We start from the raw sequence: 57,671 nt of genomic DNA on the forward strand, positions 1-57,671 counted from the left end.
ATCCAGCGACTACTGGTTCCGCGTGGAGTATACCGAGGACGGGAACCCAAAGGAATTCAAAGGACATTTTACCCTAAAACGATAAACAAGTATTAGCAAAAAAATAAAGCGCCCCGTAAATTTTACGGGGCGCTTTATTTTTCTTCGATATCATTCTAATGGCAAGTAAATTTATTCTGTAAAAAAAAGTATAAAAAAATTTGAAAAAATTAATCATATTTTTCGCTGATCACAAAATACATAGAGGTGAGTATTTGGCATTTTAAAAATGAAAACCAAGAGACAGTATAAAATTGCTGTAAATGGAGTTGATATTTGCAGCATCTGTCAAACCAACGGGATATAATTGTTGAATATATTCTTGTTCGGATCGAGAATAGGCAAAATCACAGGTGAAACGCCCAAAGTTGTAACCCGTTCCCAAAGAAAAACCTGAAAGATCGCCGACGGTCTCATTATTTTTATAGGGACTTTCCTCATAATGAAAACCTCCCCTGAGGCTGAGCTGATTTATTCTATATTCTGCACCGACTTTAATGGTTGATACACCCTTTAAAGTGTTGTTTATAGAGTAATTCAAATTATTAAAAATAGTGTTGTAGGAATCATTATATAATTCGCTAAACTTAATTGTGGAAAAATCTTTATAGGAGTAATCAATGCTGATCAATCCATTTTGCCCAAAAATATATGCTGCACTGGCATTGATTTTTGCCGGTGTACGAAGGTTATAATCTTCGTAGATATTGATTATTCTTGGATCTATTTCTTCATAAATGGTCTGGCCTTGAAAATCACGACGGGTTTCAAGATATTGAGTAGTTTCTTCCGAGATTTGATACCAAGTTGGCGAATCAAATGCTAATCCTAAACGAAAATTATTTGCAATTTTGGCAATGAACCCGACTTGGGCTGATATTCCTACCCCATTTACGAAGAGGTTATTTTCGAAACCAACACCACTCACGGTAGTGCCAGGATTGTTATTGGTTTCACGAAGATAGGATCCTTGATCGAAGTTAATGGCATGAGTGTTTAAATTGACACCTAAAAAATAATTATCGGTAACCTGGGCTGCAAGATTTATGGAGAATTTACTGTTATAGCCTTGAGAGAGATAGATATATTCCTGATTGAACGTGCCATCGGCTATATTCGAAATATATGCGGAATTGGAAGGATTGTTGGGATCTGCGGGCTCAAACAAAAACCCCTGGTATCCTAAAAATGCATTTTGGGCAAAGCTTCCTTGGGATTCGCCCAAATAGCGATATCGGCTTGAAATGCTTTCTCCGGATTGTAATTCCAATTGACTTAAAGGTATGCCTTGAGCTTGCTCCAAAAAGAAATTTCCGATGGAATTGTTACCGGTTCCCGCTATATATACCTCATTGTCGAAGCTTTTGGTGATGTCATAATTTAAAGCAATGGTGAATTTTTTGAAAGCAGATTCTTCATTGGAATTGTTTATTACGAAAGCTCCTCCGAATTGATTAAGAGCAACAACATCGGAAATGCTTTTTTCTTTATTATTGAAATAATCAGCTTTATTTTCTATGTCAAACAAAGCGGTAGAAAACATTAGATTGGAATTTAGAAATACTGCACCGCCAGCTGGATTTATGTCAACAGCAGAGAAATCGCCGCCCAAAGCACCCATTGCTCCACTAAGGGCAGTGAATCTTGCAGTTCCAATATTTTGACCGGTGCTGTATCTAAGGCCATCCCTTATGTCTTGAGAACTACCAATTGTACTTGAAACTACAGCTATCAAAAGTAAAAATGTATTTTTCATTTAGTTTTTTTTAGAATGGATATAAGAAATGCCCATAATAGCATTTCAGCTTAGAGAGAAATGTGCTATGGGCATAACATAGAAATCCGTATTATAATATATATAATTATTTAGCCTCTTCCGCCTCTTCCGCCGCCACCTCTGGAGCTTCCACTGCTTGAACGGCCACTGTTGCCAGAACTTCTAATGGATCCCGAACTGCTACTTCGGGTGGGAGAAGAATAATTGTTGCTTGGTGTGCTTCTAGTTGTATTGCTTCGCGTAGGTTGTGAATAACTACCACTTCGAGTTGTATTGGAACGAGTGCTTCTTATAACCTGATTTGAATTGTTGCGCGTAGTAGTATTATTGTTTGCACGGGTGGTATTTGCACGTACACTATTGGTATTTACGCGACGGACGTTTTCCGAGCGGCTGTAAGAGGAACTTCTTGTGGAAGCGTTCGAGTCACCTCGATTTGAAGACCTGTAATAATCGGTATTTCTTCTTCCCCTATTATAGGAAACATTATTATAATGCGAATAATTGTGATATGGATAGTAATAACCATATGCATAGTAGGGATAACCGTATCCATAGCCATAACCGTATCCATAATATGGATAGCCCCAACCGTAGGTTATTCCCCAGTATGGGGTGTGATATGAATAGTAAGGGTATCCCCATCCCCAATAGCCGCCATACCAATAAGGATTATAGAATCCATAACTGCCCGAATTATAAATGTTTACTGTTATGTTCTCGGAATTGCTGCCCCAGGGTCCATAACCTTCTTGACTGTATTTTTCTTCAATAATTATATTCCCCTCTTCATCTAAACTCTCGGTGGTGGAATAAGAATCTATATCAGTGAAAATAGCACCTTCTTCGGGAAGATCAGAATATGCATTGGATTTTGACTGGAAATATTGCTTGTAATAGTTTGATTTTTCATAGGAATCTTTCTCTGCATTATTCCCCTCAGAATAGGCATTGCTGCCCGAGGAATAAATCCCATCGTTTTGATTATAACCGCTATTATGGGTTCCACATGCGGTTAGCACAATTAGGAAAATACCCATCAGTGCTATTGGTATGGAACGTCTTATATTGAAATCTTTAGTGAACATATCTAAGGTAATTTTATTGTTGAACTTCATAAAAATAAGTAGTTTTGCGGACAATAACTAATCATTTAACAAAGGCACAAGATTTGTGCCAAAAAGGGCGATATGGCAAAGAATCTGACAACACGGGAAGAAGATTACTCAAAATGGTATAATGAATTGGTAATCAAGGCAGATCTTGCCGAAAATTCAGGGGTGCGGGGATGTATGGTCATAAAACCGTACGGATATGCAATTTGGGAGCGAATGCAGGCGGAGCTCGATAGAATGTTTAAAGAAACTGGGCACCAAAATGCATATTTCCCACTATTTATACCCAAGTCCTACTTTAGCAAAGAGGCGAGCCACGTTGATGGTTTCGCAAAAGAATGTGCTGTCGTTACTCATTATAGACTCAAAAATGCCGAGGACGGAAGCGGAATTATTGTTGACCCGGATGCAAAGCTGGAAGAAGAGCTGATTGTGCGTCCCACTTCCGAAACGATTATTTGGGATACCTACAGAAAATGGATACAGTCCTATCGCGATTTGCCGTTATTGATTAATCAATGGGCAAACGTTGTGCGTTGGGAAATGCGTACCCGCTTATTTTTGCGAACTGCAGAATTTCTTTGGCAAGAAGGCCACACAGCCCACGCCACCAAGGATGAAGCAATCGCTGAGGCCGAACAAATGATGAATGTTTATGCCGATTTTGTTGAAGGTTTTATGGCAATACCTGTTGTAAAAGGAACAAAAACACCTAGCGAGCGTTTTGCCGGCGCCTTGGAAACCTATTGTATTGAAGCTCTGATGCAAGATGGGAAGGCGTTACAGGCGGGAACTTCCCACTTTTTAGGGCAAAATTTCGCAAAGGCATTTGATGTTAAATTTACTGCAAAAGATGGTGCCTTGGATTATGTTTGGGCGACTTCATGGGGAGTTTCCACACGTTTGATGGGTGCTTTGGTAATGACCCATAGTGATGACAATGGTTTGGTATTGCCTCCCAACTTGGCCCCGGACCAAGTGGTGATTGTGCCAATTTATAGAAATGAAGAAGAATTTGAAGCCGTGAATGTTGTTGCCAAAACTATAATGAATAATCTTAGAGTTAAAGGAATACGTGTAAAATATGACAACCGCGATACGCAGAAACCAGGATGGAAATTCAATGAATATGAATTGAAAGGCGTGCCCGTAAGAATAGCAATTGGCCCAAAGGATGTTGCAAACGGCACTGTCGAAATTGCACGAAGGGATACTTTTAAAAAAGAACTCTTTAAAAATGAAAATGTCGTTGAAACTGTGGTTGCATTATTAGAGGAAATTCAGGAGAATCTATATATGAAAGCGGTTGCCCACAGAGCTGAAAACACAACAGAAGTAACTTCCTATGAGGAGTTTAAAAAAGTGTTGGATTCCAAAGGCGGCTTCATTTTGGCACATTGGGATGGAACTGCAGAAACAGAGGAAAAAGTCAAAAATGAAACCAAAGCAACCATTCGCTGCATACCTTTCAAAGGAGACAATGAGGCCGGAAAGTGCATGGTAACTGGAAAACCATCTTCAGGAAAAGTGATTTTTGCAAGAGCGTATTAATTTTTTTTGAAAAAAGTAATTTTGGATTTGCGCCATTCAAAAATAGTTGTATTTTTGCATCCGCATTCAAAAAGAAAAATGGTCCGTTCGTCTAGGGGTTAGGACGCCAGGTTTTCATCCTGGTAACAGGGGTTCGATTCCCCTACGGACTACAAAAACAAGCATATAATAAAAGTAAAATGGCAAACCACAAGTCAGCATTAAAGAGAATTAGAAGCAACGAGGCAAAACGCTTGCGTAACCGTTACCAGCATAAAACGGCTCGTAATGCCATGAAGAGATTCCAGGAGCTTACTGATAAAAAAGAAGCAGAAACAATGTTTCCTTCTGTTGTGTCAATGATCGATAAATTGGCTAAAAAGAATATCATTCATAGTAACAAAGCTTCCAACTTAAAATCAAATATGGCAAAGCACGTAGCGGCGCTATAATTTCATTTTAAAATACATTATAAAAAACCCTTTCAGATAGCTGAAAGGGTTTTTTCATATCTTATTTTACTGTCAAAGGCACTAATTTTGAAAAGTCTCCATTGTTTCTCATAATATCGCGAACAATTGTGGATGATATATTCGAAACTTCAGGCGAACAGATTAAAAATACACTCTCCACTTTGGTCATGTTGTAATTCGTTTGCGCAATGGGTTGCTCATAGTTTAAATCTGTGGAGTTTCGCAAACCGCGGACTATAAATTGTGCATTTTCTGACTTGCAGAATAAGGCGGTCAAACCTGAATAACTCTTTACCTGTATTTTGGACTCGTGCTCGAAAGTGTGTTTTATAAATTGGATTCTTTCTTCTAAGGAAAACATCGTTTTTTTATCCGCATTTATACCTACGGCGATGATCAATTCATCAAAAATAGGCAGGGCCCGCTCAATAACATCTACATGTCCAAGCGTGATGGGATCAAAAGTTCCGGGGAAAACCGCACGTTTCATTCAGCTAAATTTTAAAGGGTTAAAAGATAACGAGTAATTTGCGAAACTCCTTTTTATTTCAGAAGAATTTAGAAATCAAAATAAGTAAAGCGGCCAATACCGTGGCCAAAACAACGCCGCGGGCACGATAAATCTGATTTTTTTTCAATAGAAGAAAGAAAGCTATAAGGTTCAAAATAGCACCCAAAGCGATTAAACTTCCCATAAAACCCTCTTCCAAGGCTGACTTTAAAGTAGATTCCAAACTCAGTTTAGAAAAAAAGAATATATATAAATAGGTGCCCGCCATGTTTGCCGCCAAACCTATCAACAAACCGATTAATACTTCTTTTACATGTGGTTTCATAAAAAGTTTTTGGCTATCAATTATTTGTTTCATTTATTATAGATCCCACATATTTAGCTCTTTCATAGCGTGATGGGCAGTTAGATCAAATTGTACCGGAACTACAGACACGAAGCCGTTTTTAAGTGCCCATTCATCCGTATCCTCTCCTTTATCTTCATTTACAAACTCGCCGGTGAGCCAGTAATATTCACGACCTAATGGATTGGTCCGTTTGTCGAATTTTTCTTGCCAATGTGCATTGGCTTGCCGGCATACTTTAATGCCCCTAATTTCTGAAACGTTTAATTTTGGAATATTCACATTCAATACAACTCCTTTTGGCAGTCCATTTTTCATAACCTGTTCGGTAATAATTTTCACGAACTTTTTTGATGGAGCAAAATCGGCTTCCAATGAATAGTCCAAAAGTGAAAACCCAATGGAGGGGATACCCAGCGTTCCGGCCTCCACGGCAGCACTCATTGTGCCACTATAAATAACGTTTATGGAGGAGTTGCTTCCGTGGTTGATACCGCTTACGCAAATGTCCGGTTTTCGTTTTAGGATTTCGTTCACCGCTAGCTTCACGCAGTCCACCGGTGTGCCGCTGCAACTGTATTCCGTGTGCGGATCGCCATTGATCACTTTAATACTATTACAGTACAATGCATCGTTAATAGTTATGGCGTGGCCCATTCCACTTTGGGGAGAGTCCGGGGCGACAACGCAAACATCGCCAATGGTATTCATTACTTCAATTAAAGTTCTAATTCCTGGGGCGTTGATACCGTCATCATTAGTTACTAAAATGAGGGGTCGTTTTTTTGACATCCTAATTATGAATTTTTAAAGAGCAAAAATACATTTATTAATTTTGTTCCCATTGACCATCCTGAGCAGAATTACAAATTTCCATTTTCAGAAAAGTTGTTTAACAAAAAATTATTACCTAATTGCTTTAATGGCACAGTTTTTTATATAATTTAGGCACTCTTAAAATCCAATATATTATGCGTTTAATGAAGAAGAATTTTAAAGTTTTATTCCTGGCTGTTTTTGTTGCGGTAGCCTCCTGCAGTTTTACCACCAAGGAATTTAACGACCCCGATAAAGATAAAATACTTTTGGATCTCATAACCTACGTGCTTCAAAAAGGGCATTATGACCCGAAAAATATAAATGATGAGTTTTCTGCGGATGTTTACGAAAATTTTATAAAAGGACTGGATCCGTTGAAAAGATATTTCTTGGCTTCCGATATTGCCGAATTCAACAAATACAAAAGGGAGATTGATGATCAAATCAAAAATAAGGACCTTTCTTTCTTCAACCTAGTGTACAATCGTTTCCAGGAAAGAATGGAATATGTAAAAAAAATATACCCCGAAGTTTTAGACGAACCATTTGATTATACTGAAAAGGAAATCATAAACGTAGACTATGATAAGCTGGCTTACGCTGAAAATAAGAAGGACTTAAAAACCCGGTGGAAACAACAGTTAAAATTTACCACGTTGTCCAGTTATTATGATTTAGTGGAAGATCAAAAAAATAAGGAAAAAGGCGTAACCGCGGCGAAAGATTCTGAGAATGATGAGGATAAAAAAGCTACCATGGCTAAAAAATCTGAATCCGAAACAAAGGAACCTTTTGAAGCAAAATCGCTGGCCGAACTTGAGAAAAAATCTCGCGAAACCACAAAAACTTCATTGGATGAATATTTTGATTTCACTAAAGATTTGGAGCGTAAGGATTACTTCTCCATTTATTTAAACACCATTGTTGAAGTGTATGACCCCCACACCAATTATTTTGCCCCGCCGGATAAGGATCGGTTCGATCTTCAAATGTCCGGAAAACTTGAGGGCATCGGTGCGAGGCTTCAAAAGAAAAATGATTACATCACCGTTATAGAAATTATTAGCGGTGGCCCAGCTTGGCGAAGTGAGAAAATTGAAGTTGGCGATGCAATTCTAAAAGTAAGGCAAGAGGATGAAAAAGATGCCGTGAGTATAGTGGGAATGCGTATTGACGATGCCGTAAAACTTATAAAAGGCCCAAAAGGAACCAAAGTTACCCTTACCATTAAAAATGTGGATGGCACAATTTCGGATAAAGTTCTTACCCGTGACGTGGTGGAATTAGAAGAAACCTACGCAAAATCATCATTTATTGAAAAGGACGGACGAAAATTCGGATTGATAAATTTGCCGCAATTCTATTTTGATATGGAAAATTATAAAGAAAGAAATGCGGCGACCGATGTTAAAAAGGAAATTCTCCGATTGAAGGAAGAAGGAATGGAAGGCCTTGTTCTGGACCTTCGCGATAATGGTGGAGGATCATTAAGAACTGCCGTGGATATTGCAGGTTTTTTCATTAAAAAAGGACCCGTTGTGCAAGTTGCTTCCGCAGGAAATAAGGAAGTACTTGAAGATAAGGATAGTGAAGTGGTTTGGGACGGACCCTTAGTTATTTTGGTTAACGAGCTTTCCGCTTCTGCCTCAGAAATTTTGGCCGCAGCCATGCAGGATTACAAAAGGGCAATCATTATTGGCAGCAGGCAAACTTACGGAAAGGGGACAGTCCAAAACGTTATAGACTTAAACCAATGGCTTCGTAAAAATGATTTGGGCGATTTGGGCGCACTGAAAATAACTTCCCAAAAATTCTACCGCGTCAACGGTGGTTCAACACAATTGGAAGGCGTAAAGAGTGATGTGGTAATGCCCGACCGCTACAGTTACATTGATGTTGGGGAAAGGGATTATCCCAATCCGTTGCCGTATGATAAAATTGATGCAGCAAAATATAACATATGGGATGGTTATATAGATTATGAAGAGACCATTCAAAAAAGTAATGCTAGAATGGCACAAAATGATCAATTAAAACTGATTGATGATAACGCAAAATGGATCAAAGAACGACGCGATGAAAAAGTAGTAAATCTTAATTACAACGATTACAGCGCCGAAATTGAACAACGAAAAAAAGAGACAAAACGTTTCGAGGCAATAGATGAGTATGACAATCAATTGAACTTTCAATCACTTCCTTATGAATCTGCAATGATGAAGCAGGACACAACCCTTTCTGAAAAACGAAAGAGATGGCACAAAAACTTAAGTAAGGATATGTATATAGAAGAAGCCATACACGTGTTGGAGGATTTAAAACTGAACAACATTAAAGCGGGAAAAGTGGCCGATCTTAAAAATTAATGAAAGTTAGAAGCTGTAGCCTATTCCACAATAAGCAAGCGAAATTTTATTAAATTTGAAGTGTGAAAAATTCCACTTCATTAACTAGAATAGCGCTCCAAAAGTTCAAAAAAAACTTTTGGGGCGTTTTTAGTTTCGGGTTTTTGACGGCCTGTGTTCTCATTGCGATTTTTGCATATGCCTTGGCTCCGGACAATTCGCAAAACGCAAATCAGATGCATCTTTCCATCCATTCCAAAAATCCGGGATTTTCAGTGAAAATGTTGACGATTCCTACCGCCGTGGATGAACAAAATCCTATTTCCGTTTTCTTTTTCGGTCAAAAAAATGCCGATACGGAAATCCCCGTTTCAAAATATTTAATAAAACAAAATGCCATTGAAATCACTGAATATACTTCAGATGGAACGGCTGGGCTGCAAAAGTATTATGCGCTTTCTCTTTTCCCAGAAGCAACTGCCGTAAAGGAAATTCCCAATAAATATATTTCACAGAAAAAATTTCTCCTCGGAACCGATAAATACGGTCGCGATCTTTTAAGTCGGATGCTCATCGGTATCCGTATTTCATTGGCAATTGGCTTTGTTGCCGTTTTTATTTCTTTGATAATTGGAATTACGATGGGCGCCACCGCAGGTTATTTCGGCGGCAAAATTGATGCAGCCATTATGTGGCTTATAAATGTTACGTGGTCCATCCCCACATTGCTGTTGGTTATTGCCATTACATTGGCGTTGGGCAAAGGATTTTGGCAGGTTTTCATTGCCGTAGGTTTAACAATGTGGGTGGAAGTTGCACGCGTGGTTCGCGGGCAAGTAATGGGCGTAAAACAGATGCAATACGTTACCGCCGCCCGTGCTTTGGGATATAATGATTTCAGAATAATCACAAAACATATTTTGCCGAACAGTATGGCGCCAGTAATTATTATTTCCGCGGCAAATTTTGCGGGAGCCATTTTGATCGAAAGCGGCCTAAGTTTTTTGGGAATCGGTGCCCAGCCACCTATGCCCAGTTGGGGCGGAATTATAAAAGACCATTATTCCTATATTATTCTCGGCAAACCCTACCTCGCACTCATTCCTGGATTGGCAATTATGAGTTTGGTCACCGCTTTTATGTTAATCGGAAATGCGCTGCGCGATGCGATGGATGTGCGCAATTCTTAATTTTAAAATGAAATGAACCGAAAATATATTTACCCGTTGGTTATAATTCTTGTAACTGTTGCACTGTATTATTCCGATGATTTTTTTGGGGAAAACGATGCTTCCACTCCAAAGGTTTTAAATACAATTGAAACCAATTCCAAAGAATTTGACGATTCTTTTTTGCCAACTTCAACGACGGGAGCGGTTGTAAAACACAACTTTTTCACGCTTTCCTATTCCGAAGAGAATGAGCAAGCAGAATGGGTGGCGTACGAATTGAAGCCGGCACATCTTTCAAAAAATGAATTTGAAAGGCCATATTTCATTGAGGACAATAGTGTAAAAACCAAATCGGCGGATTGGCGCAATTATAAAAATTCCGGTTTTAACCGTGGCCATCTTTGTCCGGCTGCCGATAGGAAATTCTCTGTTGAAGCATTTAATGAAACTTTTTTGACGAGCAATATAAGTCCGCAAGATCATGATTTCAACAGCGGAATTTGGAATCGTTTAGAACAAAAAGTTCGATTTTGGGCTGAAAAGTACAATGGTGTATATGTTGTGACTGGTGGGGTTTTAAAAGGAAACCTAAAAACCATTGGCGAGGAAAATGTTTCGGTTCCCAATGAATTCTATAAAATTATTGTGGACGCTTCCGATGGAAATTATAAGGCCGTTGCTTTTTTAATTCCGAATAAACCTTCGAGCGAACCATTTTATGAATACGCTGTTTCCATCGATGAAATTGAAGAGAAAACGGGAATAGATTTTTTTCCGAATTTACCCGATTCAATAGAAAATTCCTTAGAGAAAATGGTCAATTTGCAAGCTTGGGGGAGCAGGTAGTGTTCAGTAATCAGTGATAGCAGTAATTGATTTCGATTTCGTTTTCGATTTCTTACGAATAATGATAATTGGACCCATCCAGTTTCACAAAAATAAATAGCAAAATTGTAAAACCCCAAAGTGCGGAACCTCCGTAACTAAAGAACGGCAGCGGAATTCCAACTGTGGGGAAAATTCCTGTTACCATTCCAATATTCACAAAAAAGTGAAGGAACAAAATTGCAGCCACACTGTAACCATAAACCCTTCCGAACTGTGACTTTTGCTTTTCAGCCCTAAAAATGATCCGTGTTATTAATCCCACGAAAAGAAGGATTACCACCATACTTCCCACAAAACCCCATTCCTCCCCAACGGTACTAAAAATATAGTCGGTATGTTGTTCGGGCACAAAATTTCCTTTGGTTTGCGTTCCTTGTGTCCATCCTTTTCCAAGCCAACTGCCATTGCTTATGGCAATTTCACTTTGATTGGTATTGTAGCCAATTCCGCGCGAATCCACCTCTTTTCCCAGAACAATGTTGAAACGATCTCGGTGGTGCTGTTTAAAAACATTGTTGAAAATATAATTCACGGAAAGGGCGAAAGCAATACAACCCACCGAAATCAAAATATATTTAATGATATTAGGTCTTCTTTTTCTATTTCTAAAGAAAATAGCCGCCGCAACCAAAATTATACCGATTGCCACCCAAATAGTGCCGAAAGCCAAGGTGGATACAAATAGTATAATTGCGAATAGGGCCAATAACAGATAAACCCCATGCAAACCTTCCCGATAAAGAGGGAATACGAAGGCTGCATATACCAAAACGCTGCCTGGGTCTGGCTGCATAATGATTAAAATAACGGGGAGGGCGAGAATAACAAAAGCAGCAATTTGATGCTTCAATTCCTGCATATTGGTTTGAATATCGCTTACATATTTAGAGAGGGCAAGAGCAGTAGCAATTTTGGCAAATTCACTGGGTTGCAGGCGCGTGCCGCCAAAGTCATACCACGCGGTGGTACCAGCAATGGTTGTTCCGAATACAAAAAGACCCAAAAGCGAGAGAAGCGATACAATGTAAATTACACTGGCATAGCTTTCATAAAACTTGGATTCAATGGCCAAAACGAAGATGATTAGCACAACGCTAAGCCCAATCCAAATCATTTGTTTCCCATAAATCTGGTCGAAATCCAAAAAACCTTTTGCACTATCACTCAAGGAAGCGGAATAAATATTAATCCATCCCATGGTCACCAAAATGAAATACATAAAGATGATTAACCAATCAAAGCGCACATAGGTTCTATTTCCCGCCATTATTTGTTAATTGAAAAAGGTTGGCCACTGTATGGTTTGGCATATTCCGCTTCTAAGCTTCCTTCCAGCACATATTTTTCCATGTCAGTCCGGGTAATTTCGCCCTTTAGATATTTTTCAATCATCAAGCCGGCTATCCTGCCCGCCCATCGTGAACCCCAATATCCATTTTCAACAAAAACGGCAATGGCAATTTTAGGATTGTCTTTTGGTGCAAAGGCCACAAAAATGGAATGGTCCGTAAGTTGGACCCTTTTCCCATTAATTTTAGTGAAATTTTCTGCGGTACCCGTTTTTCCGCAAATATCAATTCCAGGAATTTGAATGGATGATGCCGTACCGCGTTTGTAAACTTGAAACATTCCTTCCACAACCGGCTTAAAATTTTCCGGTTCCACTGTTGTATAATGTTTCTCCTTAAATTTCTGTGGAATGGTATCCGGCCCGATTATATTTTTAATTATATGGGGCGTATAATAATATCCCCTGTTTGCGATTGCTGCCGTAAAATTGGCCATTTGCATAGGCGTTAGCAACACTTCCCCTTGCCCAATAGCATTTGAAATAGTTGCCAAAGAAGACCAATTGTGTGCCGGAAAATCGTGAATCTTGTTGTAATATTTTGAGGTGGGAATATTCCCGCGTTTGCCGCTTGGTAAATCGTAGCCAAGAAAATCGCCCAATCCGAAACTTAAAAGGCCTTCCCTCCAATGGTCTATCCCTTCTCTTGGATTGGGATATTTATCGATAATCCGCTTATAAACATTACAAAAATACGCATTGCAGCTATTGGCAATGCCACTAACCATTGCAAGCGGGCTGGGGTGGGAGTGACAACCAAGGGTGCGGTTGCCATATCGATATCCGCGATAGCAGGAGAAGGTATCCAATGTATCCACCACATTTTCATGTAGGCCGATCAGTGCGGTTAAGGTTTTAAACGGTGAACCGGGTGGATATTCTCCCATCAATACGCGGTCGTACAAAGGTTTTGCGATTGTGTCATACCACAATTTTGTGAAATTTTTTGAACGATCCCGGCCCACCAATAGGGAAGGGTCATAGCTGGGCGCAGTTACTAGTGCCAGGATTTCCCCTGTGGCCGGTTCTATTGCCACAATTCCGCCACGTTTGTGAATCATCAATTCCTCCCCATATTTTTGTAAGGTTGCATCAATGGTAAGTTGTACATCGTTCCCGCGTACGGGCAGCGTGTCGAAAAGGCCTTCCTTATAAGGGCCGATATCACGGTTAAAACGGTCCTTCTGAATATATTTCACTCCTTTAACCCCACGCAATACTTCTTCATATTCCTTTTCAACCCCAGCGGTTCCGATCAATTCCCCCATTTGGTAATAGGGGTTGTTTTCAATAATTGCATTGTTCACCTCTGCAATATAACCCATTACATTTGCGGAATGATCTACCTGATATTCGCGGAGTGAACGCCTTTGGATGTAGAAACCTTCATATTTGTACATTTTTTCCGAAAGGGAAGCGTAGTCAGCCTTATTCAATTGTGGAATTACCACGGAAGGGAGACGGGGAGAATAGACCCGTGCCTTTCGCAAAATTTCCTTAAATTCTTCTTTCGTTATTTTCAGTAATCCGCAAAACTCTAAGGTGTCCAGTGGCTTCACGTCCTTCGGGACAACCATTACATCATAGGATGGTTGGTTGGAAACTAACAATTTGTTGTTGCGATCAAACATATAGCCGCGTTGCGGATAATCATACATCACCTTTATGGCGCTGTTTTGTGAAAGAGAATCTGGCGAAGCGTCATAAACTTGTAAATAGAAAAGCCGTGCCGTAAAGAGAACGCCACTTATAAGAACCAATGCTATTAGCACAATTTTTCTCATGCGGATTTTTTATTGAACAAAATCATCGTACACGCCATTACAACAATGGTAAAAATTCCCGAGAATAACGTGGAAGTAAATAAAAGCCCAATGTGGTTAATGCTGAAAATTTCTAAAGAAAACATAACAAAATGATGCATTAGCACCAAAGATGAAATGTATGTTAGCCGCTCCATTGGGTCGGCTTTTTTAATTTTTACACTGTTGTATTCATAGCTGACTCCGAAGGAATATTTCAAAACAACCGGTCGAATATACGCAATGAAGGAACAAGCCGCTGCGTGTACTCCTCCCGAATCTTCAAAAACATCAATGGAAAGGCCAAGCAGAAAGCTTAAAAAAATCAGAAGACCTTTATTGCCGTCCAATGGATACATAATAATGAAAAAAATATACAGATATGGATTTACGTAACCTGCAATATTGACGTTATTAAGCACGAGCACCTGAAGAAAAACAAGCACAATGAAGCGGACTATATTTACAAAAATATCATTATTGCTCATCTTCCACGCCTTTTTCTAGTTCCAAAATTTCTGCGGCATCATAGTTTTTGATTAGGTACACGTGCTCTAGACTAGTCATATCATTAAAAAGATCAATATTCACATAATAATAATTGTCGTCCATATCCAGCTTAAAATCCTTTACTGTACCTACCAGAATTCCTTCCGGAAAAATTGTTGAGCGACCTCCGGTAACTATCGTATCGCCGTTGGCAAGGGGCGCTAGTCGTGGTATATCCACCAGTTGCACCACATTCGGATTTTCCGTATTCCATTTTAGGGAACCAAAATGCCCAGAATTTTTATGCTTGGCATTTATTCTACTTTTTGTGTTCAAAATTGATTGTACGGTTGAATAATTTTCTGAAACATCGCTAACAATGCCCACAAGTCCTTTTGACGAAATAACGCCTAAATCGATTTTTATACTGTCATTTTCGCCTTTATCCAACGTAAGCTGGTTCTTGGTTTTAGAATAATTGTTGTTGATAACCCTAGCGGTGAAGTAAGTATATTTTGCGGGAAGGACGGTAGTATCCAATTTATCAAAAACCACTGTTTCTTGAAATTGTTCCAATCGTTTCCGAAGCATTACATTTTCTTGGAGCAACTGCTCATTTTCCGTGCGGAGTGAAAAATAATCGGTAATGTTATTTCGGAAAGTATAGATTCCTCCGGTGATATAGTTGGCAGAACTTATAAACTTATTATTGTGGTAATTATGGGTTTGGATGGTTAGTGCAACTGAAATTGTGAACAGCACTGCAAACAACAGAAAATTTCTATTCCGAATGAAAAAAAATATAATCTGCTGCATTGCTGTGTGGGGTTAAAATATTCTGCTTTCTAATGGGAGCAACGCCATAAATGGGCAACTAATTAAAGCCAAGGTTTTCAGTAAATAATGTTTTATAAATATTATTTGATCAACACGCTTTTATATTTGTTTAGGTTTTTTAAACATATTCCTGTTCCGCGAACTACCGCTCGCAAGGGATCCTCGGCAATGTAAACCGGAAGATCGGTTTTTTGGGATAATCTTTTATCAAGTCCCCGGAGCATCGACCCACCGCCGGCAAGGTAAATTCCTGTGTTGTAAATGTCGGCCGCAAGTTCGGGCGGAGTTTGGGAAAGCGTTTCCATCACTGCATCCTCAATGCGAAGGATGGATTTATCCAATGCTTTTGCAATTTCCCTATATGAAGTTTGTACCTGTTTCGGTTTTCCGGTAAGCAAATCGCGCCCTTGTACGTCCATTTCATCCGGTGGCAGTTCGAGATCTTCCGTGGCGGCGCCAATTTGTATTTTTATTTTTTCGGCAGTTCTTTCTCCCACATATAGGTTGTGCTGGGTTCGCATGTAATAAACAATATCGTTCGTAAATACGTCTCCCGCAATTTTTATGGATTTGTCGCACACTATTCCACCGAGAGCTATTACCGCAATTTCGGTGGTCCCGCCTCCTATGTCCACTACCATATTTCCTTTTGGTTGCATAATATCAACCCCAATTCCAATTGCCGCGGCCATTGGTTCATGAATCAAATAAACTTCTTTCCCATTAACGCGTTCCGCACTTTCCTTCACTGCTCGCATTTCTACTTCAGTGATTCCACTGGGAATACAAATAACCATTCTAAGGGAAGGTTTAAGCCATTTCTTTTTTAGCGCGGGAATGTCATTGATAAACATATTTATCATTTTCTCACTGGCGTCAAAATCTGCAATTACACCATCCTTAAGCGGGCGGATGGTTTTAATATTTTCGTGGGTTTTACCCTGCATCATAGCGGCTTCACGGCCCACGGCTATTATTTTTCCGGAGGTGCGGTCGCGTGCAACAATGGAGGGGGCGTCAACAACTACCTTGTCATTGTGGATAATTAGAGTGTTCGCAGTGCCAAGGTCAATGGCTATTTCTTCAGTCAGGAAGTCAAAAAATCCCATAGTTTAAGTTGGTGGTATTGAAGGTTAAGATGTTAGGTTTGGTTTTTAACAAATGTAATAAAATTTAATGCTTAAAATGACGGGTACCCGTAAATACCATCGCCATTTGGTGTTCGTTACAATAATCAATGCTCAATTGATCCTTTATGGAGCCTCCTGGCTGAATTACCGCGGTGATTCCTGCTTTGTGCGCAATTTCCACACAATCGGGAAATGGAAAAAAAGCATCGCTCGCCATCACGGCTCCTTCTAGATTGAAATTAAAGGATTTTGCTTTTTCTATAGCTTGCCGTAACGCATCAACACGGCTGGTTTGGCCAGTTCCGCTCGCGCAAAGTTGTTTTCCCTTTGCCAAAACAATGGTATTGCTTTTTGTGTGCTTGCAAATTTTTGATGCGAACCATAGGTCTTCTAACTCTGTGGAATTCGGTTTATTGTTTGTTGCGTACGTTAAAATTGCCGCACTGTCCGTAACCATATCCTTATCCTGCACCAATACGCCATTCAAGCACGTACGGACGGTAGTTTCGGGAAGTTCAATTTCTTTTTGGATTAATAAAATGCGGTTCTTTTTGCTTTCCAAAATTTCCTGTGCCGATACTGAAAAGGAGGGTGCAATTATCACTTCGCAGAAAAGGTCATTTATTTCCTTGGCAGTTGGTTCATCAATTTGGACATTGCTGATCAAAATGCCACCAAAAGCCGAAACGGGATCTCCCGCCAAAGCAGCCATATAAGCTTGTTGCACGGTTTCGCGTTGTGCAATTCCACACGCGTTGTTGTGTTTTAATATTGCGAAAGTGGGTGCTTCGCCTTTAAATTCGTTCATCAAATTTACAGCAGCATCTACGTCCAAAAGGTTGTTGTAGCTCAATTCCTTTCCGTGAAGTTTGGTAAACATTTCGTCAAAATTTCCGAAGAAATATCCTTTTTGGTGCGGATTTTCACCGTAGCGAAGTTCCTGCCCATTGGTTTGACTAATTTTATAAGCGGGCAATTTTTCTTCGGAATTGAAATAATTAAAAATTGCAGTATCGTAGTTTGAAGAATTATTAAAGGATTTAGCCGCAAAACGTTTCCGATCCTTCAGGGAAATTTCGCCATTTTTGGTGGAAATCAATTCTAAAAACTCTGCGTAATCGTCCACAGAGGAAACGCAAATGGTGTCCTTAAAATTCTTTGCTGCGGCACGAATCAAAGAGATTCCGCCGATGTCAATTTTTTCAATAATTTCCGCTTCCGAAGCGCCCGACGCAACGGTTTTTTCAAAGGGGTACAGATCAACAATTACGGCATCAATCTGCGGAATGTTGTATTGTGACATTTCCGCAACATCGCCTTCGTGATCCTGACGGTTCAAAATTCCACCGAAAACTTTTGGGTGGAGGGTCTTCACGCGACCGCCCAAAATGGAGGGGTAATCAGTTATATCCTCTACCGCAATTACTTCAATGCCAAGGTCGTTTATGAATTTTTCGGTGCCGCCGGTGGAGTAGATTTTTACGTTTTGCTCGTGCAATTTTTTTACTATCGGCTCGAGTCCATCTTTACTAAAAACAGAAATTAGGGCAGAAGTGATTTTTTTGGAATCGTTCATTATTAAAAATTAAGGAGCAAAAGTACATAATTGCACAGTAAATTTGTAACAGAACCCAAGAGAAAACGTCATACTTTTCATAATTTTATCAACGAGTTCAAAATTCAAAAGAACAACCCCTCGACTGCGCTCGGGGTGACCCGTTTAAAAATTGTTAATCGTAAAATCGTCAATCGCAAATCAAGGAATGTTAATTTATCTTCGAGTATTAAAGGAAAGTTTCAATTTTGCCATCAACGCCCTGCGCAACAACAAACTTCGCACCTTTCTTTCTTTGGTTGGGGTTACGATTGGCATTTTTTCCATTATTGCAGTTTTGGCGGCGGTTGATTCGCTGAAAAAAGAAATTGAGGGTAGCATTAGTGGATTGGACAACAGCACAATTATTATAATGCGTTTCAATTTTGGCCCAACAGATATTCCGCGCTGGAAATGGCAACAATTTCCTGATGTTACATTTGATGAGTATCAATATTTGGAGCGCAATACTCCGAATATTGAAGCGGCTACCTTCACACTAAATGTTCCAAATGAGAGCATAAAATATGAAACCAATCAAGTGGATAATGTCCCTATTGGCGCGGTTACGGACAGTTATTATTATATAGAAGCCTTGAAGCTATCCGAGGGAAGATTTTTTAATACTGCAGAATCAAATAGCGGTACAATGGTAGTGGTTTTGGGAGATGAAATTGCAGTACAGCTTTTTGGTAATGCGGCGTCGGCGATTGGAAAAGAGGTTCGCATATACGGAAGAAAATTCAATGTAATAGGAGTTTTGGAAAAGGAGGGAGCGGGGCTTTTCGGAAATTCAAAGGATACTTCCGTGTGGATGCCGGTAAATGTGGTGCGCCGAATTTATGGCGACAATAACAAACAGACGTTCCCCCAAATTGTAATAAAACCGGAAAAAGGGGTGGACGAAGCCGAATTTAAAGCCGTTTTGGACCAAAAACTTAGATTGAAGCGAGGGCTAAAACCTGATGAAACAAGTACCTTTTTCATAAATCAAATGCAGGGTTTTTCTGATTTTATTGATGAAATAACGGGAAGTATGAACGTAATCGGTTTGATAATCAGCGGATTTTCATTGTTGGTTGGCGGTTTCGGAATCGCGAATATTATGTTCGTAAGCGTCAAGGAGCGCACCAATCTTATTGGAATTCAAAAATCATTGGGCGCCAAAAACAAGTTTATTCTTTTCCAATTCTTGTTTGAAGCCGTGATTCTTGCGGTAATTGGCGGCTTGATTGGATTGTTTTTAGTGTTTGTAGTTTCAATAATTGCTTCCCAATTTACGGGCGATTTTGAGTTTGTACTTTCGCCTTGGAATCTTTTTGTTGGTACGGCAATTTCCGCAGCGATCGGTTTAATTTCGGGAATTCTTCCTGCTATTTCGGCTTCAAAACTGGACCCTGTGGAAGCGATACGCACGGGAATGTAAACTTTGAAAATTATAAATACCAAATCACAAATACCAAATTCCTAATAACGAAAAAAAATTACAAATTCCAGACTCTTGGTTGAATGTTCAGAATTTGGAAATTAAAAGTTTTGGAATTTGTGAAGAAGTTACATCTAATTTTTTCTTTGAAAAATTAAAGTACCATCGAAACTTCTTCATTCACCCATTCTAAAAACCGCTCATCTTCTTCAGAAAAGGGATCTTCCACGTGCGAATCAATATCGATTTGACCGATATTTTTTCCGTCTTTAAAAAGAGGAATCACAATTTCAGATTTTACAGTCAAACTGCATGCAATATAATTGTCTTGGGCTTTCACGTCCGGCACAACGAAATTCTTATTGCTCACCGCCACTTGCCCGCAAATGCCTTTTCCAAAGGGGATTACTGTGTGGTCGGTGGGTTTACCGGCAAAGGCTTTTAAATGGAGGGTTTTTTCAGCATCATTCGCAAAATAGAAACCAACCCAATCATAGTAGCCAATGGAAGATTGCAAGAGTTCGCAAATTTGCTTCAGGCGTTTTTCAAAAGGTTCATTCTTGTTTGCCAAAATGGTGGTTACCTTGGGCTGTAATTGGGAAAAGGACATATTTTACTGATCAATATTTCTTCGGCAAAAGTATTTTAAAACCATATCAAACCCCAAAAACAAATACTGTATTTTTGTTAAAAATGTAATTAACATCATTGCGAAAATTATTCTTGAAATATAAATCCGTAATTCGTTTTATATTCCTATTTCTGGGAACATATTTGCTGCTTGGAATTCTATATTCCATTTACTTAAAATTGTCGGAAACCGGCAGTTATTTTCCTGACCTTATTACAAATCTCGTAGCCAAACAGAGTGCGGCCCTGCTCGATAATTTTGGGTATAATTCTATCTTATATAAGGATTCTTTGAGCGAGGGAATGTTACTGACAATTGATAAGAAATACACTGTTAACATTGTGGAAGGTTGCAATGCCGTGAGTGTCATTATACTGTTTATAGCGTTTATCATTGCCTTTGCTGAAAAATTCAAAAAAACATTTCTATTTCTGTTTGCGGGATCGGTAATTATTTATGCTGTAAACATTCTTCGAATTGCCATACTTACTGTGGCATTGTATAAATTTCCTCAATACGAAAGCATGCTGCATTCCGTAGTTTTTCCCGGAATAATTTATAGCATGGTTTTCATTCTTTGGATGGTGTGGGTTTGGATGTTGAAACCAAAATCGCATCAATGAAAAGGCCTGTAAAATTAGGGTTTATCCTTGTGTGTGTAGGTTTTTTGGTATCCATACGCGCTTTTGAGAGTGATTTGTTTTATGATCCACTTTTGGATTTTTTCAAAATGGATTATAAATTTTTACCGCTGCCTGTAATGGATCAATTTAAATTGTTTTTGGGTGTTGCCATTCGTTTTTTGTTGAACACATTTATTTCTTTAATAATAATTTGGCTTGTTTTCGGGGAAAAGGAAATCGTAAAGCTCTCGGTATTTTTATATGTCGTTTTGTTTATAATTCTTTTTTCTTTTTTTTGCTTTCTAATAATTACTTCAGAAGGGACCACAGAACACTTTATTCTGTTTTACGTTCGACGATTCCTTATTCAACCTTTGTTTTTACTGCTGTTGTTGCCGGCATTTTATTTTCAGAAGTATAAAAGCAGATGAAATTTTAATACCTTTGTTTCCCAAAATTAATTTTAATACAATGAAAAAATTCTCGATTATTTTCTTCGCTCTTACTGCAATAATAATTTCGTCGTGTAAAGACGCATCCAAACAAACCGGGCCCGAAGTGGTTTCCGTGGACAATTCAGAACCCAAAACATACGAAATTGCCGCTACCGATGCCGAATTCAACAGCCCGGAAGTGGAGGCGATTTTCAAACAATATTTGCAGGTTGAAGCGGCGTTGGTAAATACCGATGCCACAAAAACAGCAGCCGAAGCATCCAAACTTGAATCTCTGTTGAAGGAGCAAAATGCCGACGAAACCCTTATAACTGCAACTTCCAAAATGGCTGCCTCGGATGATGTCAACGTGCAACGCGAAAATTTTGAAACGCTCAGCGCCGGCGTTGAGGTTATGTTACAGGGCGCTTTAAAATCCGGAACTCTCTACAAACAATATTGCCCAATGGCGTTCAACAACAAAGGCGCTTATTGGATTAGCAGCAGCAAGGATATTTTGAATCCTTATTTTGGCGACAAAATGCTAAAATGCGGTAGGGTGGATTCCGAAATTTCCGGTCAGTAATCATTATTCCAGCCATTTAGCAATTTGAAATAATATTCGTATTTTTGCGAAATAATGAAAAAAACCATTTCCATATTTCTTTCAATACTGATGCTGGCCAGCAGCTCCGGCATCGCGTATGCGCAGCATTTTTGCAGCGGAATGGAAATGATGGCTGAAATCACCCTCGGCCAAAAAATGCTTTCCTGCGGAATGGACGCTGAGGCACACAATTCAGATTGTGACGAAGAGTCTGAATATTCGCCTTCCCATGAATGCTGCGATAACCATTATACCGAAGTACAAATAGACGATAATTTCGCAAAAGCCTCGTTCGATTTAAAATTGAACAAATCTTTTGCAGCAACTTTCGTCTCTGTTTTTGTGTTGCAGGAAGTTGAAATCGCTTCCGCAGAAAAAACCTTCTTCGCGGATTACAGTCCGCCACCACTCGAACGGGATTTGAATATTCTGTACGAGACTTTCCTAATTTGATTAATACCTGCCCTTCGGCTTTGGCTCAGGCTAAACTCCGCCGGGTAACTCATGACTAAAACTCCAATTTTCTTCGGGGTAAGTACTCATATTTAATCAAATTTGAAAAATGAAACACACCTATAAAATTCACGGAATGACCTGCAACGGCTGCCGAAGCCATGTGGAAAAGACTTTAAGTGAAATTGAAGGCGTTTCCAAAGCATCGGTAAACCTTGAAAAAGCTGAAGCGGTTATTGAAATGGAAAATCACATTCCATTAAATGTTTTTGAAAAAGCATTGGAGGACGATGGAGGAAAGTACAGTATTTCGCTTCCCAATGATGCCGAAGCCGCAGAGAAACATCAAAAGAAAAAAGAGGAAAAACGAGCGAATCAAAATAGCTCGGGTACGTTTTATTGCCCTATGCACTGCGAAGGCGAGAAAACCTACGATAAACCCGGGGATTGCCCCGTTTGCGGAATGGATTTGGTGGAAGAGGTAAAAACTTCGGCTACCGCAACGCAATACACTTGCCCGATGCATCCGGAAGTTGTTCGCGATGAACCGGGCTCGTGCCCTATCTGCGGGATGGATTTAGTGCCGCAGGAAGCCGATGAATCTGCCGAAAATAAAACCTATAAAGCGTTGTTGAAAAAGTTTTGGATCGCAGTGGCTTTCACCGCTCCAATCTTTATAATAGCAATGTCCGAGATGATTCCAAACAATCCATTGTACGATTTAATGTCAATGAAATATTGGAATTGGATACAATTCGGCCTTTCAATCCCCGTGGTTTTTTACGCCACTTGGATGTTTTTTGAACGCGCATATCGCTCCATAAAAACCTGGAACCTGAATATGTTTACCCTAATCGGTATCGGTGCGGGAGTGGCTTGGGTTTTCAGCGTTTTTGGGATGTTGTTTCCAGATTTTTTCCCCCCACAATTTAAAACCCATATGGGAACCGTGCACGTTTATTTTGAGGCGGCAACTGTAATCCTCACCTTGGTTTTAATGGGGCAGGTTTTGGAAGCCCGCGCGCACAACCGAACCAATTCTGCAGTAAAGGAATTGCTAAAACTCGCGCCAAACAAAGCCGTGCGGATTGTTGACGGGAAGGAAGAAAACATCGCGATTGATAAAATTGAAGTTGGCGATAAACTCCGCGTAAAACCGGGAGAGAAAATTCCTGTGGACGGCAGCATTTTGGAAGGTGAAAGCTCCATCGACGAATCGATGATTACCGGCGAACCCGTTCCCGTTTCAAAAGCGGAGGGCGATAAGGTAAGTTCGGGCACCATAAACGGCAAACAGACTTTTGTAATGAAAGCCGAAAAAGTAGGCAGCGACACCCTGCTTTCGCAAATCATTGAAATGGTAAACAAAGCCAGCAGAAGCCGTGCGCCTATTCAAAAATTGGCCGATAAAATTTCCGGATGGTTTGTGCCAATTGTGGTCTTGGTTTCAATAATCACTTTTATAGTTTGGGCAGTTTTCGGTCCCGAACCGGCTTATGTTTATGCCTTGGTGAACGCAATTGCCGTTTTGATTATCGCGTGTCCGTGTGCCCTTGGGCTCGCCACGCCAATGTCTGTAATGGTGGGAGTGGGGAAGGGCGCCCAAAACGGGGTGCTCATTAAAAATGCCGAAGCGCTGGAGACACTCAACAAAATAGACGTTTTGATTATTGACAAAACCGGAACCATAACCGAAGGAAAACCTTCCGTTGAAAAAGTGGGCGCTGCCGAAGATTTTTCGGAAGAAAAAGTGCTTCAATATATTGTTTCGCTGAATCAAAACAGTGAACATCCATTGGCCGATGCTACCGTGAAATATGGAAAGGAGAAAAATTCCGAAGTACTAAAAACCACCGATTTCAATTCGGTTACCGGAAAAGGTGTAACGGGAAATATCAATGGAGAAAAGGTAGCACTCGGCAACGAAAAGATGATGCAGGAAGCGGGCGCAGACATTTCCGAAGTACTTCAAAAGCAAATTTCAGAAGAACAGAAAAAAGGCAAGACAGTACCGATGCTTTCCGTGGACGGAAAAGTGGTAGGTTACGTTGTGATTGCCGATAAAATAAAGAAAACCAGTAAAGCCGCCATCGCCGAGCTTCAGCAAAAAGGAATTGAAGTTATTATGCTCACTGGCGATAATCACGATACTGCAAAGGCCGTTGCTTCCGAATTAAATCTCGCCGATTTTAAAGCTGAAATGCTTCCGCAGAACAAATTGGAAGTAGTCGAAAAATTGCAGGCCGAAGGCAAAAAAGTAGCCATGGCCGGCGACGGAATAAACGATGCCCCCGCTTTGGCAAAAAGCGATGTGGGAATTGCGATGGGAACCGGAACCGATGTAGCGATAGAAAGTGCTGGCGTTACTCTAGTAAAAGGCGATCTGCACGGCATTGTGAAAGCGTTCCATTTAAGCGAAAAAGTAATGCGCAACATTAAGCAAAACCTGTTTTTCGCCTTGATCTATAACGTTCTCGGCGTGCCAATTGCCGCCGGGGTTCTCTATCCAGTTTTTGGGATATTATTATCACCGATGATTGCTGCACTGGCAATGAGTTTCAGTTCGGTTTCAGTTATTACTAATGCCCTGCGATTGCGCGGCGCAAAAATTTAAAAAAAATGAAAAATCTATTAATTATACTTTTTATACTTCCGCTTTGCGTTTTTTCACAGGAAAAAATAACGGGCACAATTACTGAAAATGTCAATAACGAAGAAGTTCCGCTTGGCGGGGCAAACATTTATTGGCTGGATACCCAAGTGGGAGCCGTAACAGATTTTGACGGTAATTTTGAATTGGAATATAAACCGGAATACAAAAAATTGGTCATCAGTTTTGTGGGTTATAAAACGGATACAATTTCGGTGAATTCTCCAATAAGGATTACACATTCCCTCACTTCAACCGCCAATCTTGATGAGGTTACGATCACGGCACGGCAAAAGGCCACGTCGCGTTCCTTCATCCAAGCTACCAATACGCTGAATGTAAGCAGCGCCGAACTTCTGAAAGCTGCCTGCTGTAATCTTGCGGAAAGTTTTGAAACCAATCCGTCAATTGATGTGAATTTTGCTGATGCCATCTCGGGAACTCGGCAGATAAAAATGTTGGGATTAACGAGTCCGTATATTTTAATTACTACTGAAAATGTGCCGAGTATTCGCGGCGCTTCGCAGGCGTATGGCTTGAGTTTTATTCCCGGTACCTGGGTTGAAAGCATCCAAATAACCAAAGGCGCAGGAAGCGTTACAAATGGTTTCGAGAGCATTGCGGGGCAGATTAATGCGGAACTGCAAAAACCAACCATGGACGACAAACTTTTTGTAAATGCCTACGGTGCCGGAAATGGCCGTTTTGAACTCAATACACATCTCAATACCAAATTAAGTGAACGTTGGAGTACCGGTCTTTATTTACATGGAAATCTTCGCGAGACAGAGTTTGATAAAAACGGAGATACTTTTCTCGATGCGCCATTGATGCAACAAGTGAACGTGATGAACCGTTGGCAGTATACCGACACCGAAAATGGTTATGTTGGGTTTTTCAATGTTCGCTATTTGAATGATGAAAAACAAACGGGGCAAACCTTTTTTGATGAAGATACGGATCGAGGAACTACAAATGCTTGGGGAAGTGAAATAAAAACCCATAGGTTTGACGTTTCTGGGAAATTTGGTTTTGTGAACCCGGATATTCCGTGGCGAAGTGGAGGCGTACAACTTGCCTATAGCCACCACAACCAACAATCCTATTTCGGTTTAAATGATTATAATATTCAACATAATAGTCTGTACGCAAATGTTATGTATAATTCCATAATCGGCGATTCGCGGAATAAAGTAAAAACTGGACTTAGCGCAACCTATGATGGTTATAAGGAGTTGGTTTTCACTGAAAACTTCAATCGTGTCGAGAATTCGGTGGGTGCATTTTTTGAATATAATTTTGACAATATGGGCGATCTTAATTTTACGGCCGGAATTCGCGCCGACGTGCACAATACGTTGGGGGCATTTCTTACGCCGCGTTTTCATTTGCGTTACACTCCGTGGGATAAATCGGCCTTTCGAATTTCTGCGGGCCGAGGAAAACGGAGCGCTAATATCTTTGCGGAAAACCAACAGCTTTTTGCAACTTCTCGCAACTTGAATATTTTTGGAAATGGCGGAAAAACTTATGGGCTTGATCCAGAGATTGCTTGGAATTATGGTGTTTCATTCATGCAAGGTTTCAATCTTTTCAATAGAAAGGCAGATATTACCGTGGACTTTTACCGAACCGATTTTGTAAACCAAATAGTTGTAGATTGGGAAAATCCTTCCGAAATAAATTTCTATAATTTGGAGGGTGAAAGTTATTCGAATAATTTTCAGGCCGAATTTAATTATAATGTTTTTAAACATTTTGATATGCGGCTAGCTTATAAATACTATGATGTGGAAACTACCTACCTAAGCGGGAAAAAAGTAACCCCGTTAACAGCAAACAATCGTTTTTTTGCTAATGCCTCATTTCAGACGCATCAGAATGCAAAAGGTGGAAACTGGAAGTTTGACGCAACCTTCAACTATTTGGGTGAACAACGGTTCGCCTCAACGGAAAGTTATTTGAACACAATTGGCCTTTCACAGTTCTCGCCTTCAGTTTCTACGTTGAATGCGCAGATTACTAAAGTTTTTTCCCCTAATTTTGAGCTGTATGTGGGCGGTGAAAACATTACCAACGTTACCCAGTCCAATCCAATTGTGGGGAGCGACAATCCTTTTGGAACGACTTTTGACACCACCTATGTTTACGGGCCTATTTTCGGCAGCTCATATTATGCCGGTTTGCGATATCGTATAAATTAATTTAAACTTTAAAATCAAAAATAAAATGAAGAAAATAATTGTAATTTTAGGAATACTCTTTATTGGAGCAACGGGTTTCGCCCAAAACAAAAACGCCAAGGCCACTATTGAAGTTGATGGCGTTTGCGGTATGTGTAAGGATCGAATTGAAAAAGCTTCCATTCAGGCTAAAGGTGTTAAGTCTGCAAGCTGGAATGTGGATACCCATCAATTGGATTTAATCTATAATGAAGGAAAAACAGATTTAACCACCATTCAACAAAGCATTGCGGACAGCGGCCACGATACACAAGATATAAAGGCAAAAGATGAGGTTTACAATGCTATTGACCCCTGCTGTAAATATCGCGATCCACAGGTTGTTGATGACCATAAAAATGGCGCCGAGTAATAATTGCTAATTTTTATAATTTTTTTAATATTCTTTGGCGCCTAGAATTATTAATTTGAATTTCATAAAAATTATATATTATGAAAAATGAAAGATTAATACACGCGCTCGGCAATTGCATTAACCATTGTAACTATTGTGCCGATGCGTGTTTGGATGAAGAGAATGTAAAAATGATGGTAAATTGCATACGGATCGATAGGGTATGCGCAGAAGTTTGCAGCACATTAAATCAGCTTTTAGCAACAAATTTCAATGATGTAAAAGATTTGGTTAGCTATTGCGAAAAAATTTGCAATATGTGCGCTGATGAATGTGAAAAACACGAGCACCAACATTGTAAGGATTGCGCCGAGGCCTGTCGAAATTGTGCAAATGAATGCCGTCAATTTATGGCTGCCTAAAAAGATGATGTTAAATTTTACCCAAGCAGGGAATAATTTAACAATAGCTGCTTTTAACTTTACGGTATAAACCAAAAAATAATTGTTATGCCACAGAAACAGCAAGACAAAAAGCCTCAGGCCACAAAGGCCGATCCTAAAAAACAGGATTCTAAAAAGGCTCCAAAACCTGCTCCTAAAAAGAAGTAGTTTTTGATTGGTCAGAATTTAATGGCCAAGAGAACCATCCAAACAAAAATGTTTGGATGGTTTTTTGTTTAAAGGCATTGAAGTTATTCATGGCTTGATAAAATCATTTTTCTATTTTTACCTTCCAAAATAATATTAAAGATGAAACAAATTTTAGGAATAGGTTCCCGTATTGAACATCCAAATTACGGTAAAGGTGTAGTTACAAACGTTACAGCAAAAATGTATTGGGTCACATTTATAGAAAATGGATTGGAAACCATAGCGACGGATGAGGATTTTGAAATAATTGAGGCGGCCGAAGATGAAGTGGATACCGTTAGTTTTTACGAAGTTGAAAAGAGCCTCCGTGATATTCTTAAAAAATGGAACGGTTTCAGTGAAATTGTACCAATAGCAGATAAATGGAAGGGAGGCACGATGGTCTTAAACCCAGCGGATAAAAACTTGGCATCAAAAGAAATTCCTATTGACACTTTTTTTCATAAAATAGTAATGGTTCGCGATAGGCTTCGCGTGATGGAGCAAAAAATAAATGCCTCGAAAGGGTTAGCGGAACAGGATAAGATAGACCTGCAACAATATATTACTCGTTGTTATGGTAGTTTAACCACATTTAATGTACTATTCAAAAATTCTTCACAACAATTCAAAGGAGAAAAGGGGACCAAAGAATAAACTTATAAATCGTATAAAAATATTAGATTGATTTGATGGAATGTATGTTCGGGTTATAAGAAATTTCCCGCATTGCTAAAATCAAGAATCTGTTTTAATAGCCCATTTTTCGTGATGTACGGGAAATGTTAATAATCTGTGAGAAATTTTTTTCCATTTTTTTTAATGCCTCTAGTTTCTATACATAATTTAAGGGCCTTTCAAAAACATAAGAAAACCAAGGGTTTGCAAAAATTTTGGTTAAATAACCTACTCTGACGTAGGTTTTAATTTAACTTTTTGATAAAATTTTCATAATCTACTTTCATTAAAAGTTGGAATTGTAAGATTTTATTGGCACTTTTGGGGTGCTAATTCAAACAAACAAAAAAATGAAAACAAAGTTTAGTGGAATTTTGACGCTATTATTAGTGTTGATTGTGCAGCTCGCTTTTGCACAGGAAAAAACGATTTCCGGAACGGTGACCGATGACACGGGTCTGCCGCTTCCTGGAGTTAACATAATTATAAAGGGTACGAGTACTGGAACGCAGTCTGATTTTGATGGTAACTATACCATTGAGGCTGCCGAGGGACAAACACTTGTATATAGTTATGTAGGTTTTGATACCCAAGAGATAGCTGTTGGGGCATCAAATAGGATGGATGTTACTATGCAGGCTGGATCTGTTCTGGACGAAGTGGTAGTAACTGCATTGGGTATTTCCCGTGAAAAACAATCATTGGGATATTCTACGCAGCAAGTAGCAGGTGAAGAATTGGCTACGGTAAAAACCAACAACTTTACCAATGCTTTGTCTGGTAAAGTTGCCGGTCTTCAAATTAGAAGAAACAACAACTTCGGTGGATCGACCAACGTTATTATTAGAGGTATTACTTCTTTAACTGGTGATAACCAAGCGTTATTTGTTGTGGACGGAGTGCCGATCAGTAACTTAAACACCAATAATCCTAACCAGAAGAATTCTTCTGCTGGTAACTATTATGATTATGGTAATGCTGCTGCAGACATCAACCCAGACGACATTGAATCTGTAAACGTACTTAAAGGTGCTGCTGCATCTGCACTTTACGGATCACGCGCTGGTAACGGTGTAATCATTATCACAACTAAAAAAGGTAAAAAGACAAAAGGTTTGGGAGTGACAATCAACTCCAATGCTCAAGTTGGTTTTGTTGACAAGAGCACTTTTGCTGAATACCAGTCAAATTATGGAGCTGGTTACGGTGGTCAAGTTTTTACCTCTGAGGATGTTGATGGAGATGGTATAAATGATGTGGTTTCCAACTATCTTGATGATGCATCTTATGGACCTTTCTTTGATGGTCGATTGATCTATCAGTGGGATTCATTTGACCCAGCTTCACCAAATTATTTAAAAAGAACTCCTTGGGTGAATTCTCCTAATGGACCTATTACTTTCTTTGAAACGCCAATTACGCTAACTAACTCTATCTCTATTTCAAATGGAATGGAAAAAGGGTCTTACCGTATGTCTTATACTAAATTGGACCAGTCTGGATTAATGCCAAATAGCCAGATTGACCGACACAACTTTATCTTTAGTGGTAACTTTGAAATGTCCGACAGAATGACCGCAAGTGGTTTTGCCAATTATATTAAAACTGAGGCATTAGGCCGTAATTCTACTGGTTATAATGATAACGTAGTAGGTAACTTTAAGCAATGGTGGCAAACCAACGTTGACATTAAGAAGCAATGGGAAATTTATAATAACACCAAGAGAAATATTGGCTGGAACCCAGGTTCATCAGCTCCGGGAACAAGTCCTATTTATTGGGATAACCCATATTGGACCCGTTACGAAAACTATCAAAATGATAGCAGAAGCCGTTTCTTAGGTAACTTTGAATTAAACTATAAGTTAGCTGATTGGGTAAATGTAACAGGTCGAGTTGCAACTGATACTTATAATGAGCAACAAGAAGAAAGAAGAGCTGTGGGATCTGTACCTACAACTTTCGGAATTACAAGAGGAAATGTTGATTCTGGATATCTTCGACGTGACATAACTGTAACTGAAACGAACTATGATTTAATGTTCAATTTCGATGCTGATATTTCAGAAAGCATTAGTCTTGCAGGTATATTGGGAACAAACATTAGAAGAGATGAATTCAATTCTATTACGAATTCTACTGCTGGAGGTTTGGTTGTTCCAAATCTTTACTCTATTCAAAACTCGAGAAATGATATTCCTAAATCACAGGAAGTTGCACAAAAAAGAGGTGTGGATGGTGTATATGCCAGTGCCTCTCTAGGTTTTGGAAACGTAGTATATTTGGACGGAACGATTCGTAGAGATGATTTCTCAACGCTTCCGGATGAGGAGAGTGCTTTCTACTATCCTTCTGTATCGACAAGCTTCGTGTTCAGCAAATTGATGAACGTAGATGCTATTTCTTTCGGTAAACTTCGTTTGAACTACGCTAAAGTAGGTAATGGTGCACCGCCAGATAAGTTGTTTGATACCTATGTAATCAATACCGATACTGGTACTTCAGTTCCAAGTATATCAAATAACCCGAACTTGAGACCAGAATTTACAACAAGTTATGAAGCAGGTCTTGAAATGCGTTTCGCAAACAACCGTGTAGGTTTTGACTTCTCTTACTATAAAGCAAATTCAGAAGACCAAATTGTTGAGGTGCCTATTGCTGAATCAACTGGTTCATCAAGAAAATTGTTGAACGCGGGTGAAATCGAAAACAGAGGTTTTGAATTCTCATTGAATGCAACTCCGGTAAAAACTGATAATTTCAGCTGGATGCTTAATGGAAACTTTACCAAAAACGAGAGTGAGGTAATCGCTCTTCCTGAAGGAGTTGAAGTTTTCCAGCTTGCTACTTACCAAGGTGGTGTGAAAATCAATGCTGTTCCGGGAGAACCTTATGGTGTAATTTATGGAGCTGATTACGTTTATAACGATAATGGTCAGAGAGTTGTTGGTGCAAATGGTAGATATTTAAAGACCGGACCAAATGAGAAAATTGGAGATACCAACCCAGATTGGTTGATGGGTATAACCAATACCTTAAATTATAAGTCTTGGTCGTTCAGCTTTTTGATTGATGTTCAACAAGGTGGATCTGTATTCTCATTGGATCAATACTACGGTCAGGCTACTGGTCTTTACGTAGATACTGATTATATAAATGACTTGGGCAATCCTGTAAGAAATACTATTGAAAATGGTGGTGGATTTATCAATCCAGGCGTTCTTGAAGATGGAACTACAAATACCATTAGAGTAGATGCTTCGGAATTCGGACAATTTGGTTATGCGGCTTACCCACAATCAGAGTTTGTTTATGATGCAAGCTATGTAAAACTTCGTCAAGCGTCGTTAAGCTACACCTTGCCGTCAAAATTCCTTGACAATACCTTTATGACAGGCCTTCAGTTCACACTAACTGGTTCTAACCTTTGGATAATCGATAAAAATGTACCATATGCTGATCCAGAATCTGGTTTGAGCTCAGGTAACTCTCAAGGATATATCACAGGTTCGTTGCCAACAACCCAAGATTATGGGTTTAACATTAAAGCACAATTTTAATAAATAGAAAAATGAAGAAACTGATATTAATATTAACAGCGGCCGTTTTCGCCGTCTCTTGTTCAGACAACCTAGAGGATCTGAACCAGAATATAAAAGACCCTACTCAAGTAAGTGGTGAAAGTTTATTCGCTTCTGCTGAAAAGCAGCTTGCGGACCAAATCACAACGCCAAACGTAAACCTTAACAATACAAGATTGTGGGTGCAGCACTGGCAGGAAACTACTTATCCTGATGAAAGTAACTATGATCAATCCACACGCCCTATTCCAGATAACCACTGGAGAGAAATGTACAGAGATGTGTTAAGAGATCTTAAGGAAGCTAGCAAGAATATCGAAGCTGCCGACAATGACATAACTAATCCTTTGAAGCCAAATAAGCTGGCTATTATTGAAGTTTTGAATGTTTATACTTGGAGCAATTTGGTAGAAACCTATGGAAATATACCATATTCTGAAGCTTTAGATATTGAAAACACTCTACCGAAGTACGATGATGCTATGACAATTTACAAAGACTTGCTTGTACGTTTAACTGCTGCAATCAATTCAATGGATACTAGCAAAGGAAGTTTTGATGGAGATGTAGAAAAAATTTACGCCGGCGACATGACTTCTTGGAAAAAGTTTGCTAATACTCTAAAATTAAGAATGGGTATCGTTCTTGCTGATGCAGATGCTGCAACCGCAAAAGCAGCAGTTGAATCTGCAGTTGCTTCGGGTGTATTCACTAGCAATGCAGATGATGCGGGCTATGCTTACACTTCTCCTCCAAACGGAAATCCATTGAATGATAACTTGGTTTTGAGCAATCGTAATGACTATGTTGCAGGAAAGACTATTATCGATTTAATGAACAATTTGGAAGATCCGCGTAGAGCTGCTTATTTTACTGACGTTGACGGTGAATACATTGGTGGTGTAATTGGTGACCAAACTGTATATTCAGATTACAGCCACGTAACACCAGATATTTTAAATAGTGATTATCCAGGATGGTTCCTTCAATATGCCGAAACAGAATTCCTATTGGCTGAGGCAGCTGCAAGAGGCTTTAATGTTGGTGGTAGCGCTGAAAGCCACTATATCGCAGGAATTACTGCTTCTTTCGATTTCTGGGGTATTGATGGGGTAGCTGATTATCTTGCTAATCCAGAAGTAGCTTATGATAGCGTTAATTGGAAAGAATCAATCGGTACTCAAGCGTGGTTAGCATTATACAACCGTACGTTCGCTTCTTGGTTGTCAGTTAGACGTTTGGACTATCCAGTTCTAGTTGAGCCAATCAATGCTGAGTCTGGCTATCCAGTTCGTTATCCTTATCCGGTTAGCGAAATTAACTTGAACCCAACCAATTATGAGCAAGCTGCTAGTGCAATTGGTGGCGATGCTACAGAAACTAGACTTTTCTGGGATAAATTTGATAACACTTGGGGCTTTTAATCATAAGTCCAAAGTAATTATATAAGAAAATCCCCGGTAGTAATACCGGGGATTTTTTTTATACATATTTGCTGACAACATTTTTAGAAATTTCCTATCGTTCCCAAACTCTGGCTTTCCGAAATTACTTAACCCTGGGAAATTTATATCAAAATTTCTAGATTTTTGATTTAATGTGATTCACAATTAGTTTTGCGTGTTCTCGAGAATTTTCAATAAACCATTTGTGCGTTTCCAAGCCTCCGCAAATTACTCCCCCCAGATAAATACCTTTAACATTTGTCTCCATTGTACTGGGATTGTAGTAGGGTGATTTACCTGCATCTTGACTTAATGTAATGCCGAGATTTTCTAAAAATTTAAAATGAGGTTTGTATCCCGTCAACGCTATAACAAAATCATTTTTTAATAATTCCAACCCATTGGGTGTTTTTATTGTAATCGCTTCATCCTTTATTTCAACTATTTCTGAATTGAAATAAGCCTTAATGCTGCCTTCCTTTATTCGATTTTCTATATCTGGCCTCACCCAATATTTCACCCGTTCGCCAATGGTTGCTCCTTTAATTATCATAGTGACCTCTCCGGCCTTTCTGTATATTTCCAGGGCTGCATCTACCGCAGAATTACTTGCGCCTACAACAGCCACTTTTTGCATTATGAATGGATGGGCTTCCTTATAATAATGCATTACTTTCGGCAATGCTTCCCCAGGTATGTGCAATAGGTTCGGAATATCGTAAAAGCCGGTGCAAACTATTAGATTTTTCGTACTATAATTTTTTTTATTCGAGGTTACTTTGAAATAATTTCCCTGTTTTTCCACGGAAAGAATTTTTTCATATAAATTAATTTGAAGTCGATTTGACACTGCCACACGCCGATAATATTCCAGTGCCTCATTACTTGTGGGTTTTGGATTGTTGCTTATAAAGGGGATGCCGTCAATTTCCAATTTTTCCGAAGTTGAAAAAAATGTCATATTCAGTGGGTAGTTGAAAATGGAATTGGTTAGCGCTCCTTTTTCGACTACAATATAGCGCAATCCCTTTTTCTTGCATTCCAAAGCGCAGGCAATTCCTATAGGGCCTGCACCTATTATTAAAACATCCATTAAATTTTCCAAATCAGTTCTTATTATTTATTGATTTTAAAAATTGTCCAGTTTCCGAAAAAAATTTTTCCTTTTCTTCCAACCATCCATAATGTCCACTTTCTTCGAAGATTATTAATAGAGAATTTGAAAGTATTATTTTGGCGTTTTTTGCAATTTCAATCGGGACAATATCATTCGCTCCGTGCAGTAGTATAACGGGGTTTTTATAGCTTGCCATTTCCTTGGTTACGTTAAATGGCATTTTTTGAAGGTCTTCCCATACAAGATTGTTAATTTGACTATTTCCTTGCGTCAACCGGGCTGCAATTGTTGGAACATATTTTTTATTGTATAAATAGGCAGGAGCTAGAAATAAGCCTCTTTTTAATCTTGTTTGATAGGAGTTATCGCCATTCAATATTTTATTCTCGTAATGTAAAAGTGAATCCTGTTGGGGCTGGCTTAACCTTTCCCTTGTGTTTAAAGTTGAAAGAAAAGCAAGATTCATTCCTCCCGAAGAAGATTGTATCATGGCTTCCACCCGTTTTGGAAATTTTGAAGCATAATAATATGCCAACATCCCGCCGAAAGAATGTCCCATGATTATCCAACTTTCAAGCTGCAGATGTTCACGAAGAACTTCAATATCTTCCACCATTAAATCCATCGTTATGGTGGATTTATTTATTTTATTAATAGTGGAAAGGCCTGTGCCGCGTTGATCGTATAGTATTGTTTGATTATTTTTGGAAAGTTCGGTCGCCAATTGCACAAACCCTTCACTGCTCATTCCCGGACCACCATTGATGATTAAGATTGGCTTACCCTTACCAAAGGTTTGATAATGGATTTTTGAATCTGACCGGAAAATATAGTTATGTTGCTGCGAAAAGAATGTTTGATTCAGAATCAGAAAAAAGAATAGTACAATTATTTTTCTCATCTTCCGGAAATTGATTTCGACCAATATCGATATGAAATAGTTTAATTTACTTTAACTTCTTTTAGGTCTCTAATGGTCTTAATAGGATCGTTGGAGCCAAAAACATAACTTCCCGCTACCAGAACGTCTGCCCCAGCTTCTACCAACTGTCTTGCGTTTTTGTTAGTTACCCCGCCGTCAATTTCAATTTTAGTCGCGGCTCCATTGGCGTCTATAATTTTTCGAAGTTTTTCAACTTTTTTAAAGGTGTTTTCAATAAAGCTTTGACCTCCGAAACCGGGGTTTACACTCATCATGCAGATTAAATCTATATCCTCAATAGTGTCTTCTAATAGCGAGACATTAGTATGGGGATTAATAGCTACTCCCGCCTGCATTCCTTCCGCTTTAATTCCTTGAAGTGTTCGGTGTAAATGCGTGCAAGCTTCATAATGAACAGAAAGAATATTCGCGCCCAATTCAGCAAAGGTTTTAATATATCGGTCCGGATCAACAATCATTAAGTGCACGTCCAACGGTTTTTTTGCATGCGATGCTATACTTTTTATCACTGGCATTCCAAATGAAATATTCGGCACAAAAACGCCATCCATAACATCGAGATGAAACCAATCCGCCTCACTTGTATTTATCATTTCAATATCACGTTGAAGATTCGCAAAGTCTGCAGCGAGAATGGAAGGTGCGATAATTGTATTTTTCATGAAATTTATAATAAGAACGGTTCGATAAGAGATTTAATGTTTTTAGGATAGCGGTTTTCAACATCATATTTTGATAAATAGGTGTTCAATTTTACGATATCCTCCTTGGTTTTCAATATGCTGAAATTTGCCTCGTAAGTATTGAAAATTCGATTTTCGATTTTTTGATTCAAGATGGTCAGTATATTCCGGTGTCTTTTATCTTTTCGGATTTTCGAGAAAATTTCATCAATAGTGTCTTTTTTGCCTTCAAGTATTTGAAGAAAAAAATCATTGGTGCTCAGCAATGCCCCTGTAATATTAAGAGTCAGGTTTTTTCCCAATATGAAATTGAAAAGCGCTTCTAATTCTGAATCTTGTAACGGACCAGCTTGCTTGCTTAAATAACAGATAGTATGTTCCATGTGAATGTAAAGTTAGAAAAAAACCTCCGGTAATCAGCCGGAGGTCATTCATCAATCAAAAAAACGAACAGTATTCTCTCAGCTCGGCTGAAAAATCTGATACTGTAAGTTATCTTTAGGGAAATTATCCCAAATAGGTCATCAATATTTTGCTTCGCGAGGTATGTTTCAATCTTCGGATTGCTTTTTCCTTAATTTGACGAACTCGCTCCCTTGTAAGATCAAAGGTTTCACCAATTTCTTCCAAAGTCATTGGGTGCTGATCGCCAAGACCAAAATACAAACGAATTACATCTGCTTCACGTGGAGTCAAAGTTTCCAAAGCTCTTTCAATTTCTGTTCTAAGCGATTCGTGTAACAAAGCACGGTCCGGGTTTGGGCTCTCGCCACTTCGCAGCACGTCGTAAAGGTTACTGTCTTCACCTTCAACAAGCGGGGCATCCATGGATACGTGACGTCCGGAATTTTTCATGGATTCCTTTACGTCGTTGATGGTCATATCAAGTTCCTTTGCAATTTCTTCTGCGGAAGGTGGGCGCTCATTGGCTTGTTCCAGATAAGCGTACATTTTGTTGATCTTATTTATGCTTCCAATTTTATTCAAAGGCAGACGGACAATACGTGATTGCTCCGCCAACGCCTGAAGAATGGACTGCCGAATCCACCAAACGGCATAGGAAATAAATTTAAAACCACGCGTTTCATCAAAACGTTGTGCGGCTTTAATTAGGCCAAGATTGCCTTCATTGATAAGATCGGGAAGGGTAAGACCCTGGTTTTGGTATTGCTTAGCTACCGAAACAACAAAACGTAGGTTTGCCTTGGTCAATTTTTCCAATGCTGTTTGGTCTCCCGCTTTTATGCGTTGTGCCAATTCTACTTCTTCGTCTGCGGTAATTAAGTCAACTTTTCCAATTTCCTGAAGGTACTTGTCCAATGAAGCAGTTTCCCTGTTGGTTACCTGCTTTGTAATTTTAAGTTGTCTCATTTAAGAAATGTCCTGTAGATTAAGGTTTAAACTTTTGTATTGGGTTATACGTAAAAACCCTACAAAAGGTTACAGCAGATTTAAAAGAAAAAATTAATTGGTACTTAATTGGTGTTGAAATTATATTTTAAACCTGCATAAAATCCAAAAACAACGCCCGTGGCATTGCGGCTTGCACTGTCCAAAAGCAAAAATTGATATTTGAAAGTGGGGTTTAATTCCACCGTGAAATTTTCTGAAAATTTATAATAGGCCCCGATTCCCGCATTCAAACTAAAACTTATTCTGGAAAGATTGTTCGCACGACCCAAGTCCAATTCTTCATTTCTGGAATTTTCCGCGAAAATTCTATCATCGGTTAATAATAACGTGCTGAACCCTCCAAAAGCGTGTGTCCCAAAGCGGCTTTTGGTTAAGGAATATGTGAGTTGCAAAGGCATTTCAACATATTCAATTTCCTGCCGCAGGTTAAGGGCGTCACTCCCCGCAAAGTTTGAAAGAGTTCTTCGGGAAACATTGTTCCCAGAAATGGCGGAAATGGAAAAGATGCGCAAACTGTCTATGGAAGTGGTGGAAGGTAAATTATTTACGGAATAGCTTATTTTTGTTTTTATAGCGGAAAAGCTTAAACTCAACTTTTCCGTTAAATTAAACCCCACACCAACTCCGTAGGTGAAATTTATTTCTCCCGAAGTTTCAGCGCCGTCCAAACTTTGGTCGAGGGTCGAAGTTTTTTCGGAAACATTATAAAGTACGGGTCCCGCGATTGCCATTACGGTCCATTTTCGAGTGTTTGATTTTTGTATTTCCGTACTGTCTTTTTCGGATAATTTTTTCTTATCCTTTTCTCTTTTTTTTATTTTTTCAATTTTGGCCACCGCCGTGGAGTCTATTTTCTCGGAATCATTTTTTGAAATAGCATTTTTTTCTACTTCTGAAAGAGAAGTGTTATTTTCAGTAAACACCGAATTTTGTAAATTTTCTATGGAGTTTTTTTCATTGTTATTTAATGAATTTGAATCATTAATTTTTTGTGATTTTCCAGAAATTTCAGGCTCGTTTGGAAGTTTTGGGGAATTTGAAGATTTCGTTCGACTATTTTTTGAAACAATTTTATTTTCCGAGATTTGATTTAATGGTTCAGTTTTGGACTCTTTTTCGACTTCTTCGGAAGTTGTATACTCAGCTACTTTCTCTATTTCCTTTTCAAATTTTATTTCAGAAACATTTTCATTTGTTGGTGTTTCAATCAAAATAGTTTTGTCCAAACTATCCTTTACTTCTTCAACTGAAATTTTCTCATCTTTATTCAAAATTGATTTATCCGTTTTTTGAAACATTATCAAAGACAAAATTCCGAAAACGGTCAGCGTGGGAAGCAATAGCCAGAATGCCCGTTTCCGCCGCTTTGATTTTCTGTCCAAAGTTGTGTTTATTTTTTCCCAAACGGATTCGTCCGGGATCCTTTGGCCTTGGTCCAGTTTGCTTTTTAGGAAATCGCCGATGTCTTTTTTATTTTCCATGTGTGCGTATTTTAGGTCCCACGGTTATGGCAGCATTTGTTATTTTTTCGCGCAATATAAGTTTTGCCCGGTGGAAATTGGACTTCGAAGTATTTTCAGAAATTGAGAGCATTTGCGAAACTTCTTTGTGCGAATACCCATCCATTTGATATAGGTTGAAAACCAAGCGGTATTGGTCGGGCAATTCTTGTATGATTTTTAACAACATTTCCAATGGCAAATCGGTGTCGGCGTCCACTTCAAAATTGTCCTCAAGTGTGTCATTCTTTATTTCAACAGTAATTGGTTTTTCGGTTTTGTATTTATCAATAGCTTTATAGATGGTTATCCGTTTCATCCAACCTTCGAAAGAGCCTTTGTTTTTGAAGGTTTTAATTTTTTGGAAAATGGTTATGAAGGCATCGTGCAGATTGTCCTCGGCATCAGCTTCATTACGGCAGTATTTTAATGAGGTAAAAAAGAGGGTGTTTTTATACCTGCGGAATAGCTCGTTTTGTGCTATCCGGTCATATTTAATACATCTTTTTATTAATTCCTCTTTTTCCAAAAAATCTTGTATGGGTTTTTGAAATTGTTTTGTGGCTTTACGTGATGATTCTCTTCAAAATCAACATTTCCTCAATATTTCATAATTTCAGTTTATTTGGCGGTGATAACAATCACTTCTGAACATGCGGGGGCGCCCAAAGGTGTGTCCCGCGCAACGCTGTAGGCTCTAATAGAATCTTTTTTAAAGTTCTTGCCAGCCCTGAATTTTGCCGTAGGCGTATTTGCACCTTCCACCAGAACGAGGGAGCCTCCCAAAACATCCCAATCATAAGATCCGCCCTCAAAATTGCTTGTATAGGTTATGGTAATAATTTCATCCGGTCTTGCATGTTGGGGGCCTTCTAAACAACATTCCGTATATAAAATTTTATTCATTCCTTCATTTTCACACGTATTCTGGATGGGCGAGCGAACAATATCCTCGTGTTTATCCTTTGAACAGGAGAAAAATAGAAATGTTGATACAATGAGTAAAAAAAGATGTGATTTCATAATTATATTTTAACAGTTAATTGCTTTCAGGACTATTGGGACTGCAGAAATTTGGATCCCAGTATTAATATCATCAAATCTCACGTAAATTATCTGGGGGTTTTCGGTGTTTACATGCATTAAATCAATTATTGGATTTGTCCCGGAAATCATATCTTCATAATTGTTATAATAGTTCCAGGTTACAATTGAAGGATCTGAAATTCCCGAAAAAGGGAAGAAACACTCAAAATAGCTTTCTAAATTAAAAAGGCCTATTCCTGAATTGGATTCCGTCTCGCATTCTTCAAATAGAATTTTTCTGCAAAGTTCTACACATTCCTTGGTTAAAAGAAAGCGATTGGTCCCGTTTGCTATTTCCATTTCATTATCATTAAAACTAATAACTTTCCAATCATAATTCCATGTATCAATTATATTTTCGTCACCAGTTAAAAAAATATTGAGGTGCAATTCGTTCTCAATAAAATAAGTAATCCAGGTTCCGCCAAAGGCATTCCCCAGAAAATGAAATCCGGCATTGCCAAAAGGGCTTATTTGAAAGTAAGAATCATCGTATTCACTATTGGGCCCATCTAAATGCGTTACCTTCCAAATGCAGTTTGTTTCCGTAAGGAGGTTGTTACAAGTGATTATTGTATCTGCATAAATACATTTATCTATCGCTTCTTTTAGCTCATCGTTATTATTGATAACATAGGATTGTCCATTTTCTAGCACACTTGTAATGGGGTAGCTTAAACTGATGGATTTCCCTTCGGCGAGCGATGCTAAAAATTCGCTGAAAGCAATATCACTATTTATAAGTTGATAATTAATGATATCCATTTGCTCATTATAAATTACTAAAGTGAAGGGATAATTAAAATCGATACAAGTAATTTCATTATCAAAATCATTGCCTGCAGCTTTTAAAACAAGGTTGTAAAGTTCAGAATTTACAGGAATTATTTTTGAAGGATCGGCTCTGGCGATCGGCTCATCTTCGCAGGAGATGAAAAATGTCAGCAGAAGAATAAGAGGTAAATAAAAGAGATTTTTCATAAGATTTTAATTGGCGTTGTTACCCTATAGTCTGAATCTTTTTAAAAGGTTGCGTGGGCATTAATTTTTTTTATCATCTTTGAAACAAAATCTTTAAGATGAAATTAAATTTTTTTCTTGTTTTCTCTTTGCTGTATGTGCAGTTTCAATCATACTCACAAGAAAATGAAACGATTTCAAAACTTACATACCATTCATTTAGCATTTCCCCTATAGGATTTTATACTGCGGAAGAAACAGTTGGCCCTTCTTTCAGTGCGGATGTTCGTTTTTCATACATGAAAAATATATTTGCATTTGGGGCGGAAGGAGGAACGGACGAATTAATTTACCCTGGGTCAAAGAATCATAATTCCTATTATGAATTCAATCTCTATTACGGTAGGGAATTAAAAGTGTATAAGCGACTTTATATAGATGTTTTTGCTGGGGTTGGCTATGTAAATATTCGTCAGGTTGGTGATAGTTATGAACCTATTGATGACGTCTATTCAACAATAGGAGTACCTGTAACTGGCACCGTTAAGCTGGTTTTAAATAGAGGATTTATTGTTGGTGTTAAATTTCACGCAAACTTAAATTCTGAAAGAATTATTTTTAGCGCTGGACCACATTTACAGTTTACCGCTAAAAGCAGAAGACAATACGAATAAAAAAGCCTCCATTTCTGAAGGCCTTTTTTCTGTTAATTTAAAAGAAATTAATCTCTCTTTCTATCTCTATCGCGATCGCGATTGTCACGATCACGATTGTCACGGCCACGGTTGTCGCGTCCCCGATTGTCCCGATCACGTCCTCCGCTTCGGTTGTCGTCGCGTGGTGGGCGCTCTTTGTAACCTTCCGGTTTTGGCAATAACGCTTTTCTGGAAACTTTATCCTTTTTTGTTCTTGGATCTACTCCCAAATATTTCACTTCAAAAACATCGCCCATATTTACAACATCGGTTACGTTTTCGGTGCGTTCCCAAGCAAGTTCGCTAACGTGAAGCAAAGTCTCATTTCCTGGAGCGTCCATATATTCAACAACAGCACCGAAATCAAGCATTTTTATAACTTTAACTTCGTATGCGCTACCAACTTCGGGCTTAAAGGTAAGCGAGTCGATTTTCGCTAAAACTTTATCAATTCCCTCTTGGTTTGTTCCAAGAATTTCCACGATACCTTCTTCGGTAACAGGATCTTCGTTGATAACAATCGTAGTTTTTGTAGCCTTTTGAAGCTCTTGAATTACTTTTCCGCCAGGTCCAATCAGTGCTCCAATATATTCATTCGGAATAGTTACGGTAACCATTTTTGGTGCGTGTGGTTTCACATCCGCATTAGGAGTTGAAATGGTTTCAACCAATTTATCCAAAATATGAAGTCTACCGGCAGAAGCTTGTTTTAAAGCATTCACCAAAATTTCATACGATAGACCTTTCACTTTAATATCCATTTGGCACGCGGTAATCCCGTCAGCCGTTCCGGTTACTTTAAAGTCCATATCGCCCAAGTGATCTTCATCGCCCAAAATATCGGAAAGCACTGCGTATTTGCCGGTTTCGGTATCGGTTATCAATCCCATTGCAATTCCGGAAACTGGTTTTTTTAACTGAACTCCAGCATCCATCAATGCCATTGTCCCGCTACAAACCGTTGCCATAGAAGAAGAACCATTAGATTCCAACACTTCTGCCACAACACGAACCGTATATGGACAATCTGCAGGAATCATTCCTTTCAAAGCGCGTTGCGCCAAGTTTCCGTGACCAACTTCTCGACGGGAAGTACCGCGAATTGGGCGCGCTTCACCGGTTGAGAAAGGAGGGAAGTTGTAGTGAAGGTAAAAAGTTTCCTCACCTTCGAAAGATGGCATGTCAATTTGGTTTGCTTCGCGTGAAGTACCCAAAGTTACTGTTGCCAACGCTTGCGTTTCCCCACGGGTGAAAATTGCTGAACCGTGTGTGGAAGGCAAATAATCAACCTCGCACCAAATAGGGCGAATGTCCGTAGTCTTTCTTCCGTCCAAACGAATTCCTTCGTTCAAAACCAAATCGCGGATTGCAGCTTTTTCAGCTTTATTGGTATATTTTGAAAGCAAAGGAGCATACTGTTCCAATTCCTCTTCGGAAAAATGTGACCTAACTTCATCCTTTATTTCAGAAAAGTGCATTCCACGTTCGTGTTTTGAAGAACCTCTTTTGGCAACCTCATAAACTTTATCATAAACCAAACCTCGGATTTTGCTCTCCAAATCTTTGTCTTCCGGTGCGGTTTCGAACTCACGGGTTTCTTTTTTGCCGAAAGCGTTGGCCAATTTCACTTGCGCATCAATTTGTTTTTTGATGGCGTCGTGGGCAAATTTAATGGCGTCAACCATTTCTTCTTCGCTAATTTCCTTCATTTCGCCTTCCACCATCATCACAGAATCTGCGGAAGCGCCGATAACCATATCAATATCGCTTTCTGAAAGCTGGGTACGGGTTGGGTTTATGATGAATTCACCGTTAATTCTTCCCACGCGCACTTCGGAAATAGGGCATTCAAAAGGCAAATCTGAAAGTTGGATAGCTGCGGAAGCCGCCAAACCTGCCATTGCATCTGGCATCACGTCTTCATCGTGGCTCATTAATTGAATCATCACTTGCGTTTCAGCGTGATAATCTTTTGGGAAAAGTGGGCGCAAAACACGGTCCACCAAACGCATTGTTAATACTTCACCGTCGCTCGGTCTTGCTTCTCTTTTGAAGAAACCCCCCGGATAACGACCCGAAGCCGCAAATTTTTCGCGATAATCTACGGTTAATGGCAGAAAATCCACTGGGCTTTGCTCGTAGTTTGAAACTACGGTACAAAGCAGCATGCATTTTCCGGATTGTACAACAACGGAGCCGTGGGCCTGTTTTGCCAATTTTCCGGTTTCGATGGAAATCTGTCTTCCATCGCCTAGGTCTATGACCTCTTTAAATACTTTAGGTATCATTTGTTTTTCATTTTTGCGCGTAAGAAAACACGCAGTTAATTTTGGTCAAAACCTGATTTTCAGGTTTGGTGTTGTTGTGTTGTTGTGGTTGACCAATGAAAAACTTTGGGTAGCTTTTCCGAGCGAAGCGAAGGAATCTATTGAATAAAATTCTCTGTGCTTGGCATTAAAAAAAGAAAAGCGAAGAATCTGCAGATTACTTCGCTTTGCTCGTAATTTTTTACTTACGTAATCCTAATTCTTTAACGATTGCACGATAACGAAGAATGTCTTTTTTGGTTAAATAATCCAAAAGAGCTCTTCTTTTTCCTACCAACATAACCAAAGAACGTTCTGTGTTGTAATCTTTGTGATTTGCTTTAAGGTGTTTTGTTAAATGCTCGATACGGTGCGTAAACAAAGCGATCTGTCCTTCAGCAGAACCAGTATCGGTCTTTGATTTCCCGTGTTTTTCAAAAATTTTTTCTTTTACTTCTTGTGATAAATACATGCCAATATTATTAAAATGATTTTTATGTATTGATTCCTCCCGACAGCTTCGGGATTGGAAATCAAGGCGGCAAAGGTACAAAATTCAATTTGAAATGCCAGTGTAGAAAATAAAATTAAAGCAAAATATATATAATTTAACTTTTTGGCGTTTAGGAAACTATAAACCTTTAAACCTCAAATTTATGAAAATCGTCTCTTTTAAATTTTCAATTGTGTTTTTTTTGATTGGTGTCTTCACGCTTTTAAGCTGTGAAAAAGATGAAAATGATGAGCAACAGGAGGAAGTAAATTTTACTTCGGAAGACTCCGCGCGTGCGGCAAGAATGGATAATGTTGCCGAAGGAACATTCAATATTATGGAGCAGGCCTTTGTTGAAAATGAAACAGGAGGGCGAGGTCCGAATATGGTTTCATTATTTCCGCAGTGTACCGAGATTACTGTGGGAATGGATGGAAATGTTTTTACCATTCTCCTTGATTTTGGCGCTTCATGCACACTTAATAATGGCAATGTGGTGTCCGGCAGTATATTGTTGGAATATGGCCCGTTGGTTGCCGGAACCTATACGGTTAATTATTCCTTTCAGGATTTTACGTTCAATGAAAACGGTGTAAGCGGTGGTGGTGAGATTTTGTATGAAATCGCCAACCAAAATGATAATCCGCAATCTACCGTCAATGAAAGTATAACGATTAGTTTTCCAAATACAACCGTAACGGGAACTCGTAATGGAATCCGAATTTCCGAATGGGTTGAAGGTGTTGGCTCAGGCAATTGGATGGACAATGTTTATCACGTAACAGGAAATTGGCAAACCGAATTTACAAATGGTTTTGACAGAAGTGGCGAAGTAACACAGGAGCTGGTTCGGAAATTATCGTGCCGTTATTTGGTTAGTGGAATACTTGAAGTAACCCAAGATGGTGTTTCTGCAGTTATAGATTTTGGCAATGGCGAATGTGATAATCAAGCCGTATTTATTTTCAATGGCGAAGAATATCCGTTTATAATGAACTAAAATAAACGAATAAAAAAAAGCTGCCCAATTGTGGGCAGCTTTTTTTATGCGGTTTTTTCGCGAAGCGGTCTGTTCAAAACCAAATCGAGATATAGATTTATCTTCCGTTTCAAATCGCGACGGTGCGTGATAAAATCCAGAAAACCGTGTTCCATAAGAAATTCTGCCGTTTGGAAACCCTCAGGCAATTCCTTTCCGGTGGTGTCGCGAACTACACGTGGTCCAGCAAAACCAATTAACGCACCAGGTTCACTAATGTTTATGTCGCCAAGCATTGCGAAGGAAGCTGTAGTTCCTCCCGTTGTTGGATCGGTGCATAAAGAAATATATGGTATCCCGGCATCACTCAATTGAGCGAGTTTCACACTGGTTTTCGCAAGCTGCATTAATGACAGCGCCGCTTCCATCATTCGGGCACCACCACTTTTTGAAATTATCAGAAGAGGGATATTTTTTTTAAGGGAATAATCTGCCGCTCGGGCAATTTTTTCGCCTACAACACTTCCCATGGAGCCTCCAATAAAACTGAAATCCATACAAGCCACTACCAAATCAGAACCCATAGATTTTCCAACGGCGCAACGGATGGCATCTTTTAATCCGGTTTTATCCTGCGCCTCTTTTAATCTATCGGTATATTTCTTTTTATCCTCAAAATTTAAGGAATCCTTGGACGTAAGATTTTTATCTAATTCCTTGAATTTATTATCATCAAAAAGAATTTCGAAATATTCCTTGCTGCCTATGCGCACATGGTAGCCATCTTCAGGACTCACATAAAAATTTTTTTCAAGCTCTTCACTATCAACAACCTTTCCCGTTGGAGATTTGTACCACAGTCCTTTCGGAACGTCCTTTTTCTCTTCGGTAGGGGTTTGAATTCCTTTTTTTGTTCGTTTAAACCAAGGCATATTTTTTACAGTTTGTGATTTGTGGTTAGTTTAATACTAAAGCGTATTCACGTTATTCAAATCCTTGAAAGCTTGCTCAAGCCTTTTTTTGAAAGTCAATTCGCCTTCGCGAAGCCATTTTCTGGGATCGTAATATTTTTTGTTGGGAAGCTCATCACCCTCGGGATTTCCGATTTGGGTTTTCAAATATTCTAAATTGTTCGTCATATAATCGCGAACGCCCTCGGTAAATGCAAATTGCATATCGGTGTCAATATTCATTTTAATTACGCCGTAGCCAATGGCCTCGCGAATCTCTTCAACGCTCGAACCGCTTCCGCCGTGAAACACAAAGTCTATAGGGTTTGGACCGGTATTGAATTTTCTCTGAACATACTCCTGTGAATTTTTCAATATAATCGGAGTCAGTTTCACATTTCCGGGCTTATAAACACCGTGTACGTTTCCGAAGGCAGCGGCAATGGTAAACTGATTACTTATTTTTGAAAGCTCCTCATAGGCATAGGCTACCTCCTCGGGCTGGGTGTATAGTTTTGAGGAATCAACGCCTGTGTTGTCCACGCCATCTTCCTCGCCGCCAGTAATACCAAGCTCAATTTCCAAGGTCATTCCCATTTTGCTCATACGCTCTAAATATCGTTTGCAAATTTCAATATTTTCTTCAATGGGCTCTTCGGAAAGATCGATCATGTGTGAGCTGTACAATGGTTTTCCCGTTTGTTTGAAAAATTTTTCGCCAGCGTCCAAAAGGCCATCTATCCACGGAAGTAATTTTTTGGCGCAATGGTCTGTGTGAAGGATAACTGTTGCCCCATAAAGCTCAGCCAATTCATGAATATGTTTTGCGCCAGCCACTCCGCCTGCGATTGCAGCTTTTTCATTTTCATTGGATAATCCTTTCCCGGCATTGAAATGTGCACCTCCGTTAGAAAATTGAATAATTACCGGTGCATTAAGGGCTGCAGCAGTTTCCATCACAGCATTTACGCTATCGGAACCCACAACATTCACGGCGGGCATTGCAAAACCTTTTTCTTTGGCGTATTGATGTATTTTCTGTACTTCTTTTCCGGTTGCTACGCCGGGCTTAATTCCGTGGCTCATAATTTATTGGGTAAAAATATTGTTCGTTTCTAGTTCATAATATTCAAGACATATAACGGATATATGTGATTTATTTTTAGCCTACAAAAATAACAATTTTTAATGGTTTAGAAAGGATAGTTGATCCCTATGTTGTAAACAGCGTTGGCAAAATTGTAGTCCTTAAACCAACGTTCTCCCACAGGCCTTCCCGGATCGTGGGTTTTGAAACCTATATCAAAACGGAATACAAAAAACCCAAAATCATACCGAAGGCCAAAACCGGAAGCGACGGCCGTTTCCTTTAAATCTTCAATTCCGTCAAACCGAAATGATGGTATTTCTACATCGTCAAAAACATTCCAAATATTACCGGCATCAATAAAAAAGGCACCTTTTAAATCCCCCAAAATGGTATATCTATATTCTCCGTTGAGAGCCAATTTAAAGTTTGCATCGTTAAAGTCAAGTATGCTCCCGCTGCTTCCAGGTCCAAGATCATAGGCTCTCCAGCCTCGGTTATCATTGGTTCCCCCGCCGAAATAACTACGGGTGAAAGGAATATTCGTGCTATTGCCGAAGGGAATGGCAATCCCGCCAAAGGCGCGAAAGGCAAATATGTTTTTTCCGTCCAAATCCCAGTGTTTGATGTATTCCGCCTCAGCCTTTGCATATTGTGAATAGGTAATACCTAAAATTTCATAAGAACCTTCAGAATTTTTTGTCAGTCCGGCCAGACTTGAAATACCGGAAAGAAAATTTCCGGCAGATTCCAATTTTAATCGGATTCTGGAAAAATTATTATCGTTTATGTTTTCCCGTGTATCCCGGGTCAATGTAATGTTTGAGGCGAAAATCAAGTTGTTTTCGCTAAGTCGGAGTTGGCGCTCATATATGCTCAAAACCTCTTGATAGGTATCGGGATCGCTATATATTTCCCTAGTTAAAACATCATTTATGAAAGTATCAGTTTCCTCTGGAACTTCCAAAAATGGATCCGTGCCCGGACTGTTGAAATCGTAATTTAAACCTCGTGCTATATCGTTCAGAATGGAATAGGAACTCTTGTAAACATTAAAATAATTTTCAGGATTTAGATTTCGTACAAATTGCAGATTAAATAAATCTACTTGATATGTCAATATTTTTGAGGGTTTCCATCTATAATTGAAGATTGCGTTGGACGTTTGCCTGTCCAAACCAATATTGTTTTGGGCGCTATAACCAAAAATAATGCTAGTAGTGGGCGACATATATTTAGGGATAATTTTTTCAGTATTTAAAGGAAAAAGAATACGGGGAAATGTGAGTTTGGCGTCACTTCCAAATTCTGAAATGTTGAAAAATTTGCTCTCGCTGTCACCCGCGTCCTTTGAAGATCCCAAACTGCCGCGACCCGAAATTTCAAGGATTTCCGCGCCTCGAAAAATATTTCTAAAAATCATGCTACCGCTAAAGCTGACACCAAATTGTTGAATGGTTGAGGTGAAGGCATCAAAATCTACTCCTAAGGTAAACCGATCGCGGGGACTTAATAATATGGTGGAATTTAAAAGCTTGCCCGTGGTATCTGCCGCTACTTCGGCATAACTGATGTTGGGATATTTAAAAATCCGAAGATCGCTCAACTGGTTATAAGTTAGAGTTCTGTCAATATCCTTAAAAATTCTGCCCGGTGTAATGGAAACTGCAGAGGTTATTGCCTTTGGCCGAAACCGCATCTTGCCATAGCTAAAAAGCTTGTAGCCCTTAAAACTGACGGAGTCTTGAAAAGTTTTATTTCTGTTCTCGTAAGAATAATCCGTTACAATCCGAACTTCATTGATGGTATGTACCTGAAACGGAACGGTGCGGGTGCTATCACCTTCCGTAATTTTTCGGTCGGGTATAATATAGGTTATATTGGCTTTGTGGTCGGTATTCACTGTATCTGCCTCAAAACCCACATAGTCCTGTTCAAAGTGATAAAGGCCCGAGTTTCTGAAAAGGATTGTTAGCCGGTCCCGTTCGTTCACAAAATCATTGGCTGCATATTGTTTTCCCGGAATAATAAATGAATTGGTTTTTGAATTTTGAAACAATGAATCCACCACGGGCGAGCTTATTTTTTCGGCAATTGTATCGCCAATAATATAAGGCTGATGTTTTTTTACAAAATAAGTAATGGTGGCTCTTTTCTTCTTTTTTTCGTTGGGTTCAATTTTATAATCCACTTCGTCATTGAAATATCCGTAGCTTGCGTACCAACGTTTCAATCGCTCTATCGATTTTGCAATGCGGGGCTCGCTGATTATTACCGGCGCATCTCCAGATTTTTTGAGCCATCTATTAAAGCCCACATAACTGCTGTCAATCTGATCCACTTGCTTTTTTGAGAGAAAACGAACAAGACGCTCCTCTCTTTTCGGTTTTTTGTAAAGCCATTTGTAATAGGTGGAATCGGGTTGCGGATCTGCCAGATTCCAAATATGTAAACCAAAAGGAATACCCAAAAGCGGAATGGTAGGGTTGGGTTTTTGTGCGAGTTGGCTGTGAACGCCTGCGTCCTTAGTTTCCACGCTGTCCACTAGAATTTTGTTTTTTGTAAGCAAATATTTACCCTCTGGCACCCGCTTTACTGCATCACAGGAAAAAAACAAACTAATTAATACTATAAATAGTGATATTTTTGTGAGGTCGCGCTTCAAGTGTAAGGTTTTATTCAATTTCAAAAATAGTATAATTTGCTCAGCAAAAGTCAAACAAAATTAATAACGAGTCTTCAGCAGAAAAAGTACCGGGAAGAAACAGGGCTTTTTGTTGCGGAAGGTCCCAAAGTTATCCATGAGCTGCTGGATGGGGGATTGGCGCTGCACTTGCTTTTTTCTACCGTAGGATTTGAAATTACGCATAAAAATAACCTTCAAGTTACGGAGGCCGAACTTAAAAAATTGAGTTTTTTAAAAACCGCAAATACGGCTGTAGCGGTTTTTGAGATTCCTAAAATAAAGTTGTTACGCGATGAAGGTTTGATAATAGCTTTGGATGCCGTCCGGGATCCGGGAAATTTGGGAACCATCATTCGGCTTTGTGATTGGTTTGGAGTGAAACAAATAATCTGTTCCGAAGATACCGCAGATTGTTATAACCCGAAGGTGGTGCAGGCAACCATGGGGTCATTGGCGCGTGTACAGGTGCATTATTTATCGCTTATGGAATATTTAAGCCGAACCAACCTGCCAATTTTCGGAGGTGCTATGAATGGTAAAAATGTTTATTCCGAAAAACTGCCGGCAACCGGAATTTTAGTAATGGGAAACGAAGCTAACGGTATTTCCGAAGAAATAATCCAAAAAATTACGCACAAAATAACCATTCCCCGATACGGAAATATTCAAAAAACGGAAAGTCTCAATGTGGCTACTGCAACCGCAATCCTTTTGAGTGAATTCCGCAGAACTACTGGAACGTAAAGTTTACAAATACCCCGCGTGTGGATAATTTATCGACGTTCCCGGTCCACGGACTGTTTGGGTCGTCATCCGGTACCAACTCATCGCTCATAGCAAATACCCCGCGGATGGAGGGTGTGAATTTAAAATAATACAGATAAAAATCTATGCCGAAGCCAAGTTCATAATAATTGGTACTCTTCGTCATTCTAAACCTCCCTTGTTCATTATCTTCCGGGTTATTTTCATTGCTTGAAAGATTGATAGAGGTGGAAATCCCACCTATAACAAATGGTTTAATGTTGTTTAGTCTTTTCGTGGAAACTTTTAGCAAAAGTGGCACGTGAATATAAGTAGATTTCACCTCTCTTAAATAATCCTTCGGTTCCTCAAAACCTGGAAAAATAAGGTTACGCTGCGTAAAGTAAAGTCCCGGTTCCAAACGCAAATTTACGTATTGATTGATACGCATATCGCCAATAAGGCCAACATTAAAGCCTGTGGAACGTTCTACCTGAATATCGGTGTTGTCATCTTCAAACTGTTCTTTGTAATCAAATTTGAAATCATAACTATTGAAGCCCAAAAAATAACCCCACGTAAATCGCTTTTTGTCAAAATTCTCCAAATTTGCCAATCGCTCTTTATTAAAAAACCATTGCGCATTGGCGCTATGAGCCATAAATAAAACAGTTAGGACAAAAAACAGCTTCTTCATAAATTATTTTGTAGCATTATAGATTGTTGCCACCCCAAAAGTCTGGGGAATATTTTTCACATCCTTAAACCCAATTTTGCGCAAAATATTGTTGAGCGCTTCCCCATGCGGAAATACCGAGGCGCTTTCACTTAAATATTTATAAGCAACTTTATCCTTCGAAAATATTTTGCCCACCATCGGCAGAATTGTTTTCGTATAAAAATGATATCCTTGTTTAAATGGAAATTTTGAGGGCACCGAGGTTTCCAAAACCACGAAAATTCCCCCGGGCTTCAATACGCGGAAAATTTCCGCAAGACCTTTTTCCAAATTCTCGAAATTTCGAATACCGAAGGATACGGTTATGGCGTTAAAAGTATTGTCCTCAAAAGGCAGAGCTTCTGAATCTGCCTGTACGAATTCGATTGTTTCAGCAATTGCTTTTCCCGCAACTTTTTTGCGCGCCATGGAAAGCATACCCTCGGAAAGGTCGAGGCCCACAATTTTTTCGGCTGAAGTTTTTTCTGCAAACTGAATGGCAAGATCACCCGTGCCCGTGGCCACGTCAAGAATGGTTTTTGGTTTTTTTTCCGCAACCATTTTTATGACCTTTTTTCTCCATTTAATATCAGAACCCAAGGAAATGATGCGGTTAAGGCCATCGTAATTTTCCGAAATAGTATCGAACATTTGCTCAACCTGTTTCTTCTTTCCTTCGGAGGAATTCTTATAAGGGGTTATTTTCTTTTCCATAAAAAATTGCGCTTGCAAAACTACTGTTTTTTAATGAAAATGGATTGGAAATCAAATTCGAAAAAAAAATCTCAATCGAAAGAAATATAGAAATCCATGCTAAATTGAAAAACAGAAATGTTTCTGAGTCATTTCTTCCCACAGCTTTTAATAGCTGATAAAATCCTTTGCTCGCCAACCTTTTCCCAAGAAATGCCGATAGCTGTTTACTGCCTATTATTTCTATATCTTTGCATAGTTTATTTTGAAGTATAAAATAATTTCTCAATGAAAATTATCATTGCCGGTGCTGGCGAAGTTGGATTTCACCTTGCAAAATTGCTTTCTTTTGAATCTCAAAACATAACCCTCATTGATACTAATCGGGAAGCATTGGCCCACGCCGATGCTAACTTGGACATTCGGGTAGTTCGCGGCGATTCCACCTCCATCGCGGTTTTAAAGGATTCGCAGGTTAGCGAAACCGATCTTCTAATTGCGGTAACTTCTAGTGAAACCACGAACATTACCGTTTGTGTTTTAGCGAAACAGTTGGGTGCAAAACGCACTATTGCACGAATTTCGAACACGGAATTTATTGATAAAAAAAATGAAGTTGGGTTTGAAAAATTCGGAATTGATGAACTGATATCACCAGAATCCCTGGCCTCCAACGAAATTGAATTGCTTCTGAGCCAAAGCGCGTTCAACGAGAGTTATGAATTTGAGGATGGCGCATTAATGATGATTGGGCTTAGCCTTAACCGTACATCTGCTTTTGTTGGCAAAACGGTAAAGGAAATGGCCAAAGTGTATCCGGAACTGCAGTTTGTTCCCATCGCCTTGCAGCGTTTCGGAACCCAGTATACCATCATTCCGCGGGGTAATACCCAATTTAAGGATGGCGATCAAGTATATTTTACTACCGTTCAAAAAGGCGACGATCAAATTTTTAAGCTTTCCGGCAAAAGTAAACAGGAAATAAAAAATGTAATGATTTTGGGCGGAAGCAAGATTGGTTACAAAACAGCGAAGGATCTTTGTAAAAGCGGTTTCAACGTTAAGCTTATTGAAAGCAGCAAAGACAAAGCTTTTGAAATTGCCGATGATATTCCCAGCTGCCTTGTTATAAACGGCGATGGGAGAAATGTGGATTTGCTCTCGGAAGAATCCATTGAAAATATGGATGCGTTCATCGCGGTTACCGGAAACAGCGAAACGAATATTATGTCCTGTTTGGTGGCCAAGTCAAAAGGCGTTAAAAAAGCGATTGCATTAGTGGAAAATATGGACTACTTTCAGTTATCGCAATCTATCGGAATTGATACTTTGATCAATAAAAAATTGTTGGCGGCCAATAATATTTTCCGCTACGTTCGTAAAGGCGATGTTGTGGCAATGACAAAATTGAACAATATGAATGCCGAGTTGCTTGAATTTATGGTTTCTCCGCACTCTAAGGTATGCAACAAAAAAATAAAGGATCTCGATTTTCCCGTATCGGCTATTATTGGCGGAGTGGTTAGAAATGGGGAAGGTATAATTGCCCTTGGCGACTTCGAAATTAAAAGTGGTGATAGGGTAGTGGTGTGCTGCCTGCCACAATCTATCGGTAAAGTAGAAAAACTTTTTATCTAATGAGTTCGCTGACAAAACTCAATTTTAAAATTATTTCACATTTAATGGGGCTTTTACTAATGGTGAATGGCGGTTTTATGCTGCTTTCGGCCATTGTAAGCTGGTATTATAATGACGGCAAGCTCAATGAAATGCTGCTGGCCAGCGCTGTTGCCGTTGGGTTTGGCGCTGCCGTAATGCTTTTGACAAGGAACCACCGAAAGGAAATTCAAAAAAGGGAAGGATATATTATCGTTGCCTTTGGATGGATATTTATGGCCCTTATTGGCACCTTGCCCTATATATTTACTGGAGCCATTTCCAGTTTTACAGATGCCTTTTTTGAAACAATGAGCGGTTATACCACCACGGGAGCATCCATTCTTACGGATATTGAGGTCGTTCCGCGAGGAGTTCTATTTTGGCGCAGCATCACGCATTGGATTGGGGGGATGGGGATAATAGTTTTGGCCATTGCAATTTTACCGCTATTGGGAATTGGCGGTATGCAACTTTTTGCGGCTGAGGCGCCCGGCCCAAGTGGAGACAAACTGCACCCGCGGATAACGGACACCGCCAAAAGGTTATGGCTTATATATGTGGGCTATACCGTGGCCGAAACCATTTTGCTGAAAATGGCCGGAATGAGCTTTTTTGATGCCATAAACCATTCCTTGGCAACATTAAGTACCGGTGGATTTTCAACCAAAAATGCAAGCGTGGCCTTTTGGAACGATAACCCAATGGTGCAATATATCATCATTGTGTTTATGTTTTTGGCGGGAAGTAACTTCGTGTTGAGCTACTTTGCCTTTAAAAGAAAATTTCAAAAAATATTTCAAGATGAGGAATTTAAATTATACTCCATTTTTGTTGTTGCTTTAACCGTCGTAGCTGCATTCTTGATTTATTTTGAAGCCGATCTAAACATTTCCAGCATTAGCCACCCAATGGTTTGGGGGCCTGTCGAAAATGCGGTGCGCCATTCCCTTTTTCAGGTTTTGAGTATTATTACCACAACCGGATTTGTTACGGCGGACTATACACTGTGGACACCCTTTTTGACTATCTTCTTTTTTGGGATGATGTTTTTGGGTGGCTGTGCGGGCTCAACAGCGGGCGGAATAAAAATTATGCGGCATTTAATAATGATAAAAAACGGAGTTTTAGAATTTAAAAGAACACTGCATCCCCACGCTATTTTGCCGGTTCGCTATAATAGTAAAGCCATACCGCAGCCCATTGTGTATAATATTCTTGGTTTCTTTATTCTTTATATGTTGTCTTTTATAGTGGGTACCTTGGTTTTTTCCTGGTTGGGTCTCGATTTCCAAACAGCTCTTGGGGGTGCCGCTTCAACATTGGGAAATATTGGTCCGGCCCTTGGCAATTTGGGCCCTGTAAATAATTACGCAGCGCTACCGGATGCGGCAAAATGGTGGTCGAGTTTTTTAATGCTTATAGGAAGATTGGAATTATTTACGGTTTTAATATTGTTGACACCATTTTTTTGGAGGAATAGATAACCATTTAAGAGATTCATTTATTACGCCAAAAAGTAATTACTAACCGGAAATGATCTTTACGTCACTCGCCAAAGTTTTTGCCTTTTCCGTTACTTCAACAATGTTTCCTTCCAGATTATCGTAGGTTAACACTAAACCCATCCTTCTAAAAGGGCGTGATGTAGGTTTGCCGAAAATTCTAAAATCAGTTTTCGGGGATGCTGCTATTTTTTCGATGCCTTCATAAATAGGTTTTTCAGAATTTTCAGTAGCGAGAATTACGGCGCTGGCACCAATTCGCTCCTGCGTGATTTCAGAGATGGGAAAGCCTAAAACAGCTCGAAGATGCAATTCAAATTCATTGAAATTTTGAGTATTTGCAAGCGTTACCATACCCGTGTCGTGCGGCCGCGGAGAAAGCTCCGAAAAGTATACGCCATTCTCACCCACAAAAAACTCAACGCCCCAAACGCCGCAACCCGTTAAAGCCTCGGTAACTTTTGCGGCCATTTGTTGCGCTTCTTTTAATATTGAATTTTCCATAGTTGCGGGTTGCCAACTTTCCATATAATCGCCCCGTTCTTGCCGGTGGCCAATGGGCGGGCAAAAAAGAGTGATTCCCGAACGTTGGGTAACGGTGAGGAGTGTTATTTCGTAATTAAAATCTACGAAAGTTTCTACGATAACTTCGGAAACGTCTCCACGGGATCCTTCTTGTGAATAAACCCAAGCTTTTTCAATATCAGCTTCCGATTTTATTGTGCTTTGGCCTTTTCCGCTGGAAGACATTAAAGGTTTTACCACACAGGGCATTCCTATTTCTGAAACTGCCCGCGATAAACTTTCAACTGAAGTGGCGTAGCGATAATCAGCCGTTTTCAAACCTAATTCCTTTGCGGCTAAATCCCGTATTGCCTTTCGGTTCATGGTGAAATTTGCAGCCTTGGCCGAAGGAATTACCGTGTAGCCTTGTTTTTCATATTCGTAAAAGCGTTCTGTGCGGATGGCTTCAATTTCGGGCACTATATAATCTGGTTTGTATTTTTCAACCAATGCGTCCAATGCGTTGCCGTCCAACATATTTATTGTTTCGGCAAAATCTGCAAGTTGAGCGGCCGGTGCATTTGGGTAGCTGTCCACGGCAATTACGGTTTGTCCAATTCTCTTGGCGGCTATGGTGAATTCTTTTCCCAATTCTCCGCTTCCCAATAATAAAATAGTGGCCATCTTTTGTTTTTTGTAAAAATACAGCAATGGTTGTCATGAAAAAACCCAAAGCAGGATTTGTGCTTTGGGTTTTTCTGTTGATGAATTTACAAAGTTATTTAACGATTACTCGTTTAACTCTTCCATCTTTTTTATTGCCAACACGAACTAAATATACTCCTTTGGCTACATAGCTTAAATCCAGTTTATAATTGTAGCCATTGCCGTTGTTTTCCAATTTTCTGAACAACAATCTTTGTCCGAGTGTATTGTAAACGGATAGATTCATTGCTTCGGAATAGTTTACCGTTTTTAAGCTAACGTCGAAATTATTGTTGT

At 39.3% G+C, this 57,671-nt stretch carries 52 protein-coding genes and 1 tRNA gene (1 of these 53 running past the window's edge); 23 read left to right on the forward strand and 30 right to left on the reverse strand.

Annotation, left to right across the window (positions count from 1 at the left end; genetic code table 11):
- Positions 1-262: 262 nt before the first annotated feature.
- Positions 263-1,795, reverse strand: coding sequence for an OmpP1/FadL family transporter (locus QRD02_RS08810; RefSeq protein WP_290254572.1), 1,533 nt, complete (start codon positions 1,793-1,795; stop codon positions 263-265).
- Positions 1,796-1,905: 110 nt separating this feature from the next.
- Positions 1,906-2,958, reverse strand: coding sequence for a hypothetical protein (locus QRD02_RS08815; protein WP_290254573.1), 1,053 nt, complete (start codon positions 2,956-2,958; stop codon positions 1,906-1,908).
- Between the two features lie 48 nt (positions 2,959-3,006).
- Between QRD02_RS08815 and proS the strand changes: the two genes are divergently transcribed.
- From proS to rpsT, 3 genes are all read left to right on the forward strand, one after another.
- Complete coding sequence (gene proS / locus QRD02_RS08820; protein WP_290254575.1) at positions 3,007-4,482, forward strand: proline--tRNA ligase; 1,476 nt, start codon at positions 3,007-3,009, stop codon at positions 4,480-4,482.
- An 80-nt stretch (positions 4,483-4,562) separates the two neighbouring features.
- Positions 4,563-4,634 (forward strand) — tRNA-Glu (locus tag QRD02_RS08825).
- 27 nt (positions 4,635-4,661) lie between these two features.
- On the forward strand, positions 4,662-4,913 hold the full coding sequence (gene rpsT / locus QRD02_RS08830; RefSeq protein ID WP_068762697.1) for a 30S ribosomal protein S20: 252 nt from the start codon (positions 4,662-4,664) through the stop codon (positions 4,911-4,913).
- Positions 4,914-4,974: 61 nt separating this feature from the next.
- On the opposite strand, the gene coaD is transcribed toward rpsT, so the two are convergent.
- The 3 genes from coaD to surE are packed head-to-tail and all read right to left on the reverse strand — an operon-like array spanning position 4,975 to position 6,583.
- Positions 4,975-5,424 (reverse strand): pantetheine-phosphate adenylyltransferase, encoded by a 450-nt coding sequence (gene coaD / locus QRD02_RS08835; RefSeq protein WP_290254576.1) that lies wholly within the window; start codon positions 5,422-5,424, stop codon positions 4,975-4,977.
- A 58-nt stretch (positions 5,425-5,482) separates the two neighbouring features.
- On the reverse strand, positions 5,483-5,770 hold the full coding sequence (locus QRD02_RS08840) for a hypothetical protein (protein ID WP_290254577.1): 288 nt from the start codon (positions 5,768-5,770) through the stop codon (positions 5,483-5,485).
- A gap of 36 nt (positions 5,771-5,806) precedes the next feature.
- On the reverse strand, positions 5,807-6,583 hold the full coding sequence (surE, locus tag QRD02_RS08845; protein ID WP_290254578.1) for a 5'/3'-nucleotidase SurE: 777 nt from the start codon (positions 6,581-6,583) through the stop codon (positions 5,807-5,809).
- A gap of 188 nt (positions 6,584-6,771) precedes the next feature.
- Here surE and QRD02_RS08850 point away from each other — a divergent pair, with 188 nt between their 5' ends.
- From QRD02_RS08850 to QRD02_RS08860, 3 genes are all read left to right on the forward strand, one after another.
- A complete protein-coding gene (locus QRD02_RS08850) occupies positions 6,772-8,976 on the forward strand; it encodes a carboxy terminal-processing peptidase (RefSeq protein WP_290254579.1) in 2,205 nt (734 codons plus the stop codon).
- Between the two features lie 62 nt (positions 8,977-9,038).
- Complete coding sequence (locus QRD02_RS08855; RefSeq protein ID WP_290254580.1) at positions 9,039-10,145, forward strand: ABC transporter permease; 1,107 nt, start codon at positions 9,039-9,041, stop codon at positions 10,143-10,145.
- Between the two features lie 12 nt (positions 10,146-10,157).
- Entirely contained in the window at positions 10,158-10,973 is an 816-nt protein-coding gene (locus tag QRD02_RS08860) for a DNA/RNA non-specific endonuclease (protein ID WP_290254581.1), read from the forward strand.
- Positions 10,974-11,025: 52 nt separating this feature from the next.
- On the opposite strand, the gene rodA is transcribed toward QRD02_RS08860, so the two are convergent.
- The 6 genes from rodA to purH all read right to left on the reverse strand — a co-directional run bounded on the left by rodA (position 11,026) and on the right by purH (position 18,197).
- Positions 11,026-12,282: a rod shape-determining protein RodA gene (gene rodA, locus QRD02_RS08865; protein ID WP_290254582.1), complete on the reverse strand. Its 1,257-nt coding sequence runs from the start codon at positions 12,280-12,282 to the stop codon at positions 11,026-11,028.
- Positions 12,282-14,147: a penicillin-binding protein 2 gene (gene mrdA / locus QRD02_RS08870; protein WP_290254583.1), complete on the reverse strand. Its 1,866-nt coding sequence runs from the start codon at positions 14,145-14,147 to the stop codon at positions 12,282-12,284. Before mrdA ends, rodA begins: the two co-directional genes overlap by 1 nt.
- Positions 14,144-14,653: a rod shape-determining protein MreD gene (locus QRD02_RS08875; RefSeq protein WP_290254584.1), complete on the reverse strand. Its 510-nt coding sequence runs from the start codon at positions 14,651-14,653 to the stop codon at positions 14,144-14,146. Before QRD02_RS08875 ends, mrdA begins: the two co-directional genes overlap by 4 nt.
- The gene (gene mreC / locus QRD02_RS08880) at positions 14,643-15,470 is read right to left on the reverse strand and encodes a rod shape-determining protein MreC (RefSeq protein ID WP_290254585.1); all 828 of its coding nucleotides are present in this window, start codon (positions 15,468-15,470) and stop codon (positions 14,643-14,645) included. The genes QRD02_RS08875 and mreC overlap by 11 nt, the downstream gene beginning before the upstream one ends.
- Positions 15,471-15,571: 101 nt before the next feature.
- Positions 15,572-16,600, reverse strand: coding sequence for a rod shape-determining protein (locus QRD02_RS08885; protein ID WP_290254586.1), 1,029 nt, complete (start codon positions 16,598-16,600; stop codon positions 15,572-15,574).
- Positions 16,601-16,664: 64 nt separating this feature from the next.
- The gene (gene purH, locus QRD02_RS08890; RefSeq protein ID WP_290254587.1) at positions 16,665-18,197 is read right to left on the reverse strand and encodes a bifunctional phosphoribosylaminoimidazolecarboxamide formyltransferase/IMP cyclohydrolase; all 1,533 of its coding nucleotides are present in this window, start codon (positions 18,195-18,197) and stop codon (positions 16,665-16,667) included.
- A 187-nt stretch (positions 18,198-18,384) separates the two neighbouring features.
- Between purH and QRD02_RS08895 the strand changes: the two genes are divergently transcribed.
- Entirely contained in the window at positions 18,385-19,641 is a 1,257-nt protein-coding gene (locus QRD02_RS08895) for an ABC transporter permease (protein ID WP_290254780.1), read from the forward strand.
- 154 nt (positions 19,642-19,795) lie between these two features.
- Here QRD02_RS08895 and QRD02_RS08900 read toward each other — a convergent pair whose 3' ends face one another.
- Positions 19,796-20,251, reverse strand: a complete 456-nt coding sequence (locus QRD02_RS08900; RefSeq protein ID WP_290254589.1) for a GAF domain-containing protein — start codon at positions 20,249-20,251, stop codon at positions 19,796-19,798.
- 98 nt (positions 20,252-20,349) lie between these two features.
- Between QRD02_RS08900 and xrtF the strand changes: the two genes are divergently transcribed.
- The 11 genes from xrtF to QRD02_RS08955 all read left to right on the forward strand — a co-directional run bounded on the left by xrtF (position 20,350) and on the right by QRD02_RS08955 (position 33,931).
- Positions 20,350-20,895, forward strand: coding sequence for an exosortase family protein XrtF (gene xrtF / locus QRD02_RS08905; protein WP_290254591.1), 546 nt, complete (start codon positions 20,350-20,352; stop codon positions 20,893-20,895).
- On the forward strand, positions 20,892-21,326 hold the full coding sequence (locus QRD02_RS08910; RefSeq protein ID WP_290254592.1) for an exosortase F system-associated membrane protein: 435 nt from the start codon (positions 20,892-20,894) through the stop codon (positions 21,324-21,326). Before xrtF ends, QRD02_RS08910 begins: the two co-directional genes overlap by 4 nt.
- A gap of 40 nt (positions 21,327-21,366) precedes the next feature.
- The gene (locus tag QRD02_RS08915; RefSeq protein WP_290254593.1) at positions 21,367-21,915 is read left to right on the forward strand and encodes a DUF3347 domain-containing protein; all 549 of its coding nucleotides are present in this window, start codon (positions 21,367-21,369) and stop codon (positions 21,913-21,915) included.
- A gap of 54 nt (positions 21,916-21,969) precedes the next feature.
- Positions 21,970-22,389, forward strand: a complete 420-nt coding sequence (locus QRD02_RS08920) for an HYC_CC_PP family protein (protein ID WP_290254594.1) — start codon at positions 21,970-21,972, stop codon at positions 22,387-22,389.
- Between the two features lie 109 nt (positions 22,390-22,498).
- Positions 22,499-25,003, forward strand: coding sequence for a heavy metal translocating P-type ATPase (locus QRD02_RS08925; RefSeq protein ID WP_290254595.1), 2,505 nt, complete (start codon positions 22,499-22,501; stop codon positions 25,001-25,003).
- A 5-nt stretch (positions 25,004-25,008) separates the two neighbouring features.
- Positions 25,009-27,243 carry a TonB-dependent receptor gene (locus QRD02_RS08930; RefSeq protein ID WP_290254596.1) on the forward strand — a complete coding sequence of 745 codons (2,235 nt, stop codon included), beginning with the start codon at positions 25,009-25,011 and terminating at the stop codon, positions 27,241-27,243.
- A gap of 25 nt (positions 27,244-27,268) precedes the next feature.
- On the forward strand, positions 27,269-27,634 hold the full coding sequence (locus QRD02_RS08935) for a heavy-metal-associated domain-containing protein (RefSeq protein ID WP_290254597.1): 366 nt from the start codon (positions 27,269-27,271) through the stop codon (positions 27,632-27,634).
- Between the two features lie 80 nt (positions 27,635-27,714).
- Positions 27,715-28,038, forward strand: a complete 324-nt coding sequence (locus tag QRD02_RS08940; RefSeq protein ID WP_290254598.1) for a four-helix bundle copper-binding protein — start codon at positions 27,715-27,717, stop codon at positions 28,036-28,038.
- 330 nt (positions 28,039-28,368) lie between these two features.
- Positions 28,369-28,905 (forward strand): DUF8685 domain-containing protein, encoded by a 537-nt coding sequence (locus QRD02_RS08945; protein WP_290254599.1) that lies wholly within the window; start codon positions 28,369-28,371, stop codon positions 28,903-28,905.
- Between the two features lie 371 nt (positions 28,906-29,276).
- Complete coding sequence (locus QRD02_RS08950) at positions 29,277-32,486, forward strand: SusC/RagA family TonB-linked outer membrane protein (protein WP_290254600.1); 3,210 nt, start codon at positions 29,277-29,279, stop codon at positions 32,484-32,486.
- 11 nt (positions 32,487-32,497) lie between these two features.
- Positions 32,498-33,931 (forward strand): SusD/RagB family nutrient-binding outer membrane lipoprotein, encoded by a 1,434-nt coding sequence (locus tag QRD02_RS08955; RefSeq protein WP_290254601.1) that lies wholly within the window; start codon positions 32,498-32,500, stop codon positions 33,929-33,931.
- Positions 33,932-34,088: 157 nt separating this feature from the next.
- Here QRD02_RS08955 and QRD02_RS08960 read toward each other — a convergent pair whose 3' ends face one another.
- From QRD02_RS08960 to QRD02_RS09000, 9 genes are all read right to left on the reverse strand, one after another.
- On the reverse strand, positions 34,089-35,045 hold the full coding sequence (locus QRD02_RS08960; RefSeq protein WP_290254602.1) for a YpdA family putative bacillithiol disulfide reductase: 957 nt from the start codon (positions 35,043-35,045) through the stop codon (positions 34,089-34,091).
- 13 nt (positions 35,046-35,058) lie between these two features.
- On the reverse strand, positions 35,059-35,970 hold the full coding sequence (locus tag QRD02_RS08965) for an alpha/beta fold hydrolase (protein ID WP_290254603.1): 912 nt from the start codon (positions 35,968-35,970) through the stop codon (positions 35,059-35,061).
- Positions 35,971-36,011: 41 nt separating this feature from the next.
- Entirely contained in the window at positions 36,012-36,674 is a 663-nt protein-coding gene (gene rpe / locus QRD02_RS08970) for a ribulose-phosphate 3-epimerase (protein WP_290254604.1), read from the reverse strand.
- A 5-nt stretch (positions 36,675-36,679) separates the two neighbouring features.
- A complete protein-coding gene (locus tag QRD02_RS08975; protein ID WP_290254605.1) occupies positions 36,680-37,078 on the reverse strand; it encodes a BLUF domain-containing protein in 399 nt (132 codons plus the stop codon).
- A gap of 124 nt (positions 37,079-37,202) precedes the next feature.
- Complete coding sequence (locus tag QRD02_RS08980) at positions 37,203-38,066, reverse strand: sigma-70 family RNA polymerase sigma factor (protein WP_290254606.1); 864 nt, start codon at positions 38,064-38,066, stop codon at positions 37,203-37,205.
- A gap of 104 nt (positions 38,067-38,170) precedes the next feature.
- Positions 38,171-39,589 (reverse strand): outer membrane beta-barrel protein, encoded by a 1,419-nt coding sequence (locus QRD02_RS08985; RefSeq protein WP_290254607.1) that lies wholly within the window; start codon positions 39,587-39,589, stop codon positions 38,171-38,173.
- On the reverse strand, positions 39,579-40,136 hold the full coding sequence (locus QRD02_RS08990; RefSeq protein ID WP_290254608.1) for an RNA polymerase sigma factor: 558 nt from the start codon (positions 40,134-40,136) through the stop codon (positions 39,579-39,581). The genes QRD02_RS08985 and QRD02_RS08990 overlap by 11 nt, the downstream gene beginning before the upstream one ends.
- 92 nt (positions 40,137-40,228) lie before the next feature.
- On the reverse strand, positions 40,229-40,630 hold the full coding sequence (locus QRD02_RS08995) for a hypothetical protein (protein WP_290254609.1): 402 nt from the start codon (positions 40,628-40,630) through the stop codon (positions 40,229-40,231).
- Positions 40,631-40,639: 9 nt separating this feature from the next.
- Complete coding sequence (locus QRD02_RS09000) at positions 40,640-41,674, reverse strand: FIDD domain-containing protein (protein ID WP_290254610.1); 1,035 nt, start codon at positions 41,672-41,674, stop codon at positions 40,640-40,642.
- 98 nt (positions 41,675-41,772) lie between these two features.
- On the opposite strand from QRD02_RS09000, the gene QRD02_RS09005 reads away from it, so the two are divergent.
- Positions 41,773-42,327: a hypothetical protein gene (locus QRD02_RS09005; RefSeq protein WP_290254611.1), complete on the forward strand. Its 555-nt coding sequence runs from the start codon at positions 41,773-41,775 to the stop codon at positions 42,325-42,327.
- 47 nt (positions 42,328-42,374) lie between these two features.
- Here QRD02_RS09005 and QRD02_RS09010 read toward each other — a convergent pair whose 3' ends face one another.
- Positions 42,375-44,636 carry a polyribonucleotide nucleotidyltransferase gene (locus QRD02_RS09010; RefSeq protein WP_290254612.1) on the reverse strand — a complete coding sequence of 754 codons (2,262 nt, stop codon included), beginning with the start codon at positions 44,634-44,636 and terminating at the stop codon, positions 42,375-42,377.
- A gap of 220 nt (positions 44,637-44,856) precedes the next feature.
- Positions 44,857-45,126: a 30S ribosomal protein S15 gene (gene rpsO, locus QRD02_RS09015; RefSeq protein WP_290254613.1), complete on the reverse strand. Its 270-nt coding sequence runs from the start codon at positions 45,124-45,126 to the stop codon at positions 44,857-44,859.
- 184 nt (positions 45,127-45,310) lie between these two features.
- Between rpsO and QRD02_RS09020 the strand changes: the two genes are divergently transcribed.
- Complete coding sequence (locus QRD02_RS09020; RefSeq protein ID WP_290254614.1) at positions 45,311-46,147, forward strand: hypothetical protein; 837 nt, start codon at positions 45,311-45,313, stop codon at positions 46,145-46,147.
- A gap of 44 nt (positions 46,148-46,191) precedes the next feature.
- Here QRD02_RS09020 and accD read toward each other — a convergent pair whose 3' ends face one another.
- The 3 genes from accD to tamL form a co-directional block, all read right to left on the reverse strand.
- Positions 46,192-47,058 (reverse strand): acetyl-CoA carboxylase, carboxyltransferase subunit beta, encoded by an 867-nt coding sequence (accD, locus tag QRD02_RS09025; protein ID WP_290254615.1) that lies wholly within the window; start codon positions 47,056-47,058, stop codon positions 46,192-46,194.
- Positions 47,059-47,094: 36 nt separating this feature from the next.
- Positions 47,095-48,162, reverse strand: coding sequence for a class II fructose-bisphosphate aldolase (gene fbaA / locus QRD02_RS09030; protein ID WP_290254616.1), 1,068 nt, complete (start codon positions 48,160-48,162; stop codon positions 47,095-47,097).
- 107 nt (positions 48,163-48,269) lie between these two features.
- Positions 48,270-50,852, reverse strand: a complete 2,583-nt coding sequence (gene tamL / locus QRD02_RS09035) for a translocation and assembly module lipoprotein TamL (RefSeq protein ID WP_290254617.1) — start codon at positions 50,850-50,852, stop codon at positions 48,270-48,272.
- 12 nt (positions 50,853-50,864) lie between these two features.
- On the opposite strand from tamL, the gene QRD02_RS09040 reads away from it, so the two are divergent.
- Entirely contained in the window at positions 50,865-51,593 is a 729-nt protein-coding gene (locus tag QRD02_RS09040; protein WP_290254618.1) for a TrmH family RNA methyltransferase, read from the forward strand.
- Here the strand turns inward: QRD02_RS09040 and porT are convergent.
- Positions 51,580-52,290, reverse strand: coding sequence for a type IX secretion/gliding motility protein PorT/SprT (gene porT, locus QRD02_RS09045; RefSeq protein WP_290254619.1), 711 nt, complete (start codon positions 52,288-52,290; stop codon positions 51,580-51,582). The genes QRD02_RS09040 and porT overlap by 14 nt on opposite strands.
- Positions 52,291-52,293: 3 nt before the next feature.
- Positions 52,294-53,025, reverse strand: coding sequence for a bifunctional demethylmenaquinone methyltransferase/2-methoxy-6-polyprenyl-1,4-benzoquinol methylase UbiE (ubiE, locus tag QRD02_RS09050; protein ID WP_290254620.1), 732 nt, complete (start codon positions 53,023-53,025; stop codon positions 52,294-52,296).
- 267 nt (positions 53,026-53,292) lie between these two features.
- Between ubiE and trkA the strand changes: the two genes are divergently transcribed.
- Positions 53,293-54,642, forward strand: a complete 1,350-nt coding sequence (trkA, locus tag QRD02_RS09055; protein ID WP_290254621.1) for a Trk system potassium transporter TrkA — start codon at positions 53,293-53,295, stop codon at positions 54,640-54,642.
- Positions 54,642-56,147 carry a TrkH family potassium uptake protein gene (locus QRD02_RS09060; protein ID WP_290254622.1) on the forward strand — a complete coding sequence of 502 codons (1,506 nt, stop codon included), beginning with the start codon at positions 54,642-54,644 and terminating at the stop codon, positions 56,145-56,147. The genes trkA and QRD02_RS09060 overlap by 1 nt, the downstream gene beginning before the upstream one ends.
- A 39-nt stretch (positions 56,148-56,186) precedes the next feature.
- On the opposite strand, the gene purT is transcribed toward QRD02_RS09060, so the two are convergent.
- A complete protein-coding gene (gene purT, locus QRD02_RS09065) occupies positions 56,187-57,353 on the reverse strand; it encodes a formate-dependent phosphoribosylglycinamide formyltransferase (RefSeq protein ID WP_290254623.1) in 1,167 nt (388 codons plus the stop codon).
- Between the two features lie 94 nt (positions 57,354-57,447).
- On the reverse strand, positions 57,448-57,671 hold the 3' end of the coding sequence (locus QRD02_RS09070) for a GEVED domain-containing protein (protein ID WP_290254624.1). It continues 2,689 nt past the right edge of the window; the window shows 224 of its 2,913 coding nt (coding positions 2,690-2,913); the start codon falls outside the window, past its right edge — the gene reads right to left on this strand; its stop codon occupies positions 57,448-57,450.

Origin of the sequence: Aequorivita aurantiaca (genome assembly GCF_030410135.1) — a bacterium.
Lineage (GTDB): Bacteria > Bacteroidota > Bacteroidia > Flavobacteriales > Flavobacteriaceae > Aequorivita > Aequorivita aurantiaca.

Excerpts from the sequence above, each read along its gene's own strand:
- QRD02_RS09060 (WP_290254622.1), top strand. The coding sequence starts at position 54,642 with ATGAGTTCGCTGACAAAACTCAATTTTAAAATTATTTCACATTTAATG.
- coaD (WP_290254576.1), bottom strand. The coding sequence starts at position 5,424 with ATGAAACGTGCGGTTTTCCCCGGAACTTTTGATCCCATCACGCTTGGA.
- surE (WP_290254578.1), bottom strand. The coding sequence starts at position 6,583 with ATGTCAAAAAAACGACCCCTCATTTTAGTAACTAATGATGACGGTATC.
- ubiE (WP_290254620.1), bottom strand. The coding sequence starts at position 53,025 with ATGGAAAAGAAAATAACCCCTTATAAGAATTCCTCCGAAGGAAAGAAG.
- QRD02_RS08985 (WP_290254607.1), bottom strand. The coding sequence starts at position 39,589 with ATGGAAAATAAAAAAGACATCGGCGATTTCCTAAAAAGCAAACTGGAC.
- QRD02_RS08995 (WP_290254609.1), bottom strand. The coding sequence starts at position 40,630 with ATGAAATCACATCTTTTTTTACTCATTGTATCAACATTTCTATTTTTC.
- QRD02_RS09010 (WP_290254612.1), bottom strand. The coding sequence starts at position 44,636 with ATGATACCTAAAGTATTTAAAGAGGTCATAGACCTAGGCGATGGAAGA.
- porT (WP_290254619.1), bottom strand. The coding sequence starts at position 52,290 with ATGAAGAAGCTGTTTTTTGTCCTAACTGTTTTATTTATGGCTCATAGC.
- QRD02_RS08860 (WP_290254581.1), top strand. The coding sequence starts at position 10,158 with ATGAACCGAAAATATATTTACCCGTTGGTTATAATTCTTGTAACTGTT.
- QRD02_RS08910 (WP_290254592.1), top strand. The coding sequence starts at position 20,892 with ATGAAAAGGCCTGTAAAATTAGGGTTTATCCTTGTGTGTGTAGGTTTT.
- trkA (WP_290254621.1), top strand. The coding sequence starts at position 53,293 with ATGAAAATTATCATTGCCGGTGCTGGCGAAGTTGGATTTCACCTTGCA.
- rpsT (WP_068762697.1), top strand. The coding sequence starts at position 4,662 with ATGGCAAACCACAAGTCAGCATTAAAGAGAATTAGAAGCAACGAGGCA.
- QRD02_RS08960 (WP_290254602.1), bottom strand. The coding sequence starts at position 35,045 with ATGGATGTTTTAATAATAGGTGCAGGCCCTATAGGAATTGCCTGCGCT.
- QRD02_RS08920 (WP_290254594.1), top strand. The coding sequence starts at position 21,970 with ATGAAAAAAACCATTTCCATATTTCTTTCAATACTGATGCTGGCCAGC.
- QRD02_RS08925 (WP_290254595.1), top strand. The coding sequence starts at position 22,499 with ATGAAACACACCTATAAAATTCACGGAATGACCTGCAACGGCTGCCGA.
- fbaA (WP_290254616.1), bottom strand. The coding sequence starts at position 48,162 with ATGAGCCACGGAATTAAGCCCGGCGTAGCAACCGGAAAAGAAGTACAG.
- QRD02_RS08935 (WP_290254597.1), top strand. The coding sequence starts at position 27,269 with ATGAAGAAAATAATTGTAATTTTAGGAATACTCTTTATTGGAGCAACG.
- QRD02_RS08850 (WP_290254579.1), top strand. The coding sequence starts at position 6,772 with ATGAAGAAGAATTTTAAAGTTTTATTCCTGGCTGTTTTTGTTGCGGTA.
- rpsO (WP_290254613.1), bottom strand. The coding sequence starts at position 45,126 with ATGTATTTATCACAAGAAGTAAAAGAAAAAATTTTTGAAAAACACGGG.
- accD (WP_290254615.1), bottom strand. The coding sequence starts at position 47,058 with ATGCCTTGGTTTAAACGAACAAAAAAAGGAATTCAAACCCCTACCGAA.
- rodA (WP_290254582.1), bottom strand. The coding sequence starts at position 12,282 with ATGGCGGGAAATAGAACCTATGTGCGCTTTGATTGGTTAATCATCTTT.
- QRD02_RS08915 (WP_290254593.1), top strand. The coding sequence starts at position 21,367 with ATGAAAAAATTCTCGATTATTTTCTTCGCTCTTACTGCAATAATAATT.
- QRD02_RS08955 (WP_290254601.1), top strand. The coding sequence starts at position 32,498 with ATGAAGAAACTGATATTAATATTAACAGCGGCCGTTTTCGCCGTCTCT.
- QRD02_RS09020 (WP_290254614.1), top strand. The coding sequence starts at position 45,311 with ATGAAAATCGTCTCTTTTAAATTTTCAATTGTGTTTTTTTTGATTGGT.
- QRD02_RS08895 (WP_290254780.1), top strand. The coding sequence starts at position 18,385 with ATGTTAATTTATCTTCGAGTATTAAAGGAAAGTTTCAATTTTGCCATC.
- QRD02_RS09005 (WP_290254611.1), top strand. The coding sequence starts at position 41,773 with ATGAAATTAAATTTTTTTCTTGTTTTCTCTTTGCTGTATGTGCAGTTT.
- proS (WP_290254575.1), top strand. The coding sequence starts at position 3,007 with ATGGCAAAGAATCTGACAACACGGGAAGAAGATTACTCAAAATGGTAT.
- QRD02_RS08885 (WP_290254586.1), bottom strand. The coding sequence starts at position 16,600 with ATGGGATTTTTTGACTTCCTGACTGAAGAAATAGCCATTGACCTTGGC.
- QRD02_RS08875 (WP_290254584.1), bottom strand. The coding sequence starts at position 14,653 with ATGAGCAATAATGATATTTTTGTAAATATAGTCCGCTTCATTGTGCTT.
- QRD02_RS09000 (WP_290254610.1), bottom strand. The coding sequence starts at position 41,674 with ATGAAAAATCTCTTTTATTTACCTCTTATTCTTCTGCTGACATTTTTC.
- purT (WP_290254623.1), bottom strand. The coding sequence starts at position 57,353 with ATGGCCACTATTTTATTATTGGGAAGCGGAGAATTGGGAAAAGAATTC.
- mreC (WP_290254585.1), bottom strand. The coding sequence starts at position 15,470 with ATGCAGCAGATTATATTTTTTTTCATTCGGAATAGAAATTTTCTGTTG.
- QRD02_RS08930 (WP_290254596.1), top strand. The coding sequence starts at position 25,009 with ATGAAAAATCTATTAATTATACTTTTTATACTTCCGCTTTGCGTTTTT.
- QRD02_RS08975 (WP_290254605.1), bottom strand. The coding sequence starts at position 37,078 with ATGGAACATACTATCTGTTATTTAAGCAAGCAAGCTGGTCCGTTACAA.
- purH (WP_290254587.1), bottom strand. The coding sequence starts at position 18,197 with ATGAACGATTCCAAAAAAATCACTTCTGCCCTAATTTCTGTTTTTAGT.
- QRD02_RS08950 (WP_290254600.1), top strand. The coding sequence starts at position 29,277 with ATGAAAACAAAGTTTAGTGGAATTTTGACGCTATTATTAGTGTTGATT.
- QRD02_RS08965 (WP_290254603.1), bottom strand. The coding sequence starts at position 35,970 with ATGAGAAAAATAATTGTACTATTCTTTTTTCTGATTCTGAATCAAACA.
- QRD02_RS08900 (WP_290254589.1), bottom strand. The coding sequence starts at position 20,251 with ATGTCCTTTTCCCAATTACAGCCCAAGGTAACCACCATTTTGGCAAAC.
- QRD02_RS08980 (WP_290254606.1), bottom strand. The coding sequence starts at position 38,066 with ATGAGACAACTTAAAATTACAAAGCAGGTAACCAACAGGGAAACTGCT.
- rpe (WP_290254604.1), bottom strand. The coding sequence starts at position 36,674 with ATGAAAAATACAATTATCGCACCTTCCATTCTCGCTGCAGACTTTGCG.
- mrdA (WP_290254583.1), bottom strand. The coding sequence starts at position 14,147 with ATGAGAAAAATTGTGCTAATAGCATTGGTTCTTATAAGTGGCGTTCTC.
- QRD02_RS08840 (WP_290254577.1), bottom strand. The coding sequence starts at position 5,770 with ATGAAACCACATGTAAAAGAAGTATTAATCGGTTTGTTGATAGGTTTG.
- QRD02_RS08810 (WP_290254572.1), bottom strand. The coding sequence starts at position 1,795 with ATGAAAAATACATTTTTACTTTTGATAGCTGTAGTTTCAAGTACAATT.
- QRD02_RS08940 (WP_290254598.1), top strand. The coding sequence starts at position 27,715 with ATGAAAAATGAAAGATTAATACACGCGCTCGGCAATTGCATTAACCAT.
- QRD02_RS08945 (WP_290254599.1), top strand. The coding sequence starts at position 28,369 with ATGAAACAAATTTTAGGAATAGGTTCCCGTATTGAACATCCAAATTAC.